At 64.1% G+C, this 57,671-nt stretch carries 42 protein-coding genes, 1 tRNA gene and 2 pseudogenes (1 of these 45 running past the window's edge); 31 read left to right on the top strand and 14 right to left on the bottom strand.

Going from position 1 to position 57,671, the window contains the following annotated elements; translation table 11 throughout:
- On the bottom strand, positions 1-73 hold the 5' portion of the coding sequence (ehuB, locus tag DQ397_RS15130; RefSeq protein ID WP_043212186.1) for an ectoine/hydroxyectoine ABC transporter substrate-binding protein EhuB. 785 nt of this gene lie to the left of the window's left edge; only the first 73 of its 858 coding nucleotides appear in the window; it begins with the start codon at positions 71-73; its stop codon lies off the left edge, out of view.
- 269 nt (positions 74-342) lie between these two features.
- On the opposite strand from ehuB, the gene DQ397_RS15125 reads away from it, so the two are divergent.
- From DQ397_RS15125 to DQ397_RS15095, 7 genes are all read left to right on the top strand, one after another.
- On the top strand, positions 343-1,737 hold the full coding sequence (locus tag DQ397_RS15125) for a PLP-dependent aminotransferase family protein (protein WP_043212184.1): 1,395 nt from the start codon (positions 343-345) through the stop codon (positions 1,735-1,737).
- Positions 1,738-1,887: 150 nt separating this feature from the next.
- Complete coding sequence (eutB, locus tag DQ397_RS15120; RefSeq protein WP_043212182.1) at positions 1,888-2,859, top strand: hydroxyectoine utilization dehydratase EutB; 972 nt, start codon at positions 1,888-1,890, stop codon at positions 2,857-2,859.
- Positions 2,860-2,890: 31 nt separating this feature from the next.
- Positions 2,891-3,883, top strand: a complete 993-nt coding sequence (gene eutC / locus DQ397_RS15115) for an ectoine utilization protein EutC (RefSeq protein ID WP_090344465.1) — start codon at positions 2,891-2,893, stop codon at positions 3,881-3,883.
- Positions 3,884-3,912: 29 nt separating this feature from the next.
- The gene (gene doeA / locus DQ397_RS15110) at positions 3,913-5,103 is read left to right on the top strand and encodes an ectoine hydrolase DoeA (RefSeq protein ID WP_043212026.1); all 1,191 of its coding nucleotides are present in this window, start codon (positions 3,913-3,915) and stop codon (positions 5,101-5,103) included.
- Between the two features lie 4 nt (positions 5,104-5,107).
- Entirely contained in the window at positions 5,108-6,121 is a 1,014-nt protein-coding gene (doeB, locus tag DQ397_RS15105; protein ID WP_043212028.1) for a N(2)-acetyl-L-2,4-diaminobutanoate deacetylase DoeB, read from the top strand.
- 41 nt (positions 6,122-6,162) lie between these two features.
- Positions 6,163-7,629: an NAD-dependent succinate-semialdehyde dehydrogenase gene (locus DQ397_RS15100; RefSeq protein ID WP_043212031.1), complete on the top strand. Its 1,467-nt coding sequence runs from the start codon at positions 6,163-6,165 to the stop codon at positions 7,627-7,629.
- A 12-nt stretch (positions 7,630-7,641) separates the two neighbouring features.
- Complete coding sequence (locus DQ397_RS15095; RefSeq protein ID WP_043212033.1) at positions 7,642-9,027, top strand: aspartate aminotransferase family protein; 1,386 nt, start codon at positions 7,642-7,644, stop codon at positions 9,025-9,027.
- A 54-nt stretch (positions 9,028-9,081) separates the two neighbouring features.
- On the opposite strand, the gene DQ397_RS15090 is transcribed toward DQ397_RS15095, so the two are convergent.
- The gene (locus DQ397_RS15090; protein WP_043212034.1) at positions 9,082-9,723 is read right to left on the bottom strand and encodes a LysE family translocator; all 642 of its coding nucleotides are present in this window, start codon (positions 9,721-9,723) and stop codon (positions 9,082-9,084) included.
- Positions 9,724-9,875: 152 nt separating this feature from the next.
- Here DQ397_RS15090 and DQ397_RS15085 point away from each other — a divergent pair, with 152 nt between their 5' ends.
- The 5 genes from DQ397_RS15085 (at position 9,876) to DQ397_RS15065 (ending at position 15,445) form a co-directional block, all read left to right on the top strand.
- The gene (locus DQ397_RS15085) at positions 9,876-10,826 is read left to right on the top strand and encodes a ribonuclease Z (RefSeq protein ID WP_043212036.1); all 951 of its coding nucleotides are present in this window, start codon (positions 9,876-9,878) and stop codon (positions 10,824-10,826) included.
- Positions 10,827-10,958: 132 nt separating this feature from the next.
- On the top strand, positions 10,959-11,384 hold the full coding sequence (locus DQ397_RS15080) for a glycine zipper domain-containing protein (protein ID WP_043212037.1): 426 nt from the start codon (positions 10,959-10,961) through the stop codon (positions 11,382-11,384).
- A 182-nt stretch (positions 11,385-11,566) separates the two neighbouring features.
- A complete protein-coding gene (locus DQ397_RS15075; RefSeq protein ID WP_043212039.1) occupies positions 11,567-12,091 on the top strand; it encodes an RNA polymerase sigma factor in 525 nt (174 codons plus the stop codon).
- Complete coding sequence (locus DQ397_RS15070; protein ID WP_043212040.1) at positions 12,088-12,924, top strand: FecR family protein; 837 nt, start codon at positions 12,088-12,090, stop codon at positions 12,922-12,924. The genes DQ397_RS15075 and DQ397_RS15070 overlap by 4 nt, the downstream gene beginning before the upstream one ends.
- 76 nt (positions 12,925-13,000) lie before the next feature.
- Positions 13,001-15,445, top strand: coding sequence for a TonB-dependent receptor (locus tag DQ397_RS15065; RefSeq protein ID WP_043212042.1), 2,445 nt, complete (start codon positions 13,001-13,003; stop codon positions 15,443-15,445).
- 19 nt (positions 15,446-15,464) lie between these two features.
- On the opposite strand, the gene DQ397_RS15060 is transcribed toward DQ397_RS15065, so the two are convergent.
- The 3 genes from DQ397_RS15060 to gnd are packed head-to-tail and all read right to left on the bottom strand — an operon-like array spanning position 15,465 to position 19,864.
- Positions 15,465-17,324, bottom strand: coding sequence for a glycoside hydrolase family 15 protein (locus tag DQ397_RS15060; protein ID WP_080642109.1), 1,860 nt, complete (start codon positions 17,322-17,324; stop codon positions 15,465-15,467).
- 57 nt (positions 17,325-17,381) lie between these two features.
- Positions 17,382-18,887 carry a glucose-6-phosphate dehydrogenase gene (zwf, locus tag DQ397_RS15055; protein ID WP_043212043.1) on the bottom strand — a complete coding sequence of 502 codons (1,506 nt, stop codon included), beginning with the start codon at positions 18,885-18,887 and terminating at the stop codon, positions 17,382-17,384.
- Positions 18,884-19,864 carry a phosphogluconate dehydrogenase (NAD(+)-dependent, decarboxylating) gene (gene gnd, locus DQ397_RS15050; protein WP_043212045.1) on the bottom strand — a complete coding sequence of 327 codons (981 nt, stop codon included), beginning with the start codon at positions 19,862-19,864 and terminating at the stop codon, positions 18,884-18,886. Before gnd ends, zwf begins: the two co-directional genes overlap by 4 nt.
- A 204-nt stretch (positions 19,865-20,068) precedes the next feature.
- Here gnd and DQ397_RS24535 point away from each other — a divergent pair, with 204 nt between their 5' ends.
- From DQ397_RS24535 to DQ397_RS15005, 10 genes are all read left to right on the top strand, one after another.
- A complete protein-coding gene (locus DQ397_RS24535; protein WP_167358085.1) occupies positions 20,069-20,239 on the top strand; it encodes a DUF6026 family protein in 171 nt (56 codons plus the stop codon).
- 152 nt (positions 20,240-20,391) lie between these two features.
- The gene (locus DQ397_RS15045; protein WP_043212046.1) at positions 20,392-20,850 is read left to right on the top strand and encodes an SgcJ/EcaC family oxidoreductase; all 459 of its coding nucleotides are present in this window, start codon (positions 20,392-20,394) and stop codon (positions 20,848-20,850) included.
- A gap of 454 nt (positions 20,851-21,304) precedes the next feature.
- Positions 21,305-22,864 (top strand): glycogen synthase GlgA, encoded by a 1,560-nt coding sequence (gene glgA, locus DQ397_RS15040; protein ID WP_043212048.1) that lies wholly within the window; start codon positions 21,305-21,307, stop codon positions 22,862-22,864.
- 15 nt (positions 22,865-22,879) lie between these two features.
- Positions 22,880-24,622 (top strand): malto-oligosyltrehalose trehalohydrolase, encoded by a 1,743-nt coding sequence (gene treZ / locus DQ397_RS15035; RefSeq protein WP_043212051.1) that lies wholly within the window; start codon positions 22,880-22,882, stop codon positions 24,620-24,622.
- Positions 24,619-26,688: a 4-alpha-glucanotransferase gene (malQ, locus tag DQ397_RS15030; RefSeq protein WP_043212052.1), complete on the top strand. Its 2,070-nt coding sequence runs from the start codon at positions 24,619-24,621 to the stop codon at positions 26,686-26,688. The genes treZ and malQ overlap by 4 nt, the downstream gene beginning before the upstream one ends.
- On the top strand, positions 26,685-29,459 hold the full coding sequence (locus tag DQ397_RS15025) for a malto-oligosyltrehalose synthase (RefSeq protein WP_043212054.1): 2,775 nt from the start codon (positions 26,685-26,687) through the stop codon (positions 29,457-29,459). Before malQ ends, DQ397_RS15025 begins: the two co-directional genes overlap by 4 nt.
- Before the next feature lie 14 nt (positions 29,460-29,473).
- On the top strand, positions 29,474-29,758 hold the full coding sequence (locus DQ397_RS15020; protein ID WP_043212056.1) for a DUF2934 domain-containing protein: 285 nt from the start codon (positions 29,474-29,476) through the stop codon (positions 29,756-29,758).
- A gap of 90 nt (positions 29,759-29,848) precedes the next feature.
- Positions 29,849-32,002: a glycogen debranching protein GlgX gene (gene glgX, locus DQ397_RS15015; protein ID WP_043212058.1), complete on the top strand. Its 2,154-nt coding sequence runs from the start codon at positions 29,849-29,851 to the stop codon at positions 32,000-32,002.
- Between the two features lie 177 nt (positions 32,003-32,179).
- Positions 32,180-32,974: an endonuclease/exonuclease/phosphatase family protein gene (locus DQ397_RS15010; RefSeq protein WP_043212059.1), complete on the top strand. Its 795-nt coding sequence runs from the start codon at positions 32,180-32,182 to the stop codon at positions 32,972-32,974.
- A 330-nt stretch (positions 32,975-33,304) separates the two neighbouring features.
- Entirely contained in the window at positions 33,305-34,378 is a 1,074-nt protein-coding gene (locus tag DQ397_RS15005; RefSeq protein WP_043212060.1) for an autotransporter outer membrane beta-barrel domain-containing protein, read from the top strand.
- 87 nt (positions 34,379-34,465) lie between these two features.
- On the opposite strand, the gene glgB is transcribed toward DQ397_RS15005, so the two are convergent.
- The 3 genes from glgB to DQ397_RS14990 form a co-directional block, all read right to left on the bottom strand.
- Positions 34,466-36,676 carry a 1,4-alpha-glucan branching protein GlgB gene (gene glgB, locus DQ397_RS15000; protein WP_043212061.1) on the bottom strand — a complete coding sequence of 737 codons (2,211 nt, stop codon included), beginning with the start codon at positions 36,674-36,676 and terminating at the stop codon, positions 34,466-34,468.
- A 76-nt stretch (positions 36,677-36,752) separates the two neighbouring features.
- Positions 36,753-40,064: a maltose alpha-D-glucosyltransferase gene (gene treS / locus DQ397_RS14995; RefSeq protein ID WP_043212063.1), complete on the bottom strand. Its 3,312-nt coding sequence runs from the start codon at positions 40,062-40,064 to the stop codon at positions 36,753-36,755.
- A gap of 125 nt (positions 40,065-40,189) precedes the next feature.
- The gene (locus DQ397_RS14990) at positions 40,190-42,208 is read right to left on the bottom strand and encodes an alpha-1,4-glucan--maltose-1-phosphate maltosyltransferase (protein ID WP_148921575.1); all 2,019 of its coding nucleotides are present in this window, start codon (positions 42,206-42,208) and stop codon (positions 40,190-40,192) included.
- A 137-nt stretch (positions 42,209-42,345) separates the two neighbouring features.
- On the opposite strand from DQ397_RS14990, the gene DQ397_RS24530 reads away from it, so the two are divergent.
- Positions 42,346-42,513 carry a hypothetical protein gene (locus DQ397_RS24530; protein WP_167358084.1) on the top strand — a complete coding sequence of 56 codons (168 nt, stop codon included), beginning with the start codon at positions 42,346-42,348 and terminating at the stop codon, positions 42,511-42,513.
- A gap of 178 nt (positions 42,514-42,691) precedes the next feature.
- Here the strand turns inward: DQ397_RS24530 and DQ397_RS14985 are convergent, their stop codons facing one another.
- The gene (locus tag DQ397_RS14985; protein WP_043212065.1) at positions 42,692-44,362 is read right to left on the bottom strand and encodes an AMP-binding protein; all 1,671 of its coding nucleotides are present in this window, start codon (positions 44,360-44,362) and stop codon (positions 42,692-42,694) included.
- A 239-nt stretch (positions 44,363-44,601) separates the two neighbouring features.
- On the opposite strand from DQ397_RS14985, the gene DQ397_RS14980 reads away from it, so the two are divergent.
- The 4 genes from DQ397_RS14980 to DQ397_RS14965 all read left to right on the top strand — a co-directional run bounded on the left by DQ397_RS14980 (position 44,602) and on the right by DQ397_RS14965 (position 50,239).
- The gene (locus tag DQ397_RS14980) at positions 44,602-45,765 is read left to right on the top strand and encodes an isovaleryl-CoA dehydrogenase (protein ID WP_043212066.1); all 1,164 of its coding nucleotides are present in this window, start codon (positions 44,602-44,604) and stop codon (positions 45,763-45,765) included.
- A 102-nt stretch (positions 45,766-45,867) separates the two neighbouring features.
- Positions 45,868-47,475 (top strand): carboxyl transferase domain-containing protein, encoded by a 1,608-nt coding sequence (locus tag DQ397_RS14975; RefSeq protein WP_043212068.1) that lies wholly within the window; start codon positions 45,868-45,870, stop codon positions 47,473-47,475.
- 2 nt (positions 47,476-47,477) lie between these two features.
- The gene (locus tag DQ397_RS14970; RefSeq protein ID WP_043212070.1) at positions 47,478-48,290 is read left to right on the top strand and encodes a gamma-carboxygeranoyl-CoA hydratase; all 813 of its coding nucleotides are present in this window, start codon (positions 47,478-47,480) and stop codon (positions 48,288-48,290) included.
- Entirely contained in the window at positions 48,287-50,239 is a 1,953-nt protein-coding gene (locus DQ397_RS14965; RefSeq protein ID WP_043212072.1) for an acetyl/propionyl/methylcrotonyl-CoA carboxylase subunit alpha, read from the top strand. Before DQ397_RS14970 ends, DQ397_RS14965 begins: the two co-directional genes overlap by 4 nt.
- Positions 50,240-50,286: 47 nt before the next feature.
- Here DQ397_RS14965 and DQ397_RS14960 read toward each other — a convergent pair whose 3' ends face one another.
- A complete protein-coding gene (locus DQ397_RS14960) occupies positions 50,287-50,940 on the bottom strand; it encodes a LexA family transcriptional regulator (RefSeq protein WP_043212082.1) in 654 nt (217 codons plus the stop codon).
- 130 nt (positions 50,941-51,070) lie between these two features.
- On the opposite strand from DQ397_RS14960, the gene DQ397_RS14955 reads away from it, so the two are divergent.
- From DQ397_RS14955 to DQ397_RS14945, 3 genes are all read left to right on the top strand, one after another.
- Positions 51,071-51,388, top strand: coding sequence for a hypothetical protein (locus DQ397_RS14955; RefSeq protein ID WP_043212074.1), 318 nt, complete (start codon positions 51,071-51,073; stop codon positions 51,386-51,388).
- Between the two features lie 432 nt (positions 51,389-51,820).
- Positions 51,821-52,333, top strand: a complete 513-nt coding sequence (locus DQ397_RS14950; RefSeq protein ID WP_043212075.1) for a DUF4880 domain-containing protein — start codon at positions 51,821-51,823, stop codon at positions 52,331-52,333.
- A gap of 106 nt (positions 52,334-52,439) precedes the next feature.
- Positions 52,440-53,588, top strand: coding sequence for a M14-type cytosolic carboxypeptidase (locus DQ397_RS14945; RefSeq protein ID WP_043212076.1), 1,149 nt, complete (start codon positions 52,440-52,442; stop codon positions 53,586-53,588).
- 171 nt (positions 53,589-53,759) lie between these two features.
- Here the strand turns inward: DQ397_RS14945 and DQ397_RS14940 are convergent.
- Positions 53,760-53,834: transfer RNA gene (locus DQ397_RS14940), tRNA-Gln, on the bottom strand.
- A 272-nt stretch (positions 53,835-54,106) separates the two neighbouring features.
- On the opposite strand from DQ397_RS14940, the gene DQ397_RS14935 reads away from it, so the two are divergent.
- Entirely contained in the window at positions 54,107-54,349 is a 243-nt protein-coding gene (locus DQ397_RS14935) for a DUF465 domain-containing protein (protein WP_043212077.1), read from the top strand.
- A gap of 85 nt (positions 54,350-54,434) precedes the next feature.
- Here DQ397_RS14935 and DQ397_RS25045 read toward each other — a convergent pair.
- The 3 genes and pseudogenes from DQ397_RS25045 to DQ397_RS14925 form a co-directional block, all read right to left on the bottom strand.
- Positions 54,435-54,953, bottom strand: a pseudogene (locus DQ397_RS25045) (methyl-accepting chemotaxis protein); the annotation flags it as partial.
- Positions 54,954-55,292: 339 nt separating this feature from the next.
- Positions 55,293-56,318, bottom strand: a pseudogene (locus tag DQ397_RS25040) (cache domain-containing protein); the annotation flags it as partial.
- A gap of 111 nt (positions 56,319-56,429) precedes the next feature.
- A partial coding sequence (locus DQ397_RS14925; protein ID WP_043215945.1) for an aldehyde dehydrogenase family protein occupies positions 56,430-57,671 on the bottom strand: 1,242 nt, incomplete at its 5' end.

Here is a 57,671-nt window from a genome sequence, read left to right as displayed (position 1 = left end):
CCAGGCCGATGGCCGCACAGGCCACCAGCAGGCGCTTGAGGGAAGAAACCGCGTTGGGGGAAGGCTGGCTCATCAATGAATCTCCTGTTTTGTTATCAAACCGTCGGCGACGGCTCTGTGTTTAGGAGGCAGTGGAGCAAAACAGCGAAGGCCGGGTGTGTCGTTCGATCGGTGCACAGCCCGAGCGTTCCGGCGGGCCGACGTAGTCTTGTTACTTACGGGTGTCGACCTTGGGCCGGAGCATACAAAAGCCCCGCAGCCGATGGGATTGCACTAGGACAATTGCCCGAAGATCCTGCGCGGGCGATGCTGTGTGCAGTCCCGGTCAGCGAAGCGATACACATGAAGAACTGGAAGAACGTCCTCGACTCGGCGCGCATCGGCGAGTCCAAGTACAAGCTGCTGGTGCAGGCCATCGCCGGGGAGATCGAGCGCGGCGAGCTGGTCCATGACCAGCGCCTGCCACCGCAGCGCCAGGTGGCCGATGCCCTGGGAATCAGCGTGCAGACAGTGACCAATGCCTACAAGGAACTGGAGCGCCAAGGCCTGGTGCGCTGCGAGATTGGCCGTGGCAGTTTCGTCAGCCGACGCATGAGCGACCGGGTGGCTGACGACATCATCGACCTGCCCGAGCGTACCCTGGTGGATTTTTCCATCACCCGCATCCTGCATACCCAGGCGCACGAGCGCATCTGGCGCGACACCTGCGCCGAGCTCAGCGTGGAAGAGGACCAACCCTGGATCCATGCCTACCGCCCGATCGCCGGGTTCGAGAGCCATCGCGAGGCCGCGGTGCGCTGGCTGGCCGGACTGGGCATGAATGTGGAGCGCGACGACGTGCTGGTCACCAACGGCGCGGCCCATGGCATCTTCCTGGCCTTGGCGTCGCTGGCCGGGCCGGATGATGTGGTGCTCTGCGAGGGGCTGACCGACCACGGCGTGATCGGCAATTCGCAGGTGCTGGGGTTCACTCTCAAGGGCCTGGAGATGGACCGCGACGGCATCGACCCGGAGCACTTCGAGGACTTGTGCAGCAACGAGCGGGTCACGGCTCTGGTGTGCACGCCCAACCTCAACAACCCCACCACCAGCCTGATGCCCGACGCCCGGCGCCGGGAGATCGCCGCCATCGCTCGGCGCTTTGGCGTGCACATCATCGAGGACGACGTCTACGGCCCCCTGCTGGGCGAGCGGCATGCGCCGCCGATCAGCCACTACGCGCCGGAGCTGTCGTTCTATTGCACCAGCATGACCAAGTCGGTGCTCACCGGGCTGCGGGTCGGCTACCTGGCGATGCCCAAGCGCCTGGCGCTACGCACCGAGAGCATCCTGCGGGTCAACAGCTGGATGGCTACCCCGCTGGTGGCGGAGATCGCCACCCGCTGGATCAACGACGGCCGCGCGGCGCAGTTGGCCGAACTGCAGCGCAAGCTGATCAGCGCCCGCCAGGCGATGGTGCGCGAACACCTGGGCGAGTACCTGTTGGGCAACCCGGCGCAGGCGCTCGGTGCCTGGCTGGGCATACCCGCGCACTGGGAAGTCGACAGCCTGGTCAGGGCACTGCGCCGTCGGCATATCGCCGTGACGCCCCCGGAACCGTTCCTGGTGCGCGGTACGCCACGGCCACGGGCGGTCAGGTTGTGTGTTGGCGCTGAATGCTCGGACACCAAGATGCGCAAGGCCCTGGCCGACATGCATGAACTGTTCGGCCAATACCCGCAGATCCATGAGCTTTGAAGCAGGACTGGAAGCCTGCGACAGGCCGCAAAGCCGCCCCGAATCCCCGCCATGAAAAAAATGTCCGGCAAATTGACCTAGTACATTCATCACGACAATTTGCCGCTCTTAGACTCCGCCCAACACAAGGTCACAGGTTGGGATGCGGTCATGTCAGTGCTTTCGCTTCACGATATCTACCTTGCCCATCAGCGCATCCAGGGGCTCGTGCGCCGCACGCCACTGGAGCACTCCCCTGCCCTGACCCGCCAGGTCGGCGTGCCGGTCTACCTCAAGCTCGAGTCCCAGCAGCTCACCGGTAGCTTCAAGCTGCGCGGCGCCAGCAACGCCATCGCCTGCCTCAGCGATGAACAGCGGGCACTGGGGGTGGTGACCGCCTCCACTGGCAACCACGGTCGGGCATTGGCTTACGCCGCGTCGCAACGGGGCGTGCCGGCGACCGTCTACCTGTCCGATCTGGTGCCCGCCAACAAGGTCCAGGCCATCCGTGACCTAGGCGCCGAAGTATGCATCGTCGGCCATTCCCAGGACGACGCCCAGCACGCCGCCCTGCGCCATGCCCAGGAACAGGGCGCGACGCTGGTTCCGCCGTTCGACCACCCGGACGTGATCGCAGGCCAAGGCACCCTGGGCCTGGAAATCCTCGAACAACTGCCCGAGGTCACCCAGGTGCTTGTACCGCTTTCCGGCGGTGGTCTGTTCGCCGGCGTCGCCTTGGCCGTCAAAAGCATCAACCCGGCCATCACCACCCACGGCATCAGCATGCACCGCGGCGCGGCCATGCACGCCAGTCTGCAGGCCGGCCACCCGGTCGAGGTGCAAGAACTGCCGACCCTGGCCGACTCCCTCGGCGGCGGTATCGGCCTGGACAACCGCCACACCTTCGCCCTCACCCAACGCCTGCTCGACCAAGTCCATCTGCTCGACGAAGCCGCCATCGCCAATGGCCTGCGTCACGCGTATCAGCAGGAGCGATTGGTGCTCGAGGGCGCCGCTGCAGTGGGTATCGCCGCCCTGCTCGAGGGCCGGGTGCCCGCTCGCGGGCCGATCGTGGTGGTGGTCAGCGGACGCAATGTCGACACCGCACAACACCTGCGGGTGATCAACGGCGCCGCTGCCTGAGGTTTTTTTTTCGCTCACTGGAGGTTCACCGATGCCGGCCATCACCTTGCTCAACGAAGCCGACCTGCGAGACTGCATCACCCTCGACCACGCTGCGATCGATACTGTCGAGCAGGCATTCGCCCTGCTGGCCACGGCCAAGGTGGCCATGCCGCCGATTCTTCGGCTGGACGTGCCGGAGCACAACGGCGAGGTGGACGTGAAAACCGCCTACCTGCCGGGCATCGAGCGATTCGCGATCAAGGTCAGCCCGGGGTTCTTCGACAACCCCAGCCTTGGCCTGCCCAGCCTCAACGGCATGATGATGCTGCTTTCAGCCCGCACCGGCCTGCTCGATGCGCTGTTGCTGGACAACGGCTACCTCACCGCCGTGCGCACCGCTGCCGCCGGCGCGGTGGCGGCGCGCTGGCTGGCCCGCGAAGACAGCCGCTGCGCGGCCCTGATCGGCAGCGGCGAACAGGCTCGCCTGCAGTTGCAGGCGCTGCGCCTGGTACGCCCGATCGAGCGGGTGCAGCTGTGGGCACGCGATGCAGCAAAGGCCGCGGCGCTGGGCGATGAGCTGGGACGCGACGGCCACTTGCAGGTCGCAGTCTGCGACAGTGTCGACCAGGCCATGCACGGCGCGGACATTGCCATCACCTGCACGCCAAGCCGCGAGCCGTTGATCCATCCCAGGCACCTGAAACCCGGCCTGCACATCACCGCCATGGGCTCGGATGCCGAGCACAAGAACGAGATCGCACCGCAAGTGGTGGCCCAGGTGGAGCGCTATGTCGCCGACCGCCTTGGCCAGACCCGGTTGCTCGGCGAGCTGCACCACGCCCTGCGCGCTGGGGTGGTGAAAGACGAAAGCCGCTTCTGCGAGCTCGGCCAGGTCATCGCCGGCCAACAGCCAGGTCGCCTCAGCGCCGCTCAGATCACCTTGTGCGACCTGACCGGCACCGGCGCCCAGGACACTGCCATCGCCAACCTCGCCTTCGAGCGCGCCCGCGCTGCCGGCAAAGGCCTGGCATTCAACAGCTGAACCCACCCCACTCATCAGAGGGCATTGCAATGTCTCAGTCAGTGGTCAACCTGCCATTCAGCCGGCAGGAATACGCCCAGCGCCTGGCCAAGACCCGCGCCGCCATGCAGGCGCAGGGCCTGGACCTGTTGCTGGTCACCGATCCGTCGAACATGGCCTGGCTAACCGGCTATGACGGCTGGTCGTTCTACGTCCATCAGTGCGTGTTGCTGGCGCAGGAAGGCGAACCGATCTGGTTCGGCCGCGGCCAGGACGCCAACGGCGCCAAGCGCACGGTATTCATGGACCACGACAACATCGTCGGCTACCCGGACATTTACGTGCAGTCGCGCGAGCGTCACCCGATGGACTACCTGTGCCAGGAAGTGATCCTGGCCAAGGGCTGGGGCGCGCTCAACATCGGCGTGGAGATGGACAACTACTACTTCAGCGCCGCTGCCTACCAGGCCCTGTGCCGCCATTTGCCCCAGGCGACCTTCAGCGATGCCGCCGGGCTGGTCAACTGGCAGCGGGCGGTGAAGTCCCCGCAGGAAATCGAGTACATGCGCATCGCCGCACGCATCGTCGAGAAGATGCATGCGCGCATCCTCGAACGCATCGAACCAGGCATGCGCAAGAATGAGCTGGTGGCCGAGATCTACAGCAGCGGCATTCTCGGTGTGGACGGCCATGGTGGGGATTACCCGGCCATCGTGCCTTTGCTACCGACCGGCGCCGACGCCAGCGCCCCGCACCTGACCTGGGACGACTCCCCGTTCGTCAAAGGCGCCGGGACCTTCTTCGAGATCGCTGGCTGTTACAAGCGTTACCACTGCCCGCTGTCGCGCACGGTGTACCTCGGCAAGCCGCCACGGCACTTTCTCGAAGGCGAGAAAGCCGTGGTCGAAGGCATCGCCGCCGGCCTTGAGGCCGCCCGCCCCGGCAACACTACCGGTGACATCGCCAAGGCGTTCTTCAAGGTGCTGGAGAAGTTCGGCATTCACAAAGACAGCCGGTGCGGCTACCCGATCGGCCTCAGTTATCCGCCGGATTGGGGCGAGCGCACCATGAGCCTGCGCCCCAGCGACACCAGCGTGCTGCAACCGGGCATGACCTTCCATTTCATGCCAGGGCTGTGGATGGACGACTGGGGGCTTGAGATCACCGAAAGCATCCTGATCACCGAGACCGGGGTCCAGACCCTGTGCGACGTGCCACGCCAGTTGTTCGTCAAGGACTGATGCCATGAACGCATTCACAGACACCGAAGTGGCCAACCCGATCAGCAGCACGGTGGACTTCACCCGCGATGGCGTGCAACACGGGTTTCTCAAGCTGCCCCATTCGCGCGACGACTCGGCCTGGGGCGCGGTGATGATTCCGATCACCGTGGTCAAGCACGGCGACGGCCCGACCGCGCTGCTCACCGGCGGCAACCATGGCGACGAATACGAAGGACCTGTGGCGCTCAGCAAGCTGGCCCAGCGGCTGCGCGCCGACCAGGTCAGCGGACGGGTGATCATCGTGCCGTTCATGAACACCCCGGCGTTCCATGCCGGCACCCGCACCTCGCCGATCGACCAGGGAAACCTCAACCGCAGCTTTCCGGGCAAGCCCGATGGCACAGTCACACAGAAAATCGCCGATTACTTCCGACGCACCTTGCTGCCGATGGCCGATGTGGTGCTGGACATCCACTCCGGTGGCCGCACCCTGGACTTTCTGCCCTTCGCCGCCTGCCACGTACTGCCCGACAAGGCCCAGCAGGCACGCTGCGAAGCGGGCATGCGGGCGTTCGCAGCGCCCTATGCCATGCGCATGCTCGAGCTCGATGCCCAGGCCATGTACGACACCGCTGCCGAGGCCCAGGGCAAGGTGTTCGTCACCACCGAACTGGGGGGTGGTGGCACCGCCACGGCGCGCAGCGTGGCCCTGGCCGAACGTGGCGTGCACAACCTGCTGGTGCATGCCGGCATCCTGAAAGGCGAGGTCACGCCCGACGAATCGATCATGCTCGACATGCCCGATGGCGACTGCTTCATCGCCAGCGAGCACGACGGCCTGCTGGAGATGTGCCGCGACCTGGGCGAACAGGTCAGCCAGGGCGAAGTGATCGCCCGCATCCACGACATTCGCCGCACCGGCAGCGCGCCGGTGGAGTACCGCGCCCGTCGCGACGGCCTGCTGGCCGCCCGGCATTTTCCCGGACTGGTGCAGTGCGGCGACACCCTGGCGGTGATCGCGGACGTACTGGCATAGACGGCACGCACGCGACGACAACGAGAGGTAGGGGAAACATCATGTCGAACGAATACCCATTCAAATCCCTGTGCTACGTCGACGGCCAATGGGTGCACAGCACCAGCGGCAACAGCATCGCCGTGCTCGACCCCGGCAACCGCCAGACCATCGGCCATGTGCCGCTGCTCGATCACGAGCAGATCGTCGCCGCGGTGGACGCCGCCCAGCGTGCCTTCGGCCCCTGGCGCAAGCTGCGCCTTGAGGAACGTGCGACCCTGCTGCGCCGCTGGGGTGAACTGATCATCGAACACCAGGAGGCCCTGGCGCGCATCCTCAGCCAGGAGCAAGGCAAACCGCTGGCCGAGGCCCGCGGCGAGATCGCCTATGCCGCAAGTTTCATTCCCTGGTTCGCCGAAGAGGCCCGACGCCTGTATGGCCAGACCATCCCCAGCCATATCCCCGGCGCAGACCTGGGCACGGTAAAGGAGCCGGTGGGCGTGTGCGCGCTGCTTACCCCGTGGAACTTCCCCAGCGCGATGATCACCCGCAAAGCCGCCGCCGCCCTGGCGGCAGGCTGCACCGTGGTGGTCAAGCCCGCCCACGAGACGCCCTACTCGGCGCTGGCCTTGGCCGCGCTGGCCGAGGCGGCGGGCTTTGCGCCCGGGGTGTTCAACGTGGTGATCGGCGAACCGCAGATGACGATGGAGACCCTGGTACGTGATCCACGGGTGCGCTCGGTCAGCTTCACCGGCTCCACCCGGGTCGGCAAGCTGGTGTTGCAGGCGGCGGCGCAAGACGTGAAGAAGGTCGCCCTGGAGCTCGGTGGCAACGCGCCATTCATCGTCTGCGCCGATGCCGACCTGGACCTGGCAGTGAAGGTGGCCGTGGCCGCGAAGTTCCAGACCTCCGGGCAGGACTGCTGCGCGGCCAACCGAATCATGGTCCAGCGCCCACTGTACGAGGCCTTCCTGGCGCGCTTCGCCGAGGCGGTGCGGGCGCTGCGGGTAGGGCCGGCGATGGTGGACGGCCAGGAAACCCCGGCCGACGTCGGCCCCCTGATGCACCAGGGCGCGTTCGACGCCACGGTGGCACGGGTCGACGACGCCATCGCCCAAGGCGCCCGCCGCCTGGTGGGCGGTGAAACCCACGCCTTGGGCGGCTGGTTCTACCAGCCAACGGTGCTGGCCGACGTGACCCCTGGCATGCGCATCTACCAGGAAGAGAACTTCGCACCGATTGCCGGGGTCATGCCCTTCGACACCCTGGAGCAGGCCATCGAGATGGCCAACGACACCGAGTACGGGCTGGCCGCCTACATCTGCTCCAACCGCCTGGACGTGGTCCACCCGCTGATCCGACGGCTGGACCACGCCATGGTCGCGGTCAACGGCGTGAAATTCACCGGCCACCCCATCCCCTTCGGCGGTATGAAGGCCTCAGGCCTTGGCCGCGAAGGCGGCAGCGAAGGCTTCGAGCCTTTCGTCGAAACCAAATACTTTTGCCTGCACCATCAAGGTCAACTCTAAGGAGTGTTTGCCATGAACCCAGAATACAACCAGCTGTTCGAACAAGACCGCGCCCACTTCATGCACCCCTCGACCCACGCCCATGACCATGCCAGCGGCGCACTCAAGGGGCGGATCATCACCGGCGCCGAAGGCATTCGCCTGCGCGACCACGAAGGGCGCGAACTGATCGATGCCTTCGCCGGCCTGTACTGCGTCAACATCGGCTACGGCCGCACCGAGGTGGCCGACGCCATCCACCGCCAAGCCAAGGAGCTGGCGTACTACCACACGTATGTGGGCCACTCGACCGAGGCGATCATCGAGCTCTCCAGCCGGATCATCGACTGGGCGCCGGCGGGCATGAAAAAGGTCTATTACGGCCTCTCCGGCTCCGACGCCAACGAGACCCAAGTCAAGTTGGTGCGCTACTACAACAACATCCTCGGTCGCCCGAACAAGAAGAAGATCATCTCCCGTGATCGTGGCTACCACGGATCGGGCATCATGACCGGCAGCCTCACCGGCCTGCCCAGCTTCCACCAGCACTTCGACCTGCCGGTCGAAGGCGTCAAGCACACCGTCTGCCCGCACTGGTACCGCAAGGCCCCGGCCGGCATGGACGAGCAAGCCTTCGTGCAGTACTGCGCCGATGAGCTGGAGAAACTGATTCTCGCCGAAGGCCCGGAGACCGTGGCAGCCTTCATCGGCGAGCCGTTGATGGGCACCGGCGGCATCATCGTCCCGCCCAAGGGCTACTGGACGGCGATCCAGGCCGTGCTGGACCGCTACGACGTGTTGCTGATCGCCGACGAAGTGGTCTGCGCCTTCGGCCGCCTGGGCTCCAAAATGGGCAGCCAGCGCTACGGCATCCGCCCGGACCTGATCACCACCGCCAAAGGCCTGACCAGCGCCTATGCACCGCTGTCGGCGGTGATCGTCGGAGAGAAGGTGTGGAACGTGATCGAAGAAGGCTCGCGCAAGGCCGGCCCCATGGGCCACGGTTGGACCTATTCCGGCCATCCGATCTGCGCGGCAGCGGCGCTGGCTAACCTGGACATCCTCGAGCGCGAAGACCTGACCGGCAATGCAGCCGTGGTCGGCGCCTACCTCAACCAGCGCATGCGCGAGACCTTCGAAGGCCATCCGCTGGTCGGTGAAGTGCGCGGCGATGGCATGCTGTGCGCGGTCGAGTTCATGGCCGACCGTGATGCCCGTACTGCGTTCGACCCGGCCCTGAAGGTCGGCCCGCAGGTGTCGGCGGCCTGTCTGGAGCGTGGCATGATCGCGCGAGCCATGCCCCACGGCGACATCCTCGGCTTTGCGCCACCGCTGGTGCTGGACAAGCAGGATGCCGAGCGCATCGTGGCCATCACCAAGGCCGCCGTGGATGAGGTGGCCGGAAAAGTGTTGGGTTAACGAAATGGGGCGCCAAGCGCCCCCCTTTTCGTCTGCAAAGCACCGCTCGGTGCCTCACGCGGCCTGCCGGCGCATGGTCAGGATGGCAGCGCCAAAACCGATGAACGTTGACCCCACCACCCGACTGACCCACCGCGACAACGCAGGACGGGTCAGCACTCCCTTGGCCCGCGACGCGAGAGCGGCATACAGGCTCAACGACACCAGCGACAAAGCCATGAAGATCGAAGTGAGGATCAGGAACTGCGGCAGCAGTGCCGCTTGTTGGTCGATGAACTGTGGGAACAAGGCCGTGAAGAACATCGTCGCCTTGGGGTTGGTCACCGCCGTGAGGAAGGCGGACTTGTAGAGTTTCCAGCGTGTGGGGCGGGCCTTCTGCGCACTCGCTTCGACGCCTTGCGCCAGCATCGGACCTTTCTTGAGCAACTGCCTGGCGCCCAGATAGAACAGATAGCCCGCGCCGAGAATCTTCACCGCGTTGAACAGCCATTCGGAACTGGCCAGCAGCGCCCCCAGGCCAAGCATTGCGGCCGAGGACAGGCAGAACAGGCCACTGGCATTGCCGATCGAGGACCACACCGCGCTGCGCTGTCCGTGCGCCAGGCTGTTATTGATGGCCATCAAGGTGGCGGGCCCGGGGCTGGCAATGGCAATCGCGGCGACCACGGTGAAGGCGAGAATCGAATGAACGTCCATAGCCAAAGCTCTAAGCAAAATGAAGACTAAATCTTACAGAAATACCCTACTGATCGGCGCGTGGGACGCATCTTTTCGATCCTCGGGCCACCGGCTTGCCTCACGGCAGGGTCACCCGTGAAAATGCCGCTATCCCCCTAAGGAGCCCACCCATGGATCTGCAGTTTCTGGGCACTTCAGCCGGTGTTCCCACCAAGGCGCGCAACGTGACCGGCACCGCCGTCATCGAAGCGACTGGAAGCCATTGGTACCTGGTCGACTGCGGAGAAGCCACCCAGCACCAATTGCTCCATACCTCGCTGTCGATCCGCGACCTGCGAGGCGTGTTCATCACCCACGTCCACGGCGACCACTGCTTCGGCCTCCCAGGCCTGCTGGCCAGCGCAGGCATGTCCGGGCGCACCGAGCCCCTGGATCTGATCACACCGGCGGCGCTGCACGACTGGATACGCCTGAGCCTTGCGGTCAGCCAGACCTTCCTGACCTTCGAACTGCGCCTATTGGCGGTGGAAGCACTCGGCACCTGGCACAACGACAATATCCAGGTGAGCACCGTGGCGCTTTCTCACCGCGTCCCCAGCCACGGCTTTGTGTTCACCGAAATCAACCCCGAACCACGCCTGGACATCCAGCGCCTGGACGCCGAGGGGATCCCGCGGGGTCCTTTGTGGGGCGAGCTGGCCCATGGCAATCCGGTCGTACACGACGGCCGCAGGCTCAACCCTCAGGAATACCTGCGCGCGTCCCGCCCTGCCCGGCGCATCATCGTCTGTGGCGACAACGACACCCCAGGCCTGCTCGCCGAGGTGGCAAAGGACGTGGATGTGCTGGTGCACGAGGCGACCTTCACCCAACCGCTGATCGAGCGCACCCAGGCCACCTTCGGCCACAGCACGGCCGCCGCGGTGGCGCAGTTCGCCGAACAGGCGGGGGTGAAGAATCTGGTGCTCACCCACTTCAGTGCCCGCTATCAGCCCAACCCCCAGCGCAGCCCGTCCATCGCAGACGTGCATCAGGAAGCCCTGGCACACTACCGCGGCAACCTGATCCTGGCGCAAGACCTGCGGCGTTATCACATGACGCGCGACGGGCACTTGACATGAAACGCCCCGACCAACGGCCATAGTGCTCGTCGAATGCTTGACCTGAGTCCAGAGCCCATCGGTTTTTCGTTGACCGTGCCCACGCCGGGCCGCAGACTTCGCGCTCGTGATTCATCCTGAGATCTGTAAAACATGCGCAAGTCATTTCCTGTAATCGCACTGTTCACCTTGATGGCCAGCTCGTATGCCATCGCCGGCGAAACCACCAACACCGCGGTCGGCGGTGGTGTCGGCGGAGCTCTGGGGAGTGTGGTCGGTCAGGCCATTGGTGGTAGTACGGGTGCCGCGATCGGCGCCGGCGTTGGCGGCGCGGCAGGCGGTGCGGTGTCGGCCAAGCACGGCAAGAAAACCGAAGCCGCCATCGGCGGTGGCCTGGGCGCCGCAGGTGGCCAGGTGCTGGGCAACAAGGTTGGCGGCTCCACCGGCGGCGCCATCGGTGCCGGCCTGGGCGGCGCGGCGGGCAGTGCCATCGGCAACAGCATGGCCGATGACGATCACAATCACAGCCACAACTCCGGCAAGAAACACAAGCACAAGAAGCACAAGCATCACGATTGATCGCTTGGGCACTCCCACAGGGGACGACGCAACGCGTCCCTTGTGGCGCCAAAGCTCCAACCAAGCTCGACCCCCGCCTTCGTTCGACGATTACCATTGTGAAAGATGGTATTTATTCGCAATTATTTCTCATTTACACTCGCCCACTCGCTTCGAAAGCAAGCTTTCTTCCTGGGTGCATCGTGTCGTTCGATCCCGCCAAACCGACGCTGCTGACCACACTGGTCCGGCACTACGACGAGCTCGTGGAGCACATTCGCCGACGCTTCGGTGACAAAAGCTCAGCGCGCGACGTGGTGCATGACGTGTGCGTGCAGTTGCTCGAGCGAGGCGAAAAGGAAGAAGTCCGCAGCCCCCTCGCCCTGCTGCGCAAAATCTCCCACGACACCGCCATCAGCCGCTACCGTGGCGAGCGCCGTCGAGCCGCCTGGGTGGAGGCCGCCAGCGAACTGCCCGAGATCCCCTGTACCGCTGCCACCCCCGTGAACCGATACGAGGCCGAGCGTGAGTTTCAATTGCTCGTCGATGCGATCGCCGCACTGCCTGCGCGCTGTCAGGCGGTGTTCGTCCTGCATAAAATCCACGAAATCCCTCAAGCAGAAGTGGCAAAGCACCTTGGTATTTCCATCAAGACAGTGGAAAAGCATCTTCGCCTGGGGCTTGCCGCATGCAGGGCAACGCTCGGACGTGACGAGGTGCATCCATGACCCATGACACCGACAAGGGGCGATTGGATGAGGCCCTTGGACGGCATCGTGAAGACCTCAAGCGGCTGTTTCCCGTTCCGCCAGCCAAGCCGACAGCGCGCAAACCAGCCAAGGCCGCCGCGCTCATGCTGTTGGCCGCGCTGGCCATCGGTGCCCTGGGCTGGTTGAACCCTGCCTACAAGCAAGAGCGATTCACCACTGCGGTCGGCGAGCGGCGCGCTGTTGCGCTTGCCGATGGCAGCGAACTGCTGCTCGACAGCGCCAGCGCTATCGATGTCCGCTGGCGTGTGTTCAGTCGCGATGTGGATCTTCGCGCCGGCCAGGTCCTGTTCGAGGTGTCTTCGGCCGTTTACCGCCCCTTCGTGGTGTCGGCAGGTTCGGCCAGGGTCCAGGTGCTTGGCACACTGTTCAATGTCCGTCGACTGGATGACGACAATGTTCGGGTGACGTTGGCGCGGGGCCGTGTGGAAGTCGATACACCGGCAACCGTGCAAACGCCGGTCATCCTGGCGCCAGGGCAACAGGTCGATGCGATCGGTGGACAGCTCACGACGGTAGCGAAGGTTGACGCGACCAAGGCGATGGCCTGGAAACATGATCGCATCGTGTTCGAGCAAACACCGCTGGACGAGGCCGTTGCCGTGCTTCGCCACTATCGAACGGCGCCCATCGAGCTGGGTGACCCAAGCCTGGCGGCGCTCAAGGTGACTGGCGTGTTCCAGGCGCACAACGTCGATCTGCTGCTGGATCTGCTCCCAAGCATCCTGCCTGTTTCCCTGTCGCGCCAGGAAGACGGCAGCGTCCAGGTCGAACGCCGGGCGCCCGGAAAATAAATACTCAAGCGAAGGTAGGGTTTTTCGATTCCCCAGACGGCTAGTTGAAAAAGCCAACTACAAAGGAACTCGAGAAGTGCATTCTTCCTTGCGCGGTCGCTCTCTACGCTTGTCGTTACTCGCCAGCAGCCTGTTCATCGCGATATCGGCTCAAGGCCAGGAACTGGTGAACATCGATCTGCCGGCCGCCCCGCTTGGCCAGGCCATCAACACCCTGGCACAGCAATCCTCGGTACAGATCATCTTTGCAGGCGACCTGGGTGCAGGCCAACAGGCGCCTGCGCTGAAGGGGCGATTCACGCCAGAGCAAGCACTGCAAAAACTGCTCGAGCACTCAGGGCTGCAGGTACAGGCCAAGGATGCGCATACCTTCATCATCGTCCCCTCCGAGCAAATCCAGGCCACCCCCTCGCCGATCACCCGCAGCGAACCTGTTGAAATGGCGCAGATGGAAATCACCTCTTCGCGTACCCGCAGCGACCTGGTCTCGGCAACTCGGCAATCGACACTGATCGACCACGACCAGCTACAGGCGCTACGCCAAGGCTCCGAGAGCCTGGCCACGGTACTGGCCAAGGCGATTCCTGGCATGTCCGACTCCAGCCGCACCGTCACCGAATACGGCCAGACCTTGCGCGGGCGCAGCATGTTGATCATGGTCGACGGCGTACCGCTCAACACCAACCGCGACTCCTCGCGCAACCTGGCCAACATCGACCCGGCACTGATCGAACAGGTCGAAGTCATCCGCGGCAGCAGCGCCATTTATGGCAGCGGCGCCACAGGCGGCATCATCTCCATCACTACCCGCCCTGCCGGTGGCGAGAACCGCGCGCAGACCAGCCTGAGCGCCACCTCGCCCCTCACCAGGCTGGGCAGCGATGGCCTGGGCGGGCAGTTCCAGCAGTATGTCGCAGGCTCCCAAGGCGCGGTGGACTATGCCTTCGATTTCGGCACCCGCCACATCGGTGCTTCGTACGATGCCCACGGCGACCGCATTGCGCCTGAGCCCAGCCAGGGGGACCTGTTCGACGCCAACATCTATAACATCGGCGGCAAGCTTGGCCTGCACATCGACGAAAACCAACGGGTGCAGCTGGGTGTCAGCCACTACGACGCGCGCCAGGACACCGACTACGCCACCGACCCACGCGTCGCCAAACTGCCAGCAGGCTCGGTACCGGCCAACGCGATCAAGGGACTGGATCTGGACGAGCAGAACCGCATTCGCAACACCCTGGTGAATCTGGAATACGAGCATCTCGATATCCTCTCGAGCCGGCTTTCCGCCCAGCTGTACTACCGGGACTATTTCACGCGCTTCACGCCATTCGACGCCCGCGCCGTCGCCACCCGTGGCGGCAACGTGGACCAGGTGATGCAGAACAGCGAAGTGTTCGGCAGCCGCCTGACCTTGCGCACCCCGCTCGGGCAAAGTGGCAATACCGAATTGGTCTGGGGCGGCGACTACAACCAGGAGCGCAGCGACATGCCACTGGATGTATTCGACCCCGCGGCTTATGACGCCAGTGGTGGCCTTGTCTTCGACAAGATCGGCAAGCTCACCTACATGCCGCCGCTCAAGACCCGAAGCGCAGGCGCGTTCGCCCAACTTCAGCATCGTTTCGACGAGCACTGGTCGATCGACGGCGGGCTGCGATACGAATACTCCACCGCCCAGTTCGATGACTTCGTTCCACTGTCCGAATCCCGGGCCACCTCGCCCGTGGCAGTCGAAGGGGGGCGGATCCACTACGATGCGGTGCTTTCGAACCTTGGCATCGTCTATTCGCCAGTGCTCGGCCAGGAGATCTATGCCTCCTTCAGCCAGGGCTTCCAGCTGCCTGATGTGGGTATCCAACTGCGAAACGCACGCCGTGGTTTCGATCTGAGCGCCTCGAACCTGGAACCTGTGAAAACCAACAACTATGAGCTTGGCTGGCGAGGGGAACTGGGCAGCAACACGCTAGGCACCCTGGCGTTGTTCTACACCACGTCCAAGCTGGGCGATGTGCAAAGCTTCAACAACGGCTTGATCCTGACCCGGACCAAAGAGCGCATCTATGGCGTCGAAGCCAGCGCCGACTGGCTGTCGGACGATGAGATCTGGGGCGCCGGCGGCAGCGCGACCTGGATGCAAGGACGAGAAAAGCCAGACGGCAAAGACTGGCAAGACATGACCGGCTACCGCGTTCCTCCGCTGAAACTGACCGCTTACCTGCAGTACAAGCCGAATTTCGACTGGAGCAACCGACTGCAAGCCACCTTCTTCGACTCCAAGGACTATCGCCTCGATGGCATGGACAGCTTCGGCCGGCACCAGGTCGACACCTACACGACCGTGGATCTGATCAGCCAGTACCAGGTCTCCCCTGACGACAAGGTGAGCGTGGGCATCCAGAACCTGTTCAATCGCGACTACTACCCGCTCTACAGCCAGTTGTTGCGCAATAACAACAACACCAGCCATCTGCCAGCACCCGGCATGGTGTTGACGGCCAGTTATACGCACGACTGGTAACCCCATGGGGCACCACCGGCTATTTGGGCGCGCTACGCGCGCCCATCGCGGTTGAGCCCGCTTCCACAGGGGTGACACTGGCGTCGGAAAACTCCGCCCGATCCCGCACCGGACACTGCGCCCGGTGCAGATTCAACGCCGTATTGATGATCCCGATATGGCTGAACGCCTGCGGGAAATTGCCCAGCATCCGCTTACCCACCGGGTCGTACTGCTCGGCCAGCAGGCCCACGTCGTTGCATAGCCCGACCAGTCGCTCATACAAGGCCTGGGCTTCTTGCTGCCGCCCGAGCAACACGTACACGTCCGCCAGCCAGAACGAACACACCAGGAACGTCCCTTCCCCCGGCGTCAGGCCGTCGCTACAGCGGTCGCTGTCGTAGCGAAGCAGCAAGCCGTTGCGCAGCAGACGCTGCTCGATCTGCGCCAGGGTGCGCAGAAAGCGTGGATCGTCTGCAGGCAGGAAGCCCGTCAGGGCGATCTGCAACAGGCTTGCGTCCACTTCCCGGGAGCCATAGGCCTGGACGAAGTACTGGCGCGTAGGGTCGAGCCCCTGTTCGCAGATTTCGCGGTGGATCTGATCGGCCACTTGGCGGTAGTGCCGGCCTCGTTCGCGGTCTTCCTCGGTGGTGTCGGCCAGGCTTGCGGCGCGGTCGAAGGCGACCCAGGCCATGACCTTGGAATGCACGAAGTGCTGCCGCCCGCCGCGCACTTCCCAGATGCCTTCGTCCGGCTCACGCCAGATGCGCTCCAGGTACGGCAGGATCGCGCGGGCAATGGCCGAGCTGCGCGGATGCCGGGGCAGGCCACCGCGGATGGCCTGGGTCATGGCATCGGCGAGCTCGCCATAGATGTCCAGCTGCAACTGCCCCGAGGCGGCGTTGCCGATACGCACGGGGCGGGAGTGCTCGTAACCGCTCAGCCACGGCAGGGTGAACTCTTGCAGGTCGCGCTCACCGGCCAGGCCGTACATGATCTGCATCTGCTCGGGATTGCCGGCGACCGAACGCAGCAGCCATTCCCGCCAGGCCTGGGCCTCATCGAAGTAGCCGAGGTTCATCAGCGCCAACAGGGTCATGGTGGCATCGCGCAGCCAGCAGTAGCGGTAATCCCAGTTGCGTTCGCCACCCACACGCTCGGGCAGGGAAGTGGTCGCGGCGGCGACAATGCCACCGGTGGGGGCGTAGGTCAGGGCCTTGAGGGTGAGCAAGGAACGGCGGACCAAGGGCGTCCAAGGGCCGACATCCGGACAGCGGGCGGCGAAGGCCTGCCACTGGGCGATGGTTGTTTCCAAGGCCTGGTCGACGTCGAAGTCCGGTTGTGGCGGCAGATGCGAGAGCTGGTGACGCAGGCTGAACACCTGGCGCTCACCGGCCAGAACGCGAAAGCGGCTGACGCTGTGATAGTCGCGCGAGTGCACAGGCTCCGTGCTGCGCAGGATCATCCGGTCAGGGCCGGCGACCGCACTGAGGGTGTGCGGGTCGAGCTTCTCTACCCAAGGGACGCTGCGCCCATAGTCAAAACGCAGTACCAGATCCATCTCGAAGGCGCTTTCGCCGGCCAAGCCTTCGACGATGCGGACCACGGCGTTGTGTTCGCCCAGGGGCATGCAATCGATGACCCGGGCGCGGCCGCTGGCAGTGGTGTAGGTGGTTTCGAGCACCAAAGTGTCATCGAGGTAGCGGCGGGTGACGGTTTCGACAAGGTCGCTGGGCGCCAGTCGCCAGCGGCCGTTCTCTTCATTGCCCAACAGCGCGGCGAACACCGCCGGGGCGTCGAAACGGGGGACGCACAGCCAATCCAGGGAGCCGTCGCGGCTGACCAAGGCGGCGCTGCGGCAGTTGCCCACTAACGCGTAGTCTTCGATCGGGGCTGGCATGGGCGCTCCTTTGCAAGACGGTCGGTTTGGGGGCGCTTTGCGCCCCATCGCAGCCCTTTATCCCAAGGTGTGCCACTCCCGCTTGTCACGCGTGAGCAGCTCGTCGCCCGCCGCGGGGCCATCTTCGCCGGCGGGGTATTCATGGACCTCCCCACCGCTGGCCCAGGCATCCAGGAACGGCTGCACGGCGCGCCAACCGTTCTCGATGTTGTCGGCGCGCTGGAACAGGGTCTGGTCGCCGGTGAGACAGTCGTAGATCAAGGTCTCGTAACCGGTCGCCGGGGTCATCTTGAAGAAGTCCTTGTAGGCAAAACCAAGCTCGACGTTTTCCATCACCAACTCAGGCCCGGGACGCTTGGCCTGCAGGTCGAACCACATGCCTTCGTTGGGCTGGATCTGGATCTTCAGGTAGTTGGGCTTGGGCCGTTCCAGTTCCGACTCGCGGAACTGCGCATACGGCGCCGGCTTGAAGCAGATGGCGATCTCGGTGTCGCGCACGCTCATGCGCTTGCCGGTGCGCAGGTAGAACGGCACCCCGGCCCAGCGCCAGTTGTCGATCATCACCTTGAGGGCAACATAGGTCTCGGTGCGGCTTTGAGGGTCGACGTTCGGCTCCTGACGATACCCGGCCAGGCGCTTGCGGCCCTGCTTGCCGGCCACGTACTGGCCACGCACGGAGTGCTTGAGGGCCATCTTCTGCGACCAGGGGCGGATGGCCCCGATCACCTTGGCTTTCTCGCTGCGCACCGCATCGGCAGCGAAGGCCGCCGGCGGTTCCATGGCGACCATGGCCAGCAACTGGAACAGGTGATTGGGGACCATGTCGCGCAGGGCGCCGGTGTTGTCGTAGAAGGCGCCACGGGTTTCGACACCGACGGTCTCGGCCGCAGTGATTTGCACGTGGTCGATGTAATGGTTGTTCCAGAACGACTCGAACAGCCCGTTGGAGAACCGGCTGACCAGGATGTTCTGCACCGTTTCCTTGCCCAGGTAATGGTCGATCCGGTAGATCTGCCGCTCGCTCATCACCCCCAACAGGCAGGCGTTGAGCGCCTCGGCGCTGGCCAGGTCGGTGCCGAAGGGTTTTTCCACCACCACCCGGCGAAAACCGCCGCCGGACTCATCGAGCAGCCCGGCATCTCCCAGACGCTGCGCCACTTCCGGGAAGAAGCGCGGCGAGGTGGCGAGGTAAAAGATGGCATTGCCATGGGCGGTCTTGTCGATGCGCTTGCCGATGGCCTCATAGGTGGCCGGGTTCAGGAAATCGCCGATCTGGTAGTCCAGACGTTTGGCCAGGCGCGCCCACACTTTGTCATCCAGACACTTGTTGGAGCCCTCCCCGCCTTTGTCGCGCTCGACCATGAAGGCATGCAGGCGCTCTGCGAACGCCTCGGCCGTGGCTGGATTGTGGTCGACACCAACGATGCGCAGGTTGCGGTCCAGCAGGCCATCGCGGCTGAGGTTGTACAGCGCCGGCATCAGCAGGCGCTTGACCAGATCGCCGTTGGCGCCGAACAGGAACAACGTGCAGGGCGGCGCGGCCGGGATGCGCTGTGCCGTCATTTGCCTTTCTCGACGTGGCCGCCGAAGCCCAGGCGCATGGCCGAGAGGATCTTGTCCCCATAGGTGCCCTGCTGCTGGCGCGAACGAAAACGGGCAAACAGCGCACTGGACAGCACCGGCACCGGCACGGCCTGCTCGACGGCGGCATCGATGGTCCAACGGCCTTCGCCGCTGTCGGACACCGAGCCACTGAACTGAGCCAATTGCGGGTCAGCCACCAAGGCGTCGGCGGTCAGGTCCAGCAGCCAGGAGGTCACCACGCTGCCGCGACGCCAGACCTCGGCGATCTCGGCCACGTCCAGGTCGAAACGCTGGTCTTCGGGCAGTTCGTTGCCGCCTTTGCTGCGCAGCAGGTCGAAGCCTTCGGCGTAGGCCTGCATCAAGCCGTACTCGATACCGTTGTGCACCATCTTCACGTAGTGCCCGGCTCCGGCAGGCCCTGCATGGATATAGCCATGCTCGGCGCGGCCATGTTCACCCTCGCGGCCCCGGGTGCGGGGGATGTCGCCTACGCCAGGGGCCAGGGCCTTGAACAGCGGCTCGAGGCGCTCGAATACGTCCTTCTCACCACCGATCATCATGCAGTAGCCGCGCTCCAGGCCCCACACGCCACCGGAGGTGCCGACGTCCAGATAATGCAGGCCCAGCTTGGCCAGCTCGGCGGCCCGGCGCATGTCGTCCTTATAGAAGGTGTTGCCACCATCGATGATCGCGTCGCCCGGCTCCAGTAGCTCGGCCAGCTGGGCGATGGTCTGCTCGGTGGGCTCACCGGCAGGCAGCATTACCCACACCGCGCGAGGTGCCTTGAGCTTCTGCACCAGCGCTCCCAGGTCGTGTGCCCCTTGGGCGCCCTCGCTCTCCAGCGTCATCACCGCGTCGCGGTTGCGGTCGTGGACCACGGTCCGATGCCCTGCGAGCATCAGACGCCTCGCGATGTTGCCGCCCATGCGGCCCAGCCCGACAATTCCCAGTTGCATGTGTCGATGCTCCCCTTACGAAATGGATGACAACGCGGTTCAGGTTTTCAGATTAGTCCAGTGCTCCGTTCGAGGGTTCACCGACGAACGGGGCGACAACGATAAACAAAAAAGTTCCCAAGGCCAGGAAAAGAATTCAGAATGCGCGCCGCGCCAAGCGTCTACGCTTGAAATTGTCACCAGCCAGAACCGCGAGGTGTTCCAATGGGTACCCTGATGCCTTCCACTCCCACCCAGACCCTCTATGTCACCGTGCGCCGTGACGAGCTGCGCCGCCTGAAGGACGAACGCGACCAATTGCGCCAGCAGGTCGCCCAGTTGAATCAGTTGCTCGAGCAGGCCCGCTGCGAAGACGACAAAGCCATTCGCATCTGATCTTTCATCGCTACTGGTGGGAGCTGATGGCTCCCACTCGACAAGATTCTCCCTTCATCCTCCGTACCGGATTCCGATAGTTCGCTGTCGCCGCCCTTCCTACAGTGGCCGCGTCGCAGGCTTGTGTTGCCTGCTTTGAGCGGAAATCGCGCATGACCTCATCCAAATACAGGTTGATCCTGACTTTCATCGGGCTTGTCGGCCTGTCGGCCCCTGCCACGGCAGCTCTGTGCAAGACCGCCAGCGAAAGGGAAGTGCTGGGGCTGTTCACGCAATGGAACGACAGCCTCAAAAGCGGCGATCCACACCAGGTCGCCAGCCTTTATCAGGACGACGCCCTGCTGCTGCCGACCGTTTCCAGGATTCCTCGCCAGACCCGTGAGGCGCGCATTGACTACTTCGAACACTTTTTGGCCAAGCGCCCCAGCGGCAAACTCGACACCTATCACCTACGCCAAAGCTGCAACGAGGCGACCCTGGCCGGTTTGTATACCTTTGATCTTGCCGCCAGCGGCCAACAAGTGGCGGCACGTTACACCTTCACCTATCGCTGGGACGGCGAACGCTGGTTGATCAGCCAGCACCATTCATCACTATTGCCCACCGATTGATCGCTGGAGTGCCTACGCACCCTTTCGCGTCCTGGGCTGCCTTTCAGGCGGCCCCTCTACCTTCGGCATTAACATCCTGTGACAGCCCGCCAACGTTTGCGCGGACCCACGGTCATCATTTAAATGACCAGCGGGTCACAAATGTAACGCAACCTCTCCTACACTCGGGATTCTGCCCGCCAAACCGTCTGGGTAACCGGACGGAAAAAAAAAGAAACTTTCCAACAAAGCGGCAGGTCAGGAACTAAGTAGGCCAATGCACAGGGGACCTCCCCGCTTCGGCCCACCCACACCCCAAACAGCTCAACTGCCTTCGGCTGGAACGCCGATTGCACGGTGCTTGTGCGCACCACTCTGGGGCATGGACCGCACTACGAAGATTTGAACTAGAGAGAACCAACACGACATAACGCCAAAGGGTGCCAGCCACCCGATACAAGGGACGGAGAGAAGTATGATCAGTGCCGCTGTCGAACCTCACGTAGATACATTCACCCCGGACAACCGCGAACCGCTGCCGCCAGGATTCGCCACGACAGCCAAGGCACCCGGCGCCCAGCGCCGTCACAACCCGCACAAACGCAAAATCCTGTTCGTCACATCGGAAATCGCCGACCTGGTCAAGACCGGGGGTTTGGGCGACGTGTCCTCGGCCCTGCCCCGGGCCCTGTCCCATCTGCACGATGTCCGTGTGTTGATTCCTGGCTACCGCCAGGTGGTCGACAGCGACAACCCCATCCATATCGTCGGCGAACTGGGTGGGCACGCGGCGCTGCCACCCTGCAAGATCGGCCGCATGGATCTGGCCGACGGCTTGGTCATCTATGTCCTGCTCTGCCCCGAACTGTACGAGCGCGACGGCACGCCCTATGGCGCCAACAATGGCCGCGACTGGCCGGACAACCACATCCGCTTCGCCCGACTGGGCCTGGCCGCTGCGGAAATCGCCGCCGGCGAAGGCATGATCCACTGGCGCCCCGACCTGGTGCACGCCCACGACTGGCCGGCAGGCCTGGCCCCGGCGTACATGCACTGGCGCGGCCTGAACACCCCGACCCTGTTCACCATCCACAACCTGGCCTACCAGGGCGTGTTCAGCCGTGCCTGCTGCCCGGAGCTGGCCATCCCTGACCATGCCCTGCAGCAGGAAGGCATGGAGTTCTACGGCAAGCTGTCGTTCCTCAAGGCGGGCCTGGCTTATTCCAGCCATATCACCACCGTGAGCGCCACCTATGCCCGGGAGATCACCACGCCCGAATTCGGCTGCGGGCTGGATGGCTTCCTGGCCAGCAAGGCGCAGCAGGGCCTGCTCGGCGGCATTCCCAATGGCATCGACGAGAGCTGGGATTCGGCCACCGACAAGCACCTGCAGCACAATTTCAGCCTCAACGACTGGGACGGCAAGGCGCGCAACGCACAAGAAGTGCGCACGCTGTTCCAACTCGAGGCATCGCAGGGGCCATTGTTCGCCGTGGTCTCGCGCCTGGTGTACCAAAAAGGCCTGGACCTGACGCTGGGCGTGGCCGACTACATCGTCAAACAAGGTGGCCAGATCGCCATTATCGGTCGAGGCGAACCTGAGGAAGAACAGGCCATGCGCGAGCTGGCCCTGCGCTACCCGGGACGCATCGGCGTGCGCATCGGCTTCAACGAAACCGATGCACGACGCATGTTCGCCGGCAGCGACTTCCTCCTGATGCCGTCGCGCTATGAGCCCTGCGGCCTGAGCCAGATGTACGCGCAGCGCTTCGGCTCGCTGCCGGTGGCGCGCAACACCGGTGGGCTGGCCGACACCATCGAGGACGGAGTCACCGGTTTCCTGTTCGACGCGTCCACTGTCGAGAGCTACCGCGAGGCCCTGAGCCGGGCGTTCTACGTGCACGGCAAGAAAGACCTGCTCAATGCCATGCGCTGCCTGGCCATGACCCAGCCCTTCAACTGGTGCCAGGCCGTGGAACCCTACGCCAAGCTGTACGAGGAGCTGGTCTGTCAGGCCCACGCTGGCCACTACTGAACGAGGGCACCGAAGATGCAAAGGCATGGCGCACACTTGCTGGACGCCACGTCGGCGCGCTTCGCCCTCTGGGCGCCCGATGCGCGCAGCGTGAGCTTGCAGCTGGAGCAACAACCTGCGGTCGAACTGCTGCCTGAAGCAGATGGCTGGTTCACCGGCCTGGCGTCTTGCCAGGCGGGCGACCGTTATCGCTACCGAATCGATGACACCCTGCAGGTGCCCGACCCCGCGTCGCGCTACCAGCCCGAGGGCGTGCAGGGACCCAGCCAAGTGGTGGACACCGCCAGCTATCCATGGCGTCACCCCTGGCAAGGCCGACCTTGGCACGAGGCGGTGATCCAGGAGCTGCATGTCGGCTTGCTGGGCGGCTATGCCGGAGTCATGCGCGAACTGCCGCGCCTGGCCGAGATAGGCATCACGGCCATCGAGCTGATGCCGCTGGGGGCGTTTCCGGGGACGCGCAATTGGGGCTACGACGGCGTGTTGCCGTTCGCCCCGCAGCACACCTATGGCAGTCCGACCGAACTGTGCCGCTTGATCGACGAGGCCCATGGCCATGGCCTGATGGTGCTGCTCGATGTGGTCTACAACCACTTCGGTCCCGACGGCAACTACCTGCACCAGTACGCCAGCACGTTCTTTCGCGAAGACCGGCAGACGCCCTGGGGAGCTGCCATCGATTTTCGCCGGCCCCAGGTGCGCGAGTTCTTCATCCAGAATGCCCTGATGTGGCTATGCGACTATCGCTTCGACGGCCTGCGCCTGGACGCGGTGCATGCCATCGACCAGCCGGACTTTCTCATCGAACTGGCCCAGCGCGTACGTGCCGCCGTGGCCCCAGGTCGTCAGGTATGGCTGGTGCTGGAGAACGAACACAACCAGGCCTCGCTGCTCGAGCAGGGCTTCGACGCCCAGTGGAACGACGACGGCCACAACGCCTTGCATGTCCTGTTGACCGGCGAAACGGAAGGCTACTACGCCGACTACAAGGATCGTCCGATCGAAAAACTGGCCCGCAGCCTGAGCGAGGGGTTTGTCTTCCAGGGCCAGGCCAACCGCCATGGCACGCCACGGGGCGAGCCCAGCGGGCACTTAGCGCCCAGTGCGTTCGTGCTGTTTCTGCAAAACCACGACCAGATCGGCAATCGGGCAATGGGTGAACGCCTGACCCGCCTCTGCCCGCCCCCGGCCTTGCGCGCGGCCACCGGCTTGCTGCTGCTGGCGCCAATGATTCCACTGCTGTTCATGGGCGATGAAGAAGGCAGCCGCCGGCCATTTCTGTTTTTCACCGATCATCACGATGAGCTGGCCGACGCGGTGCGCGAAGGTCGCCGTGCCGAGTTCGCCCACTTCGCTGCGTTCGCCGACCCTGCGCAGCGCGAACGCATCCCCGACCCCAACGCCCAGGCCACCTTCGACGCCTCGCAGCTCGCAGCGCAGGATGTGGTGGCCGGCTGGCACGGGCTGTACCAGCGCCTGCTGACCCTGCGCCGCCTGCATCTCACCCCACGCCTGCCTGGCAGTCGCGCCCTGGGCGCCACGGTACTGGGCGAACGGGCCCTGACCGCACGCTGGCGCCTGGGCGACGGTAGCCAATTGCGGATCGACCTTAACCTGGCCAGCGAGCCGCAATCGGTAGCACTGCCTCCAGTCGAGCGCTGGTTGTTGGACAGCAGCGACACCGCGCATCTCGACACTACCCTGCCCGCGCACAGTTGCGTGGTCAGCCTGCTGCCACCCGACCAGGAGGCTCCATGAGCGAATTGCCTTTGCACCGACTGGCCGCGCGGGTGGGCTTGGCCCGCGATTGGGTCGACGCCAACGACCGCCCCCAACGGGTCAGCGATGACGTCCTGCGCCAGGTGCTGGCAGGCCTTGGCCACCCGGCCGAAGACGAAACCGCTATCGCCGCCAGCCTCCAGGCGCTCGATGAGGCCGAGGATGCCGACCATCTGCCGCCGTTGCTCACCGCCGATGTGGGCCTGCCGCTGGACCTTGCGCGCTATTTCGCCCCTGGCAGCCCGGTGCAGTGCACCCTCGAGAACGGTGACCCGTTGACCCTGGCCCTCGATGGCCAGGCGCAGCTGCCGGGGGAGCTGCCCGTGGGCTATCACCAACTGAACATCGACGACCGCCCGTTCACCCTGGCGGTCGCGCCTGCGCGCTGCCATGCCTTGGACGAGGCAACCGAGCAATCACCGCCTCGGTGCTGGGGCCTTGCGGTCCAACTGTACAGTCTGCGACGCCCCGGTGACGGCGGCTACGGCGACTGCCTGGCCCTGGAGCAACTGGCCCGAGCCGCCGCGGAACGAGGCGCCGACGCCTTGGCGATCAGCCCGATCCACGCCTTGTCGGCGATCGACCAGCGCCACTACAGCCCCTACTCCCCCTCCAGCCGCCTGCTGCTCAACACGCTGTACGCCAGCCCCGCCGCACTGCTGGGCGAGCGGGAAGTGCGCATGGCGATCGAGGCGTGCCAGTTGCAGCCGCTGCTCGACGAGCTCGAGCAACTGCCGCTGGTGGACTGGCCCCGCGCCGCCGAAGCCAGGCAACAGCTGCTGCAGGCGCTGTACAAGGACTTCAGCCGGGGCGCTCACCCCCTGCAAAAGGACTTCGACAGCTACCGTGAGGCCGGTGGCCAGGCCCTGTTGCACCACTGTTGGTTCCAGGTGCTGCAGGCCGAAGCGGTAGCCCGAGGCCTGGGTGCTGACTGGCGCAACTGGCCATCGGCCTGGCACGACCCTTATCACCCGGAGGTGGAAGCCTTTGCCAGCGCCTGCCCGGCCCAGGTCGAGTTCCATGCCTTCTGCCAGTGGCTCACCGAACGCGGCCTGCAACGCGCCCAGGAGGCCGCGCGCGGCAACGGCATGGCCGTGGGCCTGATCGCGGATCTCGCCGTGGGCGCCGACGGCGCCGGCAGCCAGGCCTGGAGCCGCCAGGACGAGCTGCTGGCCGATCTCAAGGTCGGCGCCCCTCCCGATATCCTCAACCGCCAAGGCCAGGATTGGGGTATCTGCGCCTTTTCTCCGGAAGGCCTCAAGCGCAACGGCTACCGCGCCTTCATCGAAATGCTGCGCGCCAACCTTGCCCACGCCGGCGGCTTGCGTATCGACCACGTCATGGGCCTGCGCAGGCTGTGGCTGATCCCGCGGGGGGCGCGCCCCAGCGAGGGCGCCTACCTGAACTACCCGCTGGACGACCTGCTGCGCCTGCTGGCCCTGGAGTCGGTGCGCCACCGGGCGGTGATTTTGGGTGAAGACCTGGGCACGGTGCCCGAAGGCCTGCGCGAAACCCTGGCGGCCAAGGCCGTGCTGGGCATGCGCGTGCTGCCGTTCGAGCAACAACCGCCGGGGCATTTCAAACCGATTCTCGACTGGCCGGACCACGCCCTGGCCACTACCGGCACCCACGATCTCGCCCCCTTGGCCGGCTGGCTGCAAGCGCGCGACATCGACTGGAGCCATCGCCTGCAACTGGTGGACGCGGCCGCCGAGCTGCATTGGCGCCACACCCGCCAACGGGAGCGTGATGGCCTGCGCCGCACCTTGGAGCAGAACTATGGCGCCCTGGCTGACGACGACGCGTTGATCGACGCGGCGATCCGCTACGTCGGACATACCCGTGCCCCCCTGGTGCTGGTCCCCCTGGAAGACTTGCTGGGCTGCGACGAACAGCCCAACCTGCCCGGCACCACCGATGGCCACCCCAATTGGCGTCGCCGCTTCGCCCGCCCGGTGCGCGAGCTGCTTGACGACGAAGACGCCGCCCGCCGCCTGGAGCTGCTGGCCCAAGCCCGCGAACAAGCCTGGGAGCGTGACCGATGAAACCCTTGACCGCCACGGTGCGCCTGCAATTGCACAGTGACTTCACCCTGGACGATGCGGTGCCCCTGGTGCCCTACTTCGCCCGCCTAGGGATCAGCCACCTGTACGCTTCGCCCATCCTCAAGGCCCGGGCGGGCTCGCGCCACGGCTACGACGTGGTCGACCCGACCCAAGTCAATCCGGAGCTGGGGGGGGAAGCGGCGCTCGAACGCCTGGTCGCCGCGCTGCGCCAGCATGGCATGGGGCTGATCCTGGACACGGTGTCCAACCACATGGCCGTGGGTGGCGCCGACAACCCTTGGTGGCAGAGCCTGCTGGCCTGGGGCCGGCGCAGCCCCTACGCAGAATTCTTCGACATTCAGTGGCACTCCAGCGACCCGCTGCTGGCCGGGCAACTGTTGCTGCCGTTCCTGGGCAGTGACTACGGCGTGGCGTTGCACAACGGCGAGATCCCGCTGACGTTCGACAGCGACCAAGGCGTGCTGCAAGTCGCCCATTACGAGCACCGTTTCCCCATCTGCCCGCTGGACTACGGGCAAATCCTCGGCCAGAGCGAACACCCCGCTTTGCAAGCATTGGCTCAACACTTCAGTGCCTTGCGCGAGGCCGCCGATCCGTTGACCGACGCCCTGCCCCTGCAGGCCGAGCTGGCGCGCCTGGTTGGCGAAGGCGCAAGCCTCGACGGCGCCCTGGCCGCGTTCGACAGCCGCACCGAAGCGGGTCTGAAACGCCTGCACCTGCTGCTCGAACACCAGACCTATCGCCTGGCCAGCTGGCGCACTGCGGCCGATGACATCAACTGGCGGCGTTTTTTCGACATCAACGAATTGGGCGGGCTACGCGTGGAGCGTGCGGTGGTGTTCGAGGCAACCCACGCCAAGCTGTTCGAGCTGATCGAACGAGGCCTGGTGGACGGCCTGCGCATCGACCATATCGACGGCCTGGCCGATCCTCGCCAGTACTGCCGCAAGCTGCGCCGACGGGTCGAGCGCCTGCTCGCCCGCCGCCCTGTGCAGGCCGCCGTAGCGCATTTTCCGATCTATGTGGAGAAGATCCTCGGGGCAGGCGAGCACCTGCATCTGGACTGGCGCACCGACGGCACCACCGGCTACGAGTTCATGAACCAAGTCTCGCTGTTGCAGCACGACCCGGCCGGCGAAGCCCCTTTGACCGAGCTGTGGAGCAGTATCAGCGAACGCCCGGACTTTCCCGAGGAAGTGCGCCAGGCTCGCCACTTGGTGCTCAATGCCAGCTTGGCCGGCGATTGTGAGTCCGTGGCCCAGGCCCTGTTGCAGGTGGCCCGTGGCGACCTGATGACCCGCGACCTGACCCTCGGCGCGATCCGGCGGGCGCTGCAGGCGCTGGTAGAGCATTACCCGGTGTACCGCACCTACATCAATGCCTGCGGCCGTCCGGCCGAAGACGAAGCGTTCTTCCAACACGCCCTGGCCGGCGCCCGGCAGAGCCTGGCTGAAGCCGACTGGCCACTGCTCGATCATCTGCAGCACTGGCTGGGCGGCCAACCCTGGCGCCAACTGCCCCGTGGCCTGCCCCGCAAGCACCTGCGCCATGCCTGCGTGCGCTTTCAGCAATTGACGGCACCGAGCGCGGCCAAAGCCGTGGAAGACACTGCGTTCTATCGCTCAGGACGCCTGCTGTCGCGCAACGATGTGGGCTTCGAAGCCGAACGGTTCAGCGCCGATGCCACCTGGTTCCACAACGAGGCCCAGCGGCGCCTGCGGGACTTTCCCGACAACCTGCTGGCCACCGCCACCCACGACCACAAGCGCGGCGAGGACTGCCGCGCGCGCCTGGCGGTGCTGAGCGAACACGGCCCCTGGCTGGCCAGCCGGGTGGAGCACTGGCGCGAGCTCGCCACACCACTGCGCCAGTCATTGAACGACGGCCCGGCACCGAGCCCGGCGGACGAACTGCTGCTGTACCAGACGCTGATCGGCAGCTGGCCGCTGGAGCTGGACCTGCAGGACCTCGGAGCCTTGGGCCGTTATGCCGAGCGGGTCCGCCAGTGGCAGCAGAAGGCCCTGCGCGAGGCCAAGCTGCGCAGCAGCTGGAGCGCACCGAACGACGCCTACGAGCAAGCCTGCGCGACCTACGTTGACGAGCTGTTGCTGGGGCCGCAAAACCAACAGTTGCGCCGCTCGCTTCACGACGCCGCGCAGCACATCGCCTCTGCCGGCGCACTCAACGGCCTGGCTCAGTGCCTGCTGCGCATGACCAGCCCCGGCGTACCGGATCTCTACCAAGGCAACGAGTATTGGGACCTGAGCCTGGTCGACCCGGACAACCGTCGCCCGGTGGACTACGCCGCGCGCCGCGCGAGCCTGGACGACAGCGTGCCGCTGGCCGAGCTGCTGGCGCATTGGCGCGATGGGCGTGTCAAGCAGGCGCTGATCGCCCGGGTTCTAGATGCCCGCCAGGCCCATCCGCAGCTGTTCCAACGCGGCGCCTACCTGCCTTTGACCGTGCATGGCCGGCACGCCGACAAGGTGCTGGCGTTCGCACGCCTGGGCGAGGATGCCCGGGCCATCGTGGTAGTGCCGCGCCTGTGCGCCCCCCTGCTCGGCGACGCCCCTGTGCCCTTGATCCCAGCGCAGAACTGGGACGATACACGGCTGATCTTGCCGTTTGCCTTGTCGTCTGCCACTTGCTTGGGACTTTTTTCCAGTGCGGCTGTCAGCCCTTCAAAGGAGCTGTATTTGAATACTGTGCTGGCGGAGTTTCCGGTCAACCTGCTGATACAACAATCTTGAACACCAGGAGCGTCATGATGAGTGCCGATGAAAAACGTATTCGCGAATTCGCCTACCAGATCTGGGAGTCGGAGGGTAAACCCGTAGGTCAGGAAGAACGCCACTGGGAGATGGCGCGCAAACTGGCCGAGGCCGAGGCGCTGGCGCCCAAGGCGACCCCGCGCAAGAAGGCGGCGGCCAAGCCCAAGGCAGCGGCTGAACCCAAAGCGCCGGCCGAGCCGAAAGTGGCTGCCTTGCCGGGGGTCAAGCCGGCTGCGGCGAAAAAGCCAAAGGCTGTGAAGAAACCCACTGCAGGCTGAGCCTGTACCGAACCCTTTCGCGGGTTTGCCCGCGAAAGGGCTGGCATAGATGCATCGGTACATCCGTCCACCAGGCCAACGAGGACTGTCATGAGCCCCCGCACCCCGAAGAAAACCCGCTCCGTCGCTCCCTCACGCATCCGCGAAGGCTTGCCCTTCCCTCTTGGTGCCACCTGGGACGGTCTGGGCGTCAACTTCGCCCTGTTCTCGGCCAATGCAACCAAGGTCGAGCTGTGCCTGTTCGACTCCACCGGCGAACAGGAGATCGAACGCATCGAGCTCCCCGAATACACCGATGAGATCTACCACGGCTATCTGCCCGACGCGCATCCCGGGCTGGTCTACGGTTACCGGGTCCATGGCCCGTACGAACCGGAGAATGGTCACCGCTTCAACCCCAACAAGCTGCTGATCGACCCCTACGCCAAGCAACTGGTGGGGAATCTGAAATGGTCCGAGGCACTGTTCGGGTACACCATCGGCCATCCCGATGGCGACTTGTCCTTCGACGAGCGCGACAGTGCGCCCTTCGTACCCAAGTGCAAGGTCATCGACCCGGCCTTCACCTGGGGCCGCGACCAGCGGGTGCAGATCCCTTGGGAGCGCACCATTCTCTACGAAGCCCATACCCGTGGCATCAGCATGCGCCATCCGGCGGTACCGGAAGAACTGCGCGGCACCTTCGCGGGCCTGGCCAACGATGAGCTGCTCAAGCACATCAAGGACCTGGGCGTGTCCTCCATCGAGCTGCTGCCGATCCACGCCTTCGTCAACGACCAGCACCTGCTGCAGAAGGGCCTGAACAACTACTGGGGCTACAACAGCATCGCCTTCTTCGCGCCTCACCCCAAGTACCTGGCCAGCGGCAAGGTCGCCGAGTTCAAGGAGATGGTCGCGCACCTGCACGATGCTGGCCTGGAGCTGATCCTGGACGTGGTCTACAACCACACCGCCGAGGGCAACGAGCTGGGGCCGACGCTATCCATGCGCGGCATCGACAACGCCTCCTACTACCGGCTGATGCCCGACGACAAGCGCTACTACATCAACGACTCCGGCACCGGCAATACCCTCGACCTGAGCCATCCCTGCGTGTTGCAACTGGTCACCGACTCACTGCGCTACTGGGCCGGCGAGATGCATGTCGATGGTTTTCGCTTCGACCTGGCGACCATCCTGGGGCGCTATCACGATGGCTACAGCGAGCGTCACAGTTTCCTGGTGGCCTGCCGCCAGGACCCGCTGCTGAGCCAAGTCAAGCTGATCGCCGAGCCCTGGGACTGCGGCCCGGGTGGCTACCAGGTCGGCAACTTCGCCCCCGGCTGGGCAGAATGGAACGATCGCTTTCGCGACACCGTGCGCGCCTTCTGGAAAGGCGATGAAGGCCAGCTGGCGGACTTCGCCTCACGCATGACCGCCTCGGGCGACTTGTTCAACAACCGTGGCCGGCGGCCCTATGCCTCGGTCAACTTCGTCACCGCCCACGATGGCTTCACGCTGCGCGATCTGGTGTCGTACAACGACAAGCACAACGAGGACAACGACGAGAACAACCAGGACGGCACCGACAACAACCTGTCCTGGAACTGCGGTGTCGAAGGGCCTACGGACGACCCACAGATCAACGCCTTGCGCATGCGCCAGATGCGCAACTTCTTCGCCACCCTGCTGCTGGCCCAGGGCACGCCGATGATCGTCGCCGGCGACGAGTTCAGCCGCACCCAGCACGGCAACAACAATGCCTACTGCCAGGACAGCGAGATCGGCTGGATCAATTGGGATCTGGACCAGGAAGGCACCGAACTGCTGGCCTTCGTCAAACGCCTGACCCGGCTGCGCCTGGCCTACCCGGTGCTGCGCCGTTCGCGGTTCCTGGTGGGCGACTACAACGAGGCGATCGGGGTCAAGGACGTCACCTGGCTGGCGCCCGATGGCAATGAAATGAGCGTGGAGCAATGGGAAGATCCCCATGGCCGCTGCCTGGGCATGCTCATGGACGGCCGCGCCCAGGTCAGTGGCATTGCCCGGCCCGGCGGCGAGGCGACCTTGCTGCTGATCGTCAACGCCTACCATGACACGGTGCCCTTCCAGCTGCCCTCGGTGCCCGAGGGCGACTACTGGAGCTGCCTGGTCGACACCGACCGGCCACAGATGCGTAAGCCTCAGCACCTGGCCTTCGACACGCTGTTCGAGGTCAAAGGGCGCTCATTGCTGCTGATGGCGCTACAGCGCGAAGAAGAGTGATAGGCCTGTCTCACTGGCTTGCGAAAAGAGCCGCATAAGTATGTACACCTGATGCCTCTTGGAGAGTGAACCCAGGCGAGCAAGATCTGTCCGAATCAGTGTCTGTTTGTGCGAGTGGCCCTGACGTCGGCATGCCTGCGATGGGGCATTCAACCCCGCAGTTCTTGAGGAGCCATCGTGAGCCCCGAAGCCGGTAGTCCAGGTTTCGCCAGCGTCAGCCAAGCCCCAGCCGTTCATCGGCTGCGGGTGCTGACGGTCAATACCCACAAGGGCTTCACCGCCTTCAACCGGCGCTTCATCCTGCCAGAGCTGCGCGAGGCTGTGCGCAGTACCCAGGCCGACATCGTGTTTCTCCAGGAAGTGCTCGGCAGCCATGACCGCCACGCCGCGCGCTACCCGGGCTGGCCACAGACGTCCCAATACGAGTTTCTTGCCGACAGCATGTGGAGCGACTTCGCCTACGGTCGCAACGCGGTCTATCCCGATGGCCACCACGGCAATGCCTTGCTGTCGAAGTACCCGATTCTCGAACACCGCAACCTCGACGTATCGATCACGGGCCCCGAGCGCAGGGGCCTGTTGCATTGCATCCTCGACGTGCCCGGCCAACGCCAGGTGCATGCCATTTGTGTGCACTTGTCGTTGCTGGAAAGCCATCGGCAAAAGCAACTGCACCTGTTGCGCCGTTTGCTCGACAGCCTACCGGCCGATGCCCCGGTGATCATCGCGGGCGACTTCAACGACTGGCAGCTGCGCGGCAATCGCACCCTGGGGGCTCAGCGTGATCTGCACGAAGCATTCGAGCGCCACCACGGCCTGCTGGCACGCACCTATCCGGCCCGCCTGCCGCTGCTGCGCCTGGACCGCATTTACCTGCGCAACGCCGAGAGTCATGCCCCGCGAATCCTCGGGCACAAGCCTTGGACGCATCTGTCCGATCACCTGCCCTTGGCGGTGGAGGTGCGTCTTTAGCAATGATTCGGCATAGTCCAACCACGGCAAAGAACCAACCTCGATATCGATAGCTGAATTTCCAGCCAAATCATTCGGTTACGACCCTCATCGACATACCGACAAGTCTTTCACGCTTTCTTGACGCAGGCGGCGACGTCTCCTTAGCTGAACTCTACAACGTGTCGTAAAAAATTCGCGCCGGGCCTCTAGCGTGCACCTTTGTGCGTACCTGCGAGCCCAGGCGTGCTGGTTTGGGTCGCCCTCTGTTTTTGTGTCGTACAGCTCGTGACATCAGGCCAGATCCTTGGGCTGTACCAACACACAACAACACAACAGAGGAGATCCGCCATGAAAAGAACCTCGAACCCCTGGCGCTTCGACGCGATTTTCTGTGCGGTTTCCACGTCGCTGCTCCTGGCAACCCCGGTGGAAACCTTCGCGTTCGAACTGCAGGAACAGGCCTCCTTCGCTGGCCTGTTGCAGCCGCCGGCCGTGCCGCAGCTCTCCCTCGATCCGGTGACCGCCAGCGGCCTGAGCCTGGGCACCCTGAGTGCATTTTCCGAGCGCATGAGCGAACGCCACGGCCAGGCGGCCCCGGACCTGGTCGCCAGCCAGTGGTCGCAGTTCTTCCCGGATGCCACAAGACCCGGCGCCCAAGTGCCCGCGCAACTGGAGGCGCCCAGCCAACAATTGACGATCGGCCCGGACCTGTTCGTGCGTGAAACCAACGGCAATGTGCATCGGGCGGGGATTTTCGTGGGCCACAACAACCTGCAAAGCAGCTTCAACGGCATGCGCCGGTTGCTCGGCGACAAGCAGAAGAATGCCGTTAACCTCAGCGGCGAAAGCCTGGGGGTGTACTGGAGCATGACCCATGAGCAAGGCTGGCACGTCGATGCCGTGGCCATGGGCACCCGCATCGACGTCAATGGCCGTGGGGAGAGCGGCCAGCGATTGGACGACAGCGGCCATGCGATGACCTTTTCGGTTGAAGGTGGATACCCCATCGGCCTGGGCGGTGGCTGGGTCATCGAGCCCCAGGCGCAGTTGATCAACCAGCAGTTCTTCCCCGGCAACCGGGCACAGGAAGAAACCCTGCAGGCATTCGACAGCCAGCCGAGCTGGAGCGGCCGGGTCGGTGCCAAATTGTCGGGGCGCTACACCGTACGCGGGATGCCCATCGAACCCTACGTGCGGACCAACGTGTGGTACGACTTCACCGACTCGGACACCGTAAAGCTGGACCAGGTCGACAAGATCTCCAGCTCCCGGTACTCGACCACCGTGGACCTTGGCTTGGGATTGGTGGCGCGGGTCACGCCGAAAGTAGCGCTGTTCGTCAGTGCCGACTACAGCAGCGATGTGGACGGCAATGACCTCAATGGCCTGATTGGCAGCCTGGGCGTGAGAATGCGCTGGTGAGACTTCGGGGCTGCCTTGCAGCCCCATGTCCTCAATCGATGGAACACCTCAAGACTTAAGGGGCCGCTTTGCGGCCCCCGGTACAGCTCAGGCCGGTTTCATCACCAGAACCCCCAACGGCGGAAGGTTCAAGGCCAGCGATAGCGGCTGCCCATGGCTGGCCACCTGCTCACTGGCCACCGCTCCCAGATTGCCCACATTCGACCCGGCATACAGCTCGGCATCGCTGTTGAGCAACTCCTGCCAGCGCTCGCCGAACGGCACACCGATGCGGTACCCCTCACGTGGCACCGGGGTGAAGTTGGCCACTACCAGCAACGGCTCCCCGGCGCTGCTCCAGCGCAGCCAGGCATACACGCTGTTGTGCGCGTCATCGCCGATCAGCCACTGGAAGCCCTGGGGCTGGCAATCCTGTTCGTGCAGCGAGGGCAGCTCGCGGTACAGGCGGTTGAGGTCGCTCACCAGGCGCTGCACGCCTTGGTGCTCGGGGTACTGCAGCAGGTACCAATCCAGCTGGTGGTCGTGGTTCCACTCGCGCCACTGGCCGAACTCGCAGCCCATGAACAGCAGCTTCTTGCCGGGGTGGGTCCACATGAAGGTGAGGTAGGCGCGCAGGTTGGCGAACTTCTGCCAGCGATCGCCGGGCATCTTGTCGATCAGCGAATGCTTGCCATGGACCACTTCATCGTGGGAGATCGGCAGGATGAAATGCTCTGAGTACGCGTAGATCAGCCCGAAGCTCATCTCGTTGTGGTGATACGCACGGTGCACAGGGTCGTTCTGGATGTAGTGCAGCGTGTCGTGCATCCAGCCCATGTTCCACTTGTAGGCAAAGCCCAACCCGCCCTGCTGCACCGGCTGGCTGACCCCGGGCCAGGCGGTGGACTCTTCGGCGATGATCAAGGCGCCCGGTGCCTCGACGGCGGCGACGCCGTTGAGGTGGCGGATGAAATCGATGGCTTCGAGGTTTTCACGGCCGCCGTGGCGATTAGGCACCCACTCGCCGGCCTTGCGCGAGTAGTCGCGATACAGCATCGAGGCCACGGCATCGACCCGCAGGCCATCGATGTGGAAGTGTTTGAGCCAGTGCAACGCCGAGGCCATCATGAAACCGCGCACCTCGTTGCGCCCCAGGTTGTAGATCAAGGTGTTCCAGTCCTGGTGGTAGCCCTCCAGGGGGTTGTCGTATTCGTAGAGTGCGGTGCCGTCGAAGCGAGCCAGGCCATGTTCATCGGTGGGGAAATGCGCCGGAACCCAGTCCAGCAGCACGCCGATGCCACCTTGGTGGCAGGCATCGATGAACGCCGCGAAGTCCTCGGCGCTGCCGTAGCGCGAGGTGGGTGCGAACAGCGACAGTGGCTGGTAGCCCCAGGAGCCCCCGAACGGGTGCTCCATGATCGGCAGCAGCTCGATGTGGGTGAACCCTAAATCCTGCACATAGGGCACCAGGCGCTCGGCCAGTTCACGCCAGTTGTAAAAGCGCGACACCTCGCCGGCGTCGTCCAGCTCGCAGCGCCAGGAGCCGGCATGCAGCTCGTAGATCGACAGCGGCGCGTCGTAGGCGTGACGCGCGGCGCGCTGTTGCATCCAGTCGTGATCCTGCCAGGCGTGCTGCAGGGGGCCTGACACCTTGGACGCGGTGCTCGGCGGCAACTCGGTGGCGCGGGCCAGCGGGTCGGCCTTGAGCGGCAGCACACCGTCCTGGCCGAGCACCTCGAACTTGTAGGCCTCACCGATACCCAGGCGTGGCACGAACAGCTCCCACACGCCGGCGTCGTGGCGCAGGCGCATGGGATGGCGGCGCCCGTCCCAGTTGTTGAAATCGCCCACCACCGACACGCGCCGGGCATTGGGTGCCCACACCGAGAAGCACACCCCATCGATGCCATCGGCACACATCGGCTGGGCGCCGAAACGCCCGGAGAGATCGCGGTGGTTGCCTTCGGCGAATAGGTACAAGTCCATTTCGCCCAGTTGCGGGCCGAAACTGTAGGGGTCCTCGGTGATCTGCTCACCTCCGGCCCAACCGATGCGCAGCAGGTACGGATGGGCTTCGTCCAGGTGCGCGGTGAACAGCCCCGGCAGGCTGCCCTGCACCATTTCGGCCAGCACACGCCCATCATGGCGCGCCAGCACCTGGACGTTCAGCGCAGTGGGCAGGAAGGCCCGGACGAACAGCCCTCCTGCACCATCGGCGTGGGGCCCCAGCACCGCAAAGGGATTGGCGTGCTCGGCGCGGGCCAGGGCGTCCAGATCCCGTTGCCGAAGGCCGCCGTTATCACGCGTGGTTGCATTCATCTCACTGCCCCTATCCGTTGTTGTTTGAAGTAAATAACCCGCTCCCACAGAGGAGGCCTATCGCCTGTCATGAGGCCTAGCCCTCCCCCCACGTACTGATTAGCCCATGCAGTCCATGCAAGGGCACAGCCAACCAGCCTGGCCGGTTCTCGGCTTCGTAGATGATTTCGTAGGCGGCTTTTTCCAGGCAGAACAGCTCCAGTGCGGCGCGCTCGCCCTCGGCCTGCTCCCAGGCGTGGGGCATGGCGGCGGTGGCCAGGCCATAGGCTTCGACGAAGGCATGACGCGACTGATGCAGGTACTGCCGGGCAACTCGCTGCCGAGCCTGGCGTGCAGCGTCGGAGAGGTCTACCGCCGAGGCGCTGCGCAAGATCATCGCTGCAGCATAGTCGAAGGAGCGCAACACGCCGCTGACATCCTTGTACGGGCTGTGCTTGGCCCGTCGCTCCTCCAGCGGCCGGGCAGGCTCGCCTTCGAAATCGATCAGGTACGCATCGCCCTGCACCACCAAGACCTGGCCCAGATGCAGGTCGCCGTGCACGCGCATCAGCAGACCGCCTTGGGCCTGGCGGGCCAGGGTGTCGATGTGCTGGGCCAAGCCCTCGCGTTGTTGCGCCAGGTCGTCGACCAGGGCCTGGCTGTCAGGGTCCAGGCTGTCGCGGTGCCGGGCCAACAGGTCCAGGGCGTGGTCCAGTTGCGCGCTGACCTGCGTGCTCCAGCGGGTGCTGTCCTCGGTGGCGCTGGGGCGCGGCGCGAAAGCCTCGTCATCACTGGGTGCGGCCAGCAACAGGTGCATCTCGCCCAGTCGCTGGCCCAGCAACGCGGCAAAGCCTGTGAGTTCCACCAAGGCGTCGGTGTGCGCCTCGGGCTCGACGCTGGCCGGCTCCATCTCGTCGCGCACGGCGCGCTCCAGGGTGTTCTGGGTCCAATCCCAGGCGTCGCCCTGGTTGTTCAGATAGCCTTGGGCAATCATCAGCAGATGCGGCGTGCCTTGATCATCGACCCGGCTGACCCAGCCGAGCAACGGCGAAATGTTGGCAAAGCCGGCGGCCGTCAAATACGCGCTCATCTCGAGCTCCGGATGAATGCCTGGATTGACCCGGCGGATCAGCTTGAGCACCAGGCTGCCGCCTACCACCACCGAGCTGTTGGACTGCTCGGCGCTAAGGTAACGCACTTCGCTTTCTTCATTGAGCGCAAGGCTGGCCAGTTGTTCGGTGCAGTCGAAACGCAGTTCGCCCGTACCACACGGCAGACGCGTGCGGGCCTGGCAGTTGCTGAGCACGGCGCGAATGAACGGCTCGAGCACGAAGGCGTCGGTGATCAGCCCCACCTGGCGGCCACGGCGCACCCGCGAAAGCGCCAGCTGCTGGGGCAAGGCGCTGTTGATCTGCTCCTCGGGCAGCAGGCCGAACGGCAGCTGGTAATGCTGCACCACACCCTCGCTGTGCACCTGCAGCTCACTGAGCAGCACCGGCGTGGTGGCCGTGGCCAGGCGCACGCCATAGCTCAGGCGCACCTGATCGATCGGCCCCTGCTTGCCGGCGAACCAGCGCCGCTTGGGCAGGTACTGGGGCAAGATGGTGGTTTCCAGGGTCTCGCTCGAGGGTGCGTCGAGCAGTTCCTCCATGCGCTTGCGCAGCACGAGGGTGGTCAGCTCCGGCAAGCCTTCGCTCGGCTCGATGTGCCAGCTGGGCATGCGATCGCGCGAAGCCAGCAGGAACCAGTAGAAACCATAGGGCGGCAGGGTGAGCAGGAACGGCAACTGGCCGATGGGCGGGAAGGCACTACCGCCGAGCATCTCCACCGGTACTTTGTCGGCGTAGGCCGACAGCTCCAGCTCGGCAGCCTGGGCCGCCCGCGAAACGTTGGCCACGCACAGAACGATCTCGGTGTTGCCCTCACCATCGGTGTACTCGCGCAAATAGGCGAGGATGCGTCGATTGCTGGGGGTGAGCATTTTCAGGGTGCCACGGCCAAAGGCTTTTTGCTGCTTGCGCACGGCGAGCAGGCGGCGGTTCCAGTTGAGCAGCGAATGCGGATCGTGGGACTGGGCCTCGACGTTGACGGTCTGGTAGCCATAGAGCGGGTCCATGATCGGCGGTAGCACCAGGCGCTGCGGGTCGGCGCGGGAGAATCCGCCGTTGCGGTCCGGCGACCACTGCATGGGCGTGCGCACGCCATCGCGGTCGCCCAGGTAGATGTTGTCGCCCATGCCCAATTCATCGCCGTAGTACAGGGTCGGAGTGCCAGGCATCGACAGCAACAGACTGGTGAGCAGTTCGATACGCCGACGGTCACGCTGCAGCAGCGGCGCCAGGCGACGGCGGATGCCAAGGTTGATGCGGGCGCGGCGGTCCTCGGCATAGTAGTTCCACAGGTAGTCACGTTCGCGGTCGGTGACCATTTCCAGGGTGAGTTCATCGTGGTTGCGCAGGAAGATCGCCCATTGGCAGTTGGCGGGGATTTCCGGGGTCTGGCGCAGGATGTCGGTGATCGGGAAGCGGTCTTCCATGGCCAGGGCCATGTACATGCGCGGCATCAGCGGGAAGTGGAACGCCATGTGGCATTCGTCGCCATCGCCCTCGCCGAAATAGGGGCGGGTGTCCTCGGGCCATTGGTTGGCCTCGGCCAGGAGCATGCGGTCGGGGTAGTTGGCGTCGATCTCGGCACGGATCGCCTTGAGTACCGCGTGGGTTTCGGGGAGGTTCTCGTTGTTGGTGCCGTCGCGCTCGATCAGGTAGGGGATCGCATCCAGGCGCAGGCCGTCGACGCCAAGATCGAGCCAAAAGCGCATGACGCCGATCACGGCCTTCATCACTTGCGGGTTGTCGAAGTTCAGGTCCGGCTGGTGCGAATAGAAACGGTGCCAGAAGTACTGGCCGGCGACCGGATCCCACGTCCAGTTGGACTTTTCGGTGTCCAGGAAGATGATCCGCGTACCGTCGTATTTCTGGTCGGTGTCCGACCACACGTAGAAGTCCCGCGCCTTGCTCCCAGGTTTGGCGTGGCGGGCGCGCTGGAACCAAGGGTGCTGGTCGCTGGTGTGGTTGATGACCAGCTCGGTGATCACCCGCAGGCCGCGTTTGTGAGCCTCGGCGATGAAGCGCCGGGCATCGGCCAGAGTGCCGTAGTCGCTGTGCACGGCCTTGTACTCGGCGATGTCGTAGCCGTCATCGCGCCGTGGCGAGGGGTAGAACGGCAACAGCCACAGTGTGTTGACGCCCAGCTCGGCGATGTAGTCGAGCTTGCCGATCAGCCCGGCGAAATCACCGATGCCGTCATTGTTCGAGTCGAAGAAGGACTTGATGTGCAGCTGATAGATCACTGCGTCCTTGTACCACAGCGGGTCGTCGATGAAGGCTTGTGGGCGGGAACGCTTGGCCATGGGCGACTCCTTTCAATTCGATTTCAGCGTGCAACGGTGTTGTCCGGTAGCGCTAAGACCTGTGGGAGGGGGTTTACCCCACTGACGCATTCGCGGGTAAACCCGCTCCCACAGGGGACGCCGTTCTAACGGGCTTTTTCGATTCGCCAGATGCCGAACGGCAGGTGCCAGGGTTCGATGCGCATCCACTGGGTCTTGCCGTGCCAGGTCCAACGGTGGCCATTCATCAGGTCTTCGCCGAGGGTGTCGGCGTTGTCGTCCAGGCCCAGCTCCCACAGCGGCAGTTCGAAGTGCGCCTCTTGAGCGTTGTGCGGATCGAGGCTGATCGCCACCAGGATGTAGTTGTCCCGTTCCGGCGTGCGTTTGGCGAAATACAGGATGTTGTCGTTCCAGCAGTTGAAGAATGCGACGCCCAGGTGGGTCTGCAGGGCGCGGTTCTGCCGGCGGATACGGTTGAGCTGGGCGATCTCGGCGATGATGTTGCCGGGTTGGGTGAAGTCCCGCGGGCGGATTTCGTACTTCTCCGAATCCAGGTATTCCTCTTTGCCCGGCAACGGCGTGCCCTCGCACAGCTCGAAACCCGAATACATGCCCCACAGCCCGGACCCCATGGTCGCCAGGGCAGCGCGAATCAAGAACCCCGCGCGTCCGGAGGTCTGCAGGAAATAGGGGTTGATGTCCGGCGTGTTGACGAAGAAGTTCGGCCGGTAGCAGTTGCACCAGGGCGGCTGGTTGAGTTCGAGGAAGTATTCGCGCAGCTCCTGCTTGGTGTTGCGCCAGGTGAAATAGGTGTAGCTCTGGGCATAGCCGACCTTGCCCAGGCGGGCCATCATCGCCGGGCGGGTGAAGGCCTCGGCGAGAAAGATCACATCGGGGTAGCGGCTGCGAACATTGGCGATCAGCCATTGCCAGAACGGCAACGGCTTGGTGTGCGGGTTGTCGACACGGAAGGTGCGCACGCCCTCCTCGACCCAGCCGATCACCACGTCACGCAGGGCCAACCACAGGGAGGGCACGGCCTCGGCGGCATAGAAGTCGACGTTGACGATGTCCTGGTACTTTTTCGGTGGGTTCTCGGCGTAGCGGATGGTGCCGTCCGGGCGCCAGCTGAACCAGCCGGGATGCTCGGTCAGCCAGGGGTGATCCTGGGAGCACTGGATGGCGAAATCCAAAGCGATTTCCAGCCCATGTTCTGCGGCGGCGGCGACCAGGCGGCGAAAATCCTCGCGGCTGCCCAACTGCGGATGGAGGGCATCGTGGCCACCTTCGGGGCTACCGATGGCATAGGGACTGCCCGGATCTCCCGGCTCGGCCTGCAGGGCATTGTTGCGGCCTTTGCGGTGCTTGGTGCCGATGGGGTGGATCGGCGGAAAGTACAGCACGTCGAAGCCCATGTCGCGGATCATCGGCAGGCGCTGGTGCACGTCGTTGAAGGTGCCGTGACGCTCGGCGCTGTCGGTGATCGAACGCGGAAAGAGTTCGTACCAACTGGCGAACAGCGCCTGCTCGCGGTCCACATCCACCGGGAACTCTGCGCTGCGGGTGAGGTAACTGCGGTGCTCGGCATCGACCATGAGCGCCGCGGTGCCCGGCTCGAGCAACAGTGCCACCTGATCATCGGTGGCGAGCGTCGGCAGGCGTTGCTGGAGCTGCTCGAGTTGCCCACGCAGTTGGCCGTTGCTGCGCTCGGCGCCCTTGCCCAGCAGCAGCCTGCCCTCCTCCAGCTCGAGCGTGACGTCGACACCGGCGTGGTACTTCTTCTCGAGGTCGTGGCAGTAGGTGGCGAAGGGGTCGATCCAGGCCTCGATGCTGAACAGGTGAAGGCCCAGTTCGAGCGGCGTGAACTCGGCCAGCCACAGGTCGTTGCCAGGCGAGTGCATGGGCACGGTATGCCAGCGGCGGCTGTGGGCCTGGCGCCAGTGCAGGACCACCGCCAAGCGGTCATGGCCGTCGCTGTAGACTTTGCTGCTCACCGCCACGCGCTGGCCTCGTACCGCCTTGGTGGCGAAGGTGCCAGCGTCGAGCACCGGTTGCGTATCTTCGACCACGATCCGCGGCGCCAGCAACGCCTGGGACAGGCTGATGGCCTGGTCCGGGTGATCATTGGCCATGGGCACGCTGTCGAACGGCTCATTTCCTGACATCGAACCTTGCTCCCTTTTGCGGTGGCGGTAAGGGTTCAGAGCCGTGGGCGCTGCCTGGGGTTCAAAAAAAATGAGCGAACGGTGCAGGGCCAAGTCAAAGCCTGCAAAGACGCTTGAATCCCAAGGGAGGCCTGGCCATGAACATTCCCATTCCACCGGAGACGCCCGACCCGAACATCGACGACCCTACCCTGCCGCCGGGCGTGCCAGAGGAGGAGCCGGACGAGCTGCCGATCAAGCCGACCGTGCCGCCGACCGTGGGGGATCCGCCGAGCGAGGAGCCACCGGTGAAAGGCAAAGGATAGACAAGGACCGTGACAAGCACGGGATGGACAGTGGGAGCGGCAGCGAAACTGCCGCCCCTTTCGCAGGTAAGCCCGCTTGTGTCTTCGCAAGCGCGTTTTTTGTGGGAGCGGGTTTACACGCGAAGGTCACTGCAGCAAGACCATGACTCCCTCGCAACCAGGTGATACCGAGGACTGTTCAGAGATTGATCTCGGCGATGCTGATCTCGCGCATGCGGAACTTCTGCACCTTCCCGGTCACCGTCATCGGGAATTCCTCGACGAAGCGATAATGACGCGGCACCTTGAAATGCGCGATACGCGCCTTGCACCAACCCTGTAGCTCCTCGGCCGTGGCGCTGTGCCCGGGGTGCAGCTTGATCCAGGCCACTACCTCCTCGCCATAGCGGCTGCAGGGAATGCCGATCACCTGGGCATCGGCGACCGCCGGGTGGGTATAGAAGAACTCCTCCAGCTCGCGCGGGTAGATGTTCTCGCCTCCGCGGATAATCATGTCTTTGTTGCGCCCGACGATGCGCACATAGCCCTGCTGATCCATTACCGCCAGATCACCCGAATGCATCCAGCCAGCCGGGTCGATGGCATCCTGGGTGGCTTGCGGGTTGTTCCAGTAGCCGAGCATCACGCTGTAGCCGCGAGTGCACAGCTCGCCGATTTCGCCACGCGGGACGATGTTGCCGTGCTCATCCACCAGCTTGCTTTCCAGTTGTGGCTGGGTACGCCCGACCGTGGTCACGCGCAGCTCCAGCTCGTCGTCAGGACCGGTCTGCAACGACACCGGGCTGGTCTCGGTCATGCCGTAGGCAATCTGCACCTGGGCCATGTGCATCTGCCCGATCACCCGGCGCATTACCTCGATCGGGCAGGTGGCCCCGGCCATGATGCCGCTGCGCAGGCTGGAGAGGTCCAGCTCGGCGCGACCGGGGTGGTCAAGCATGGCGATGAACATGGTCGGCACGCCGTAGAGAATGCTGGCGCGCTCCTCGGCCACGGCGTGCAGGGTCAGGCCGGGGTCGAAGGCATCGTTGGGATAGATCATGGTGCTGCCATGGGTAACGCAGCCCAGGTTGGCCATGACCATGCCGAAGCAGTGGTACAACGGCACCGGGATGACCATGCGGTCCTGTGCCGTCAGGCCCAAGCTTTCACCGACCATGTAGCCGTTGTTGAGGATGTTGTAGTGGCTGAGCGTGGCGCCTTTGGGCGCGCCGGTGGTACCGGAGGTGTACTGGATGTTTACCGGCTGGTCGAATTGCAGGCTGCGCTGGCGGGCGTCGAAGGCCGCAAGGTCGGTTTGCCCTGCCCGCTCGATCAGCCGAGTCCAAGGCAGGAAACCGGCCGGCGGGTTGACGGCCAGGCTAATCACCCCGCGCAGCGCCGGCAGCCGCTCGCTGGCCAGTTGGCCGGGCGCGTCGGTGCGCAGTTCTGGGGCCAGGTCCAGCAGCATGGCGTGGTAGTCAGAGGTCTTGAAGGCGTCGGCGCACACCAGCCAGCTGCAGCCTGACTGGCGCAGTACGTATTCCAGTTCACCGACCCGGTAGGCCGGGTTGATGTTGACCAGGATCGCGCCGACTTTGGCGCTGGCCAGTTGCAGGATGCACCACTGGGCACAGTTGGGCGCCCAGATCCCGACCCGGTCGCCGACCTGCACACCCAACGCCATCAGCGCCCGGGCGTGCTCATCGACAGTCTCGGCCAGCTGCCGCCAGCTGTAGCGCTGTCCTTGGTGGCGAACGACCAGGGCTTCGCCGTCGGGATAGCGAGCCACAGTCGCATCGAAGGCCTGGCCGATGGTCAGGGTCAACAACGGGCGGTCCTGGCGACCGCGGGTGTAGCTTGGTTGACTCATGGATGTCCCTTCTTGTGGTTGTTCTGGGCATGACTGAAGCAAGCGACGCTACTCTGGCGCAGATTTACGTTAACGTAAAGGTCACCAGCTGATTGACACCCTCAGTCGGCAGGTTTACGTTAACGTAAAGGTGAAAAATGACAACCGGCTTGTCGGCGTGACACCCATCCCGTGGGAGCGGTGGATAGCCCTTGAGCTACGGTGTAACCCAACGTCAATAACAATAAGGTGCCCTCCGCATGCATTACCCCACCCTGAACTTCGCTTTGGGCGAAACCATCGACATGCTCCGCGACCAGGTGCGCACCTTCGTTGCCGCCGAATTGGCCCCGCGCGCCGCGCAGATCGACCAGGACAACCTGTTCCCGGCCGACATGTGGTGCAAGTTCGGCGACATGGGCCTGCTGGGCATCACCGTGCCAGAGCAATACGGCGGCGCCGGCCTGGGTTATCTGGCCCACGTGGTGTCGATGGAAGAAATCAGCCGCGGCTCGGCCTCGGTGGCCCTGTCCTATGGCGCCCACTCCAACCTGTGCGTCAACCAGATCAACCGCAACGGCACCCATGAGCAAAAGCTCAAGTACCTGCCTAAGCTGATCAGCGGCGAGCACATCGGCGCCCTGGCCATGAGCGAGCCCAACGCCGGCTCCGATGTGGTATCGATGAAGCTGCGTGCCGAGAAGCGCGGCGATCACTACGTACTCAATGGCAGCAAGACCTGGATCACCAACGGCCCTGACGCCAACACCTATGTGATCTACGCCAAGACCGACCTGGACAAGGGCCCCCATGGCATCACCGCGTTCATCGTCGAGCGCGACTGGAAAGGCTTCTCGCGCAGCAACAAGTTCGACAAGCTCGGCATGCGCGGCTCCAATACCTGCGAGCTGTTCTTCGATGGTGTGGAAGTCCCGGAGGAAAACATCCTCGGCCAGCTCAACGGCGGCGTGCGTGTGCTGATGAGCGGCCTGGACTACGAGCGCGTGGTCCTCTCCGGCGGCCCGACCGGCATCATGCAAGCCTGCATGGACCTGGTGGTGCCCTATATCCATGACCGCAAGCAGTTCGGCCAAAGCATCGGCGAGTTCCAGCTGATCCAGGGCAAGATCGCCGACATGTACACCCAGCTCAACGCCAGCCGCGCCTACCTGTATGCCGTGGCCCAGGCCTGCGACCGCGGCGAGACCACCCGCAAGGATGCCGCCGGGGTGATCCTCTATACCGCCGAACGCGCGACTCAGATGGCCCTGGAGGCGATCCAGATCCTCGGTGGCAATGGCTATATCAATGAATTCCCGGCAGGTCGACTGCTGCGCGACGCCAAGCTGTACGAAATCGGTGCTGGCACCAGCGAGATCCGCCGGATGCTCATCGGTCGCGAACTGTTCAACGAAACCCGCTGAAGCAGCTTCAAGCAGCAAGACAAACAGCGATGCGCGCTTGCAGTCACAACACTGAACATTCTTGCAGCTTGAAGCTTGAGGCTTGATTCTGCGCGAGGAGTCATGATGATCCTGAAGTCACAGTTGAACGTTAAATCACCAGAGTTCGCGCAGAACTGGAGCGCCATGGCGGCCCAGGTCCAGGCTCTGCGCACCCTGCTCGCCCAGGTCAACCAAGGCGGCGGCCCCAAGGCCCAGGAGCGGCATACTTCGCGAGGCAAACTGTTGCCACGCGAGCGCATCGATCGCCTGCTCGACCCAGGCTCGCCCTTCCTCGAGATCGGCCAGTTGGCCGCCCATGAGGTCTACGGCGAAGACGTACCCGCCGCGGGCGTGATCGCCGGCATCGGTCGTATCGAAGGGGTCGAGTGCATGATCGTAGCCAACGACGCCACGGTCAAAGGCGGCTCCTATTACCCGCTGACGGTGAAAAAACACCTGCGCGCCCAGACCATCGCATTGCAGAACCGCCTGCCCTGCATCTACCTGGTGGACTCCGGCGGCGCCAACCTGCCCCGCCAGGACGAGGTCTTCCCGGACCGCGAGCACTTCGGGCGGATTTTCTTCAACCAGGCCAACATGAGCGCGCAAGGTATCCCGCAGATCGCCGTGGTCATGGGCTCGTGCACCGCAGGCGGCGCCTATGTACCGGCCATGGCCGACGAAGCGATCATGGTGCGCCAGCAGGCGACGATCTTCCTCGCAGGCCCCCCTTTGGTGAAGGCTGCCACCGGTGAGGTGGTCAGCGCCGAAGACCTGGGAGGCGCTGACGTGCATTGCCGCACCAGCGGCGTGGCCGACCACTACGCCGACAACGATGAACATGCCCTGGCCTTGGCCCGGCGCAGCGTGGCCAATCTCAACTGGCGCAAGCTCGGCCACGTGCAGCGCCAGGCACCGATCGCCCCGCTGTACGACGCCCAGGAGCTGTACGGGGTGGTCCCCGCCGATGCCAAGCAACCATTCGACGTGCGCGAAGTTATCGCACGTCTGGTCGATGGTTCGGTGTTCGATGAGTTCAAGGCCTTGTTCGGTACCACACTTGTGTGCGGCTTCGCCCACCTGCATGGCTACCCGGTGGCGATCTTGGCCAACAACGGCATCCTCTTTGCCGAGGCCGCACAAAAAGGCGCGCACTTCATCGAGCTGGCCTGCCAACGCGGCATCCCGCTGCTGTTCCTGCAGAACATCACAGGCTTCATGGTCGGCAAGAAGTATGAAGAAGGCGGCATCGCCAAGCATGGCGCCAAGCTGGTGACCGCGGTGGCCTGTGCCCAAGTGCCGAAGTTCACCGTGATCATCGGCGGCAGCTTCGGTGCCGGCAACTACGGCATGTGCGGTCGCGCCTACGACCCGCGCTTCTTGTGGATGTGGCCCAACGCACGCATCGGCGTGATGGGGGCCGAGCAAGCTGCCGGCGTACTGGCCCAGGTCAAGCGCGAACAGAGCGAACGCGCCGGTACGGCTTTCAGCGCCGAGGAAGAGGCCAAGCTCAAACAGCCGATCCTCGACCAGTACGAACGCCAGGGCCACCCCTACTACTCCAGCGCACGGCTATGGGACGACGGCGTCATCGACCCGGCGCAGACCCGCGATGTGCTCGGCCTGGCGTTGTCCGCCGCCCTGAACGCCCCGATCGAACAGAGCCGCTTCGGCATTTTCCGGATGTGACCATGAACGATTTCAGCACCCTGGAAGTCATCAAGGACCCTCGCGGCTTCGCCACCTTGTGGCTGAGCCGCGAAGACAAGAACAACGCCTTCAACGCGCAGATGATCCGCGAACTGATCGTCGCCCTGGACCAGCTCGCCGAGGACGCCAGCCTGCGCTTTGTGCTGCTGCGCGGCCGCGGCCGGCATTTCAGCGCAGGTGCCGATCTGGCCTGGATGCAACAATCGGCACAGCTGGACTTCAACACCAATCTGGACGACGCCCGTGAGCTGGGCGAGTTGATGTACGCCCTGCACCGGCTCAAGGCTCCAACCCTGGCGGTAGTGCAAGGCGCAGCTTTCGGTGGTGCCCTGGGCCTGATCAGTTGCTGCGACATGGCCATCGGCGCCGAGGACGCACAACTGTGCCTCTCGGAAGTGCGCATCGGCCTCGCGCCAGCGGTGATCAGCCCGTTCGTGGTCAAGGCCATCGGCGAGCGCGCCGCCCGCCGCTATGCCCTGACCGCCGAGCGCTTCAGCGGCGTGCGCGCCCGTGAGCTGGGTTTGCTGGCCGAGGTCTACCCGGCCAACGAGCTGGACGCTCAGGTCGAGGCCTGGGTCGACAACCTGCTGCTCAACAGCCCTCAGGCCCTGCGCGCCACCAAGGATCTGCTGCGCGAAGTCGACGACGGCGAGCTGAGCCCGGCCCTGCGCCGCTACTGCGAAAACACCATCGCCCGCATCCGCGTCAGCCCGGAAGGCCAGGAGGGCCTGCGCGCCTTCCTGGAAAAACGCCGCCCCGCCTGGCAAGCCAACGAGAAGGAACCGCGCCCATGAGCCGTCCCACCCTGACCACCCTGCTGGTCGCCAACCGCGGCGAGATCGCCTGCCGGATCATGCGCACCGCCAAAGCCATGGGCCTGACCACGGTCGCCGTGCACAGCGCCACCGACCGCGATGCCCGCCACAGTCGCGAGGCAGATATCCGCATCGACCTGGGCGGCACCAAGGCTGCCGAAAGCTACCTGGTGATCGACAAACTCATCGCCGCCGCCAAGGCCAGCGGCGCCCAGGCCATCCACCCGGGCTATGGCTTCCTCTCGGAAAACGCAGGCTTCGCCCGCGCCGTCGAACAGGCCGGCCTGATCTTCCTCGGCCCACCGGCCAGCGCTATCGATGCCATGGGCAGCAAGTCGGCGGCCAAGGCGCTGATGGAAAGCGCCGGCGTGCCGCTCGTGCCCGGCTACCACGGCGATGCCCAAGACCTGGAAACCTTCCGCGCCGCCGCCGAGCGCATCGGCTATCCGGTACTGCTCAAGGCCAGTGCCGGCGGTGGCGGCAAAGGCATGAAAGTGGTCGAGGAAGAAAGCCAACTGGCCGACGCCCTGGCCTCGGCGCAGCGCGAGGCGCAATCGTCGTTCGGCGATGCGCGCATGCTGGTGGAAAAGTACGTGCTCAAGCCGCGCCACGTGGAAATCCAGGTGTTCGCCGACCAGCACGGCAATTGCCTGTACCTCAACGAGCGCGACTGCTCGATCCAGCGCCGTCATCAGAAAGTTGTTGAAGAAGCCCCCGCCCCAGGCCTGTCGCCTGAGCTGCGTCGGGCCATGGGCGAGGCGGCGGTGCGCGCCGCTCAGGCCATCGGCTATGTCGGTGCCGGTACCGTGGAATTCCTGCTCGATGCCCGTGGCGAGTTCTTCTTCATGGAGATGAACACCCGCCTGCAAGTCGAGCACCCGGTCACCGAAGCCATCACCGGCCTGGACTTGGTGGCCTGGCAGATCCGCGTGGCCTGTGGCGAACCTCTGCCGATCACCCAGGCTCAGGTGCCACTGATCGGTCATGCCATCGAGGTGCGGCTGTATGCCGAAGACCCCGCCAACGAGTTCCTGCCGGCCACCGGTACCCTTGCGCTGTACCGCGAATCGGCCCCAGGCGAAGGCCGCCGAGTGGACAGCGGCGTGAGCGAGGGGGATGCCGTCTCGCCGTTCTACGACCCCATGCTGGGCAAGCTGATCGCCTGGGGCGAAGACCGCGAACAGGCCCGTCTGCGCCTGCTGGCCATGCTCGACGAGTTCGCCATTGGCGGATTGAAGACCAATATCGACTTCCTTCGCCGCATCCTGGCGCACCCGGCCTTCGCGGCGGCCGAACTGGACACGGGCTTCATTCCACGCCACCAGGCCGAGCTGTTGCCGGCCCCCGCTGCCTTGCCTGCGGCGTTCTGGCAAGCCGCCGCCGAGGCCTGGTTGCAGGGCAGTCCCACGCACCAGCGTCAGGACGATCCCGGCTCGCCCTGGGCCCGGCATGACGGCCTGCGCCTGGGCCTGCCGGCGCGTAGCAGCCTGCATCTGAGCAGTGGCGGACAGGACCAGGCCGTGGCGCTGGAATCCAGCGCTCCGTCCGCCTGGCAACTTCAGGGCGAGCAGCTGTGCCATGAGCAGGACGGCCTGCGTCGCCGCTACCTGGCCATACGCCGAGGTGACGCGCTGTATCTGCAATGGAATGGCGAAATGCATAGGGTCAACGCCTTCGACCCGATCGCCGAGGCCGAAGCCAGCCATAGCCATCAAGGCGGCCTGAGCGCCCCCATGAACGGCAGTATCGTACGTGTGCTGGTGGAGCCGGGCCAGGCCGTGGAGGCTGGCACCGCGCTGATGGTGCTCGAAGCGATGAAGATGGAACACAGCATCCGCGCACCGCATGACGGCACGGTCAAGGCGCTGTTTTGTCAGGAGGGTGACATGGTCAGCGAAGGGGCGGTGCTGGTGGAATTGGCTGAGTAAACACAAAGGGGCCGCTGCGCGATGAATTGCGCAGCGGCCCCTGCCGATCAGAACTTGCCGTGCACGCGAACCACGACGCCGAGAAACTCGCAGCCCTCTTCGCACAGCACTGTGGGATACCGGGTATTGAGCGGCCTGAGCATCCGCTCTCCGCCTTCTTCGATCAATTGCCTCAACACCGCGGCCTTGCCCGGCTGACGAGCGATCACCAGCTTTCCAGGCGCCACCTCAAGCCCCGTATCCACGAGGATGAGCATTCCCTGGGGCACACTCACACCGCTTGCGGCATTCATCGAATCGTTTTCAACCGGCAGCCAGAATGCATTACCGGCTGGCATGTAGTCACTCTGCTCGTGCACTTCGGCGGTTTCGGGCAATTTGCCCTGTAGATCGCTCCAGGCCAGTACCGGAAGCCGAAAACTGGCATAGCGCAACGCTTCGCCCGATATTGGCCGCCCTGGCGCGTAGACCCCAGGTGCTTCACGCAACAGGTTGCGCTCCACCACCATGACTTGGGCTTGCAGATACACCAGCCCGAGTTTTTCCAGTTTTTCGTTGATGGTCGCCAGCGTGGGTTTTCGGGTACCGCGCAACCAATGGCCTACGCCGCCCTGGGTCATGCCCAGACGTTCAGCGAGTTTGAGCTGGTTGAGCTTGTGTTCACGCTTGTAGCGCGCAAGAAATTCGTTCCAGTTTTCCATGGCGGAGAACAATACGGACTGCATCTGCCGCATCAATACACATCCTGAATTATCTTCAATGAGATAAATAATACACACTGACCTATGCTGCGTATTCACCACTCCCAAGTGAATATCAACAGGTATCAGGATGAAACCATCGAAAAACGACGAAACAGATCTCGACAGCGAAGCAGCCCGCCGCGCCCTGGACTACTACCTTAATCCCACGCCGCCCCGCCCCAATCTGGACAACAAGATCTGGACGCTACATGAAGGCGTAAGCGCCGCACAGGCCCGGGATCATGCCCTGGCGCTGTTGCGCTGCGCGGCGGCCACCGCGCACGAAACAGCCACTCACCAGCCCCAGGGCATGACCCGGGAGGTGATGTTCGCATTGATGCACATGATGAACATGGCCAGGGCGTTGCTGGAGCACGAGCAAGCGTCAGGAAAGACCGAGAGATGAGCAACACGTGATGGCCGACGAGCGGTGAAGAGCCCGTATTCCGGCTATCAGGGAGCCGCCCGGTAATATTTTTTTACCAGGAAGGGGAAAATTCATTTGACTGGCAAATGATAACGATTATTATTGCACTCAGCTGGTCGCGAGACCTGCTGGATAACCTGGAAGCCCTTAGGTCGGACTCTCAGATTATCTCCTCATCAGGCTAATCACGGTTTTTGACCCGGCTTTTTGCCGGGTCATTTTTTTTGGCTCTTCAGGCTAATGAAGATCGGTACCGCTTGATGGCCGCGAGGATAGCAAAGGTATGTCAAATCGTGAACGGGTGTTGCAGCGTTTTACGGAATCAGCACTTGAGAATCAATATCGTTAAGATTAATCTATTCGCGCATCACGGAAGATGCCCCCTACTCCATTTTGAGCAAGGAGCTGTCCATGAACCGTCTATTGCTGCCTCTGGAACATGACACCGCCTTGCAGACGCCAACCGGCGACGCCCTGCTCCATGGCCTGCAGCGCTTGCCACGGCGCGTGCAACAGGTCTTTCTGCTCAACCGCCTCGACCAGCTGGATCTTGCGAACATCGCCCAGCGTCTCGACCTCCCGCTATTGGCCATCGAGCGCCACCTGAATCAGGCCTTGCAAACCACCTGCACTCCAGGCGACGCCCTCGCTCGCACTGCGGGGCAATGGTACATCCACTTGCAGAACCCCGAGGCCACCGCCTGCGAACGCATCGACTTTCGCCGCTGGCTCGACGCCGCCCCGGAACACCTGCACGCTTTTCACGAGACCGAACTGCGATGGCGCAGCCTGCTCGCCCCTGCGCGCCAATTGGGCCATGACGGCTGGTACCGCCATGGCCGGGCAGCACTGTCGCTGGGCGGTTGTACGATCGTGGTCGGGTTGGGTGTGGCAGCCTTGGCCTTGCTCGGCTTCTTGACCTGAATCCCAGGCCATTGGGCAAGCAGTTCTTTCCTACAGGATTTAGTCGCCCAGCCTTCTGGCCAAGCGGTGTACAGTAACGCCACAACAAAGCCACAGGAGTCTGGCAATGACCGTGACGCTGTCCCCGCTGCAGATCGACTGCGATTTCGATTCCGGCAATATCCAGGTACTGGACACCCGCGACCCGAGCCGCGTGCGCTTGGCCATCCGCCCCGATACCAACAGTGGCCATTTCCAGTGGTTCCACTTCAAGGCCAGCGGCCTGACCCCGGGCCAGACCCACCGCTTCAGCCTCGATAACGCCAGCCAGTCCTCCTACAACAAGGCCTGGCACGGCTATCAGGCCGTGGCATCCTATGATCAACAGCACTGGTTTCGCATCCCCAGCCAGTTCGACGGCCAAGCCCTGGTGTTCGAACTTCAAGCCAAGGCTCCGCAGGCCTGGTTCGCCTATTTCGAACCCTACCCCCGCGCCCGCCACAACCAACTGATCGAACGAGCCAAGCAACTGCCGGCCGTCGAGCTGCTGGCCTGCGGTCGTAGCGTGCAAGGCCGCGATATCCCGCTGTTGCGCGCAGGCGACGGCGCACCAGGTAAGCGCAAGCTGTGGCTGATCGCTCAGCAGCACCCTGGCGAGCACATGGCGGAATGGTTCATGGAGGGCGTCATAGACCGTCTGCAAGCCAACGACAGCACCGTCCAGTCACTGCTCGCGGCCGCCGACCTGTACCTGATCCCGAACATGAACCCTGATGGCGCCTTCCTCGGCCATCTGCGCACCAACTTCAAGGGCAAGGACCTCAACCGCGCCTGGCAGGACGCCAGCGTCGAGCTCAGCCCCGAGGTCTTCTTCGCCCAGAGCCAGATGAAACAGCACGGGGTGGATGCGTTCATCGATGTGCATGGCGACGAGGAAATCCCACATGTCTTCACCGCCGCCTGCGAAGGCAACCCGGGCTACACGCCCCGCCTGGCGAAGCTAGAGGAGCAGTTCCGCTCCACACTGTGCAGCATCACGCGGGACTTCCAGACCGTGCACGGCTATACCCGCGACGAGCCCGGTCAGGCCAACATGACACTGGCCTGCAACGCCGTCGGCCAAGCCTATGATTGCCTTTCACTGACGCTGGAGATGCCGTTCAAGGATCACGACGATGCGCCCAACGCCATTACCGGCTGGTCGGGCGAGCGATCCAAAGCGCTGGCTGGCGCCGTGTTGGAAACCTTGGAGAAGATGGTCAAGGAATTGCGCTGAAGCATTCTGGCCCTATCGCGGGACGAGTCCGCTCCTACAGGGAGCAGCCTTGTGCTTGTTCCGCGATGGCAGCCGGATAAGCGCCACGAGGCTCAATCGCTATACGAGCGAAAGACACTAGAAGACAGTGCGCCAAGGCAAAGAGGAATATCGAGAAGAGATGTGAAGAAATGGCAGGGGCGGCTGGATTCGAACCAACGCATGGCAGGATCAAAACCTGCTGCCTTACCGCTTGGCGACGCCCCTGTATCGGATGCGACGAGTGCATGAGCACTGTCGTTCTGACGGTTCGCTGACAACGACGTTGAGCCGCTGTGCTGGAATGGCCGGCACTATACCAACACTCGATTCACCTGGGAACCCCCGGAATGAAAAAAATTGCCTTAAAACAGCAAGTTAGTCTTCCCCGCTGATTCCTGCCCTGGCCATCCGTCGTATTTTTTGCGCCTCGCTTTAACAACCGCGTGTTCGCCCCTTCCAATCAGGTAAGAAAACCTGCGCATTACAAGGAGGGCGCCATGCCAGTTTCCCACGACCTGTACCAGGACCTGCACTATCCCCGCGAAATCGTCCAGCAGCGGCGCCAACAGGACAAAGAGCTGGACCGGCTGCTGGATGAATATGTGGATATCGACAATCAGGTTTTGGCGGCCGAATCGATCTCGGCAGGCATTGCCGATGACGACGACCTGCGGCGCCTCAAGGAAAGGCGCCTGGCGGTCAAATACATGATAGAGCGACAACTCGAGCGTAAGGCGTGAGCCCTGTGGGGCTGCTTCGCAGTCCCTGCCAGTTGACGACGGTCGCACCGTGCTCCTTACACGATGCAGAGAGTTGTCAGGCCGCTCATATCCGGAAGCGGCTGAGCAGGCGGTCCTGTTGACTTACATGGTCGACCATCACCGAGCACTGGCTGACTTGCTGCCGCGCACCGCCGGACACTTCCAGGCCGATGTCGCGAATGTTGGTGGTGTTGCGGTTGATCTCTTCGCTGGTGGCGCTCTGCTGCTCGGCAGCGGCGGCGATCTGCAGGTTCATGTCGTTGATGCGGTAGATCGCCTCGCGAATGCGGCCGAGGGTCTCATTGGCCGCATTGGCATCCTCGGCAGTCTTGCTGGCGGCATCACGACTTTGCTGCATGCGCATCTGGGCCTGGCGCACACCCGCTTGCAACTGGTCGATCATCAGGCGGATCTCCTGGGTCGATTGCTGGGTGCGCGAAGCCAGCGAACGCACCTCATCGGCCACCACGGCGAATCCGCGCCCGGACTCCCCGGCACGCGCGGCCTCGATCGCGGCGTTGAGTGCGAGCAGGTTGGTCTGGTCGGCAATGCTGGTGATGACCGAGAGGATCGACTCGATGCTGTGGCTTAGGGTGGACAACTCGTTGATGGCCTGCCCGGTGGTGTTCATTTCCTCGGCCAGGCCGTTGATGGCCCCGGTCGAGCGCAACACCAGCGCCACGCCGCTCTCAGTCTGATCGTGTGCGGCCACCGCGGCTTGGGCAGCGGCCTGGGCATTGCGCGCCACGTCCTCGGCGGTGGAGGCCATTTCGTTCATGGCGGCGGCGAGTTGATCGAGCTCCTGCAACTGCAATTGCACGCGGCTGGCCGCCTGGTTTGCCTCGTGGGAAGTAGCCGAGGTGCTCTCGCGCACCTGTTGCGAGGTCTGCTGCACATCGCCGATCAACGTCTTGAGGTTGCCCAAAAATTGATTGAACTCCACCGACACCAGCGCCACTTCATCGTTGCCGGACACCGGTAGTTGACGCGTCAGGTCGCCGTTACCACGGTTCATGTCGGCCAGCGAGGCCTTGAGCCGATCCAAGGGTAACAACAAGCGCCGCACTAACAGGCCCAGCACCAGCAGGCTCAGAAGCACACCCAATCCGGTGCCGACTGCCGCTCGCCAGGTCAGTTGATGACTGGCGGCCATGACGATGCCTTCATCCAGTACCACGCCGATGTACCAGTGCATGCCTTGGAGGTTGGACAACGGAATGAACGACACCAGCAAGGACTTGCCATCCACCTCGATCGACTGAAGCTGGCTTTCCAGAGGCGGCTGTGCGCCGCCGAACAACGCGCTGTAGGGCTTGCCGTTGAGCTGGGCATCGGGGTGGGAAATGATGTTGCCGTTCTGGTTCAGCAAGAAGGCATAGCCCGCGCCGCTGAAGTCCAGGGTATTGATGGCCTCGGTGACGGTGTCGAGATGGATATCGCCGCCCAGCACCCCGGCAAACCGCCCATCGTCTGTGATTCTGCTGACAGCCGAAATCAACACTTTCCCCGTTGAGGAATCCTGATAGGGCTCGGTCAGCACTGCCTGGCTGCTCCCCTCCCCGGTCGCATACCAAGGACGCGTGCGACCGTCATAACCTGGCTTGGGTTTCCAGGTATCCAGGTCGCCAATGGGTTTGCCATCGACCTGCAGGGCACCGAACACCAGTGCGAACTCCTGCTTCAACAAAGGTGAATCGGTGATGCGCTGGACGGTTTGCTGGCTGACGGGGCTGGCGATGGATTGGACCGTCAAATCCATCAGGTGCAGCTTGCCGTTGAGCCAGTTCTCGATCTGCCTTGCAACGGCCGTGCTTGATTCGAGGATGCTTTCTCCCGCTTGCGTGCGCAGCACCGTGCGCACCTGGCTGACCTGGGCCAAGGACAACAGGCTGGTGGTGATCAACAACACACAGGCAGCGGCGAGGCTGACCTTGTACCGGATTTTCATCAAGACTCCACGAGAAATCGTTAAGGCGGTGATAACTTTTTCGCGGGTAAACCCAGCCCCACAGCACAAGCACTGCAGAAGCAGGTTCACCCGCGAAAAAGGCAACGCGATTTAGAAGAAGCCCAGCGGATTGATGTCGTAGCTCACCAGCAGGTTCTTGGTCTGCTGGTAGTGGTCGAGCATCATCTTGTGGGTTTCACGGCCGACACCGGACTTCTTGTAGCCCCCGAACGCAGCGTGAGCCGGGTACAGGTGGTAGCAGTTGGTCCATACGCGACCGGCCTTGATGCCGCGGCCCATGCGGTAGGCGCGGTTGATGTCGCGGGTCCATACGCCGGCGCCGAGGCCGAACTCGGTGTCGTTGGCGATCGCCAGGGCTTCGGCTTCGTCCTTGAAGGTGGTGACGCTGACCACCGGGCCGAAGATCTCTTCCTGGAACACGCGCATCTGGTTGTTGCCCTTGAGCAGGGTCGGCTGGATGTAATAGCCGGTGGCCAGGCTGCCTTCGAGTTTCTCCACCTTGCCGCCGGTCAGCAGCTCGGCGCCTTCCTTCTGGGCGATGTCCAGGTACGAGAGGATCTTCTCGAACTGCTGCTGGGAGGCCTGGGCGCCGACCATGGTGTCGGTGTCCAGCGGGTCGCCGCGCTTGATCTGCAGGACCTTTTTCATCACCACTTCCATGAACTGCGGGTAGATCGACTCCTGCACCAGGGCGCGCGATGGGCAGGTGCACACCTCGCCCTGGTTGAAGAACGCCAGCACCATGCCTTCGGCGGCCTTGTCGATGAAGGCAGGCTCGGCCTGCATGATGTCCTCGAAATAGACGTTCGGCGACTTGCCGCCCAGCTCCACGGTGGACGGGATGATGTTCTCGGCGGCGCATTTCATGATGTGCGAGCCGACCGGGGTGGAGCCGGTGAAGGCGATCTTGGCGATGCGCTTGCTGGTGGCCAGGGCTTCACCGGCCTCGCGGCCGAAGCCTTGCACCACGTTGAGCACGCCCTTGGGCAGCAGGTCGCCGATCAGTTCCATCAGCACGGCAATGCCCAGCGGGGTCTGCTCGGCGGGCTTGAGCACCACGCAGTTACCGGCGGCCAGCGCCGGCGCGAGCTTCCAGGCGGCCATCAGCAGCGGGAAGTTCCACGGGATGATCTGCCCGACCACGCCCAGCGGCTCGTGGATGTGATAGGCCACGGTGTTTTCGTTGATTTCGGCGGCGCCGCCTTCCTGGGCGCGGATGCAGCCGGCGAAGTAGCGGAAGTGATCGACCGCCAGCGGGATGTCGGCGTTGAGGGTTTCGCGGATCGGCTTGCCGTTGTCCCAGGTTTCGGTGATGGCCAGGATCTCCAGGTT

The sequence above is a fragment of the Pseudomonas sp. CK-NBRI-02 genome (assembly GCF_008124495.1).
Lineage (GTDB): Bacteria > Pseudomonadota > Gammaproteobacteria > Pseudomonadales > Pseudomonadaceae > Aquipseudomonas > Aquipseudomonas guariconensis.
The sequence above is the reverse complement of the archived record's forward strand: the minus strand, read 5'-3'. Positions and strand labels throughout refer to the sequence as shown.

Excerpts from the sequence above, each read along its gene's own strand:
- DQ397_RS15125 (WP_043212184.1), top strand. The coding sequence starts at position 343 with ATGAAGAACTGGAAGAACGTCCTCGACTCGGCGCGCATCGGCGAGTCC.
- eutB (WP_043212182.1), top strand. The coding sequence starts at position 1,888 with ATGTCAGTGCTTTCGCTTCACGATATCTACCTTGCCCATCAGCGCATC.
- eutC (WP_090344465.1), top strand. The coding sequence starts at position 2,891 with ATGCCGGCCATCACCTTGCTCAACGAAGCCGACCTGCGAGACTGCATC.
- doeA (WP_043212026.1), top strand. The coding sequence starts at position 3,913 with ATGTCTCAGTCAGTGGTCAACCTGCCATTCAGCCGGCAGGAATACGCC.
- doeB (WP_043212028.1), top strand. The coding sequence starts at position 5,108 with ATGAACGCATTCACAGACACCGAAGTGGCCAACCCGATCAGCAGCACG.
- DQ397_RS15100 (WP_043212031.1), top strand. The coding sequence starts at position 6,163 with ATGTCGAACGAATACCCATTCAAATCCCTGTGCTACGTCGACGGCCAA.
- DQ397_RS15095 (WP_043212033.1), top strand. The coding sequence starts at position 7,642 with ATGAACCCAGAATACAACCAGCTGTTCGAACAAGACCGCGCCCACTTC.
- DQ397_RS15090 (WP_043212034.1), bottom strand. The coding sequence starts at position 9,723 with ATGGACGTTCATTCGATTCTCGCCTTCACCGTGGTCGCCGCGATTGCC.
- DQ397_RS15085 (WP_043212036.1), top strand. The coding sequence starts at position 9,876 with ATGGATCTGCAGTTTCTGGGCACTTCAGCCGGTGTTCCCACCAAGGCG.
- DQ397_RS15080 (WP_043212037.1), top strand. The coding sequence starts at position 10,959 with ATGCGCAAGTCATTTCCTGTAATCGCACTGTTCACCTTGATGGCCAGC.
- DQ397_RS15070 (WP_043212040.1), top strand. The coding sequence starts at position 12,088 with ATGACCCATGACACCGACAAGGGGCGATTGGATGAGGCCCTTGGACGG.
- DQ397_RS15060 (WP_080642109.1), bottom strand. The coding sequence starts at position 17,324 with ATGCCAGCCCCGATCGAAGACTACGCGTTAGTGGGCAACTGCCGCAGC.
- zwf (WP_043212043.1), bottom strand. The coding sequence starts at position 18,887 with ATGACGGCACAGCGCATCCCGGCCGCGCCGCCCTGCACGTTGTTCCTG.
- gnd (WP_043212045.1), bottom strand. The coding sequence starts at position 19,864 with ATGCAACTGGGAATTGTCGGGCTGGGCCGCATGGGCGGCAACATCGCG.
- DQ397_RS24535 (WP_167358085.1), top strand. The coding sequence starts at position 20,069 with ATGGGTACCCTGATGCCTTCCACTCCCACCCAGACCCTCTATGTCACC.
- DQ397_RS15045 (WP_043212046.1), top strand. The coding sequence starts at position 20,392 with ATGACCTCATCCAAATACAGGTTGATCCTGACTTTCATCGGGCTTGTC.
- glgA (WP_043212048.1), top strand. The coding sequence starts at position 21,305 with ATGATCAGTGCCGCTGTCGAACCTCACGTAGATACATTCACCCCGGAC.
- treZ (WP_043212051.1), top strand. The coding sequence starts at position 22,880 with ATGCAAAGGCATGGCGCACACTTGCTGGACGCCACGTCGGCGCGCTTC.
- malQ (WP_043212052.1), top strand. The coding sequence starts at position 24,619 with ATGAGCGAATTGCCTTTGCACCGACTGGCCGCGCGGGTGGGCTTGGCC.
- DQ397_RS15025 (WP_043212054.1), top strand. The coding sequence starts at position 26,685 with ATGAAACCCTTGACCGCCACGGTGCGCCTGCAATTGCACAGTGACTTC.
- DQ397_RS15020 (WP_043212056.1), top strand. The coding sequence starts at position 29,474 with ATGATGAGTGCCGATGAAAAACGTATTCGCGAATTCGCCTACCAGATC.
- glgX (WP_043212058.1), top strand. The coding sequence starts at position 29,849 with ATGAGCCCCCGCACCCCGAAGAAAACCCGCTCCGTCGCTCCCTCACGC.
- DQ397_RS15005 (WP_043212060.1), top strand. The coding sequence starts at position 33,305 with ATGAAAAGAACCTCGAACCCCTGGCGCTTCGACGCGATTTTCTGTGCG.
- glgB (WP_043212061.1), bottom strand. The coding sequence starts at position 36,676 with ATGAATGCAACCACGCGTGATAACGGCGGCCTTCGGCAACGGGATCTG.
- treS (WP_043212063.1), bottom strand. The coding sequence starts at position 40,064 with ATGGCCAAGCGTTCCCGCCCACAAGCCTTCATCGACGACCCGCTGTGG.
- DQ397_RS14990 (WP_148921575.1), bottom strand. The coding sequence starts at position 42,208 with ATGTCAGGAAATGAGCCGTTCGACAGCGTGCCCATGGCCAATGATCAC.
- DQ397_RS24530 (WP_167358084.1), top strand. The coding sequence starts at position 42,346 with ATGAACATTCCCATTCCACCGGAGACGCCCGACCCGAACATCGACGAC.
- DQ397_RS14985 (WP_043212065.1), bottom strand. The coding sequence starts at position 44,362 with ATGAGTCAACCAAGCTACACCCGCGGTCGCCAGGACCGCCCGTTGTTG.
- DQ397_RS14980 (WP_043212066.1), top strand. The coding sequence starts at position 44,602 with ATGCATTACCCCACCCTGAACTTCGCTTTGGGCGAAACCATCGACATG.
- DQ397_RS14975 (WP_043212068.1), top strand. The coding sequence starts at position 45,868 with ATGATGATCCTGAAGTCACAGTTGAACGTTAAATCACCAGAGTTCGCG.
- DQ397_RS14970 (WP_043212070.1), top strand. The coding sequence starts at position 47,478 with ATGAACGATTTCAGCACCCTGGAAGTCATCAAGGACCCTCGCGGCTTC.
- DQ397_RS14965 (WP_043212072.1), top strand. The coding sequence starts at position 48,287 with ATGAGCCGTCCCACCCTGACCACCCTGCTGGTCGCCAACCGCGGCGAG.
- DQ397_RS14960 (WP_043212082.1), bottom strand. The coding sequence starts at position 50,940 with ATGGAAAACTGGAACGAATTTCTTGCGCGCTACAAGCGTGAACACAAG.
- DQ397_RS14955 (WP_043212074.1), top strand. The coding sequence starts at position 51,071 with ATGAAACCATCGAAAAACGACGAAACAGATCTCGACAGCGAAGCAGCC.
- DQ397_RS14950 (WP_043212075.1), top strand. The coding sequence starts at position 51,821 with ATGAACCGTCTATTGCTGCCTCTGGAACATGACACCGCCTTGCAGACG.
- DQ397_RS14945 (WP_043212076.1), top strand. The coding sequence starts at position 52,440 with ATGACCGTGACGCTGTCCCCGCTGCAGATCGACTGCGATTTCGATTCC.
- DQ397_RS14935 (WP_043212077.1), top strand. The coding sequence starts at position 54,107 with ATGCCAGTTTCCCACGACCTGTACCAGGACCTGCACTATCCCCGCGAA.